The organism is Ramlibacter cellulosilyticus (assembly GCF_014297465.1).
GTDB lineage: Bacteria > Pseudomonadota > Gammaproteobacteria > Burkholderiales > Burkholderiaceae_C > Ramlibacter > Ramlibacter cellulosilyticus.
On record NZ_JACORT010000001.1, the window covers coordinates 442201 to 498139 of the forward strand.

At 69.3% G+C, this 55939-nt stretch carries 55 protein-coding genes and 1 pseudogene (2 of these 56 running past the window's edge); 33 read left to right on the top strand and 23 right to left on the bottom strand.

Annotated features, from left to right (window positions below):
* The 4 genes in view from H8N03_RS02130 to H8N03_RS02145 are tightly spaced (at most 33 nt apart) and all read right to left on the bottom strand, a layout consistent with a single transcriptional unit that may run on beyond the window.
* A protein-coding gene (locus tag H8N03_RS02130) for a valine--tRNA ligase (protein WP_187074470.1) crosses the window boundary here: on the bottom strand, positions 1-1022 show its 5' end (the start). The gene continues 1819 nt to the left of window position 1, outside the view; the window shows 1022 of its 2841 coding nt (coding positions 1-1022); its start codon is at positions 1020-1022; its stop codon lies off the left edge, out of view.
* Between the two features lie 21 nt (positions 1023-1043).
* Positions 1044-1232, bottom strand: a complete 189-nt coding sequence (locus H8N03_RS02135) for a DUF2783 domain-containing protein (RefSeq protein WP_187074471.1) — start codon at positions 1230-1232, stop codon at positions 1044-1046.
* The gene (locus H8N03_RS02140; RefSeq protein WP_187074472.1) at positions 1229-2950 is read right to left on the bottom strand and encodes an FAD-dependent oxidoreductase; all 1722 of its coding nucleotides are present in this window, start codon (positions 2948-2950) and stop codon (positions 1229-1231) included. The genes H8N03_RS02135 and H8N03_RS02140 overlap by 4 nt, the downstream gene beginning before the upstream one ends.
* A 33-nt stretch (positions 2951-2983) precedes the next feature.
* Positions 2984-3601: a VOC family protein gene (locus tag H8N03_RS02145; RefSeq protein ID WP_187074473.1), complete on the bottom strand. Its 618-nt coding sequence runs from the start codon at positions 3599-3601 to the stop codon at positions 2984-2986.
* 243 nt (positions 3602-3844) lie between these two features.
* Between H8N03_RS02145 and H8N03_RS02150 the strand changes: the two genes are divergently transcribed.
* The 3 genes from H8N03_RS02150 (at position 3845) to H8N03_RS02160 (ending at position 6354) form a co-directional block, all read left to right on the top strand.
* Positions 3845-4267, top strand: a complete 423-nt coding sequence (locus H8N03_RS02150) for a rubrerythrin family protein (protein WP_187074474.1) — start codon at positions 3845-3847, stop codon at positions 4265-4267.
* Between the two features lie 101 nt (positions 4268-4368).
* Positions 4369-5721 carry a heterodisulfide reductase-related iron-sulfur binding cluster gene (locus H8N03_RS02155; protein WP_187074475.1) on the top strand — a complete coding sequence of 451 codons (1353 nt, stop codon included), beginning with the start codon at positions 4369-4371 and terminating at the stop codon, positions 5719-5721.
* Between the two features lie 42 nt (positions 5722-5763).
* Entirely contained in the window at positions 5764-6354 is a 591-nt protein-coding gene (locus H8N03_RS02160) for a DUF3501 family protein (protein WP_187074476.1), read from the top strand.
* A 12-nt stretch (positions 6355-6366) separates the two neighbouring features.
* Here the strand turns inward: H8N03_RS02160 and H8N03_RS02165 are convergent, their stop codons facing one another.
* The 6 genes from H8N03_RS02165 to ugpB form a co-directional block, all read right to left on the bottom strand.
* Positions 6367-7926 (bottom strand): ArnT family glycosyltransferase, encoded by a 1560-nt coding sequence (locus H8N03_RS02165; protein ID WP_187074477.1) that lies wholly within the window; start codon positions 7924-7926, stop codon positions 6367-6369.
* On the bottom strand, positions 7923-8660 hold the full coding sequence (gene ugpQ, locus H8N03_RS02170; RefSeq protein ID WP_187075187.1) for a glycerophosphodiester phosphodiesterase: 738 nt from the start codon (positions 8658-8660) through the stop codon (positions 7923-7925). The genes H8N03_RS02165 and ugpQ overlap by 4 nt, the downstream gene beginning before the upstream one ends.
* Before the next feature lie 2 nt (positions 8661-8662).
* Positions 8663-9673, bottom strand: a complete 1011-nt coding sequence (locus tag H8N03_RS02175) for a sn-glycerol-3-phosphate import ATP-binding protein UgpC (RefSeq protein ID WP_187074478.1) — start codon at positions 9671-9673, stop codon at positions 8663-8665.
* Between the two features lie 113 nt (positions 9674-9786).
* Complete coding sequence (gene ugpE / locus H8N03_RS02180; RefSeq protein ID WP_187074479.1) at positions 9787-10641, bottom strand: sn-glycerol-3-phosphate ABC transporter permease UgpE; 855 nt, start codon at positions 10639-10641, stop codon at positions 9787-9789.
* Position 10642: 1 nt separating this feature from the next.
* Positions 10643-11524, bottom strand: a complete 882-nt coding sequence (ugpA, locus tag H8N03_RS02185) for a sn-glycerol-3-phosphate ABC transporter permease UgpA (protein WP_187074480.1) — start codon at positions 11522-11524, stop codon at positions 10643-10645.
* 78 nt (positions 11525-11602) lie between these two features.
* Positions 11603-12913 (bottom strand): sn-glycerol-3-phosphate ABC transporter substrate-binding protein UgpB, encoded by a 1311-nt coding sequence (gene ugpB / locus H8N03_RS02190; protein ID WP_187074481.1) that lies wholly within the window; start codon positions 12911-12913, stop codon positions 11603-11605.
* A gap of 185 nt (positions 12914-13098) precedes the next feature.
* On the opposite strand from ugpB, the gene H8N03_RS02195 reads away from it, so the two are divergent.
* From H8N03_RS02195 to H8N03_RS02320, 26 genes are all read left to right on the top strand, one after another.
* Positions 13099-16995: a DUF3683 domain-containing protein gene (locus tag H8N03_RS02195; RefSeq protein ID WP_187074482.1), complete on the top strand. Its 3897-nt coding sequence runs from the start codon at positions 13099-13101 to the stop codon at positions 16993-16995.
* Positions 16992-17429, top strand: a complete 438-nt coding sequence (locus tag H8N03_RS02200; protein WP_187074483.1) for an HIT family protein — start codon at positions 16992-16994, stop codon at positions 17427-17429. The genes H8N03_RS02195 and H8N03_RS02200 overlap by 4 nt, the downstream gene beginning before the upstream one ends.
* Before the next feature lie 139 nt (positions 17430-17568).
* Complete coding sequence (locus tag H8N03_RS02205; RefSeq protein ID WP_187074484.1) at positions 17569-18948, top strand: FecR family protein; 1380 nt, start codon at positions 17569-17571, stop codon at positions 18946-18948.
* Positions 18949-19027: 79 nt separating this feature from the next.
* Complete coding sequence (locus tag H8N03_RS02210) at positions 19028-20656, top strand: ShlB/FhaC/HecB family hemolysin secretion/activation protein (RefSeq protein ID WP_187074485.1); 1629 nt, start codon at positions 19028-19030, stop codon at positions 20654-20656.
* Positions 20657-20681: 25 nt separating this feature from the next.
* Positions 20682-21092, top strand: coding sequence for a gamma-butyrobetaine hydroxylase family protein (locus tag H8N03_RS02215; protein ID WP_187074486.1), 411 nt, complete (start codon positions 20682-20684; stop codon positions 21090-21092).
* A 10-nt stretch (positions 21093-21102) separates the two neighbouring features.
* Entirely contained in the window at positions 21103-21834 is a 732-nt protein-coding gene (gene ubiE / locus H8N03_RS02220; protein WP_187074487.1) for a bifunctional demethylmenaquinone methyltransferase/2-methoxy-6-polyprenyl-1,4-benzoquinol methylase UbiE, read from the top strand.
* Between the two features lie 31 nt (positions 21835-21865).
* Positions 21866-22882, top strand: a complete 1017-nt coding sequence (locus H8N03_RS02225) for a Tim44 domain-containing protein (protein WP_187074488.1) — start codon at positions 21866-21868, stop codon at positions 22880-22882.
* 46 nt (positions 22883-22928) lie between these two features.
* Positions 22929-23513 (top strand): hypothetical protein, encoded by a 585-nt coding sequence (locus H8N03_RS02230; protein WP_187074489.1) that lies wholly within the window; start codon positions 22929-22931, stop codon positions 23511-23513.
* Positions 23510-25075: a ubiquinone biosynthesis regulatory protein kinase UbiB gene (gene ubiB, locus H8N03_RS02235; protein WP_187074490.1), complete on the top strand. Its 1566-nt coding sequence runs from the start codon at positions 23510-23512 to the stop codon at positions 25073-25075. Before H8N03_RS02230 ends, ubiB begins: the two co-directional genes overlap by 4 nt.
* Before the next feature lie 60 nt (positions 25076-25135).
* Positions 25136-26608 (top strand): high affinity choline transporter 1, encoded by a 1473-nt coding sequence (locus tag H8N03_RS02240; protein WP_187074491.1) that lies wholly within the window; start codon positions 25136-25138, stop codon positions 26606-26608.
* A gap of 88 nt (positions 26609-26696) precedes the next feature.
* Positions 26697-27029, top strand: coding sequence for an FmdB family zinc ribbon protein (locus tag H8N03_RS02245; protein WP_187074492.1), 333 nt, complete (start codon positions 26697-26699; stop codon positions 27027-27029).
* Between the two features lie 6 nt (positions 27030-27035).
* The gene (locus H8N03_RS02250; RefSeq protein WP_187074493.1) at positions 27036-27653 is read left to right on the top strand and encodes a DUF502 domain-containing protein; all 618 of its coding nucleotides are present in this window, start codon (positions 27036-27038) and stop codon (positions 27651-27653) included.
* A 46-nt stretch (positions 27654-27699) separates the two neighbouring features.
* Positions 27700-29499 carry an aspartate--tRNA ligase gene (aspS, locus tag H8N03_RS02255; protein ID WP_187074494.1) on the top strand — a complete coding sequence of 600 codons (1800 nt, stop codon included), beginning with the start codon at positions 27700-27702 and terminating at the stop codon, positions 29497-29499.
* Positions 29500-29658: 159 nt separating this feature from the next.
* Complete coding sequence (nudB, locus tag H8N03_RS02260; protein ID WP_187074495.1) at positions 29659-30114, top strand: dihydroneopterin triphosphate diphosphatase; 456 nt, start codon at positions 29659-29661, stop codon at positions 30112-30114.
* Positions 30111-30839 carry an endonuclease/exonuclease/phosphatase family protein gene (locus tag H8N03_RS02265; RefSeq protein ID WP_187074496.1) on the top strand — a complete coding sequence of 243 codons (729 nt, stop codon included), beginning with the start codon at positions 30111-30113 and terminating at the stop codon, positions 30837-30839. The genes nudB and H8N03_RS02265 overlap by 4 nt, the downstream gene beginning before the upstream one ends.
* An 8-nt stretch (positions 30840-30847) precedes the next feature.
* Entirely contained in the window at positions 30848-32062 is a 1215-nt protein-coding gene (gene clsB / locus H8N03_RS02270) for a cardiolipin synthase ClsB (protein ID WP_187074497.1), read from the top strand.
* On the top strand, positions 32059-33084 hold the full coding sequence (locus tag H8N03_RS02275; RefSeq protein ID WP_187074498.1) for a ligase-associated DNA damage response exonuclease: 1026 nt from the start codon (positions 32059-32061) through the stop codon (positions 33082-33084). Before clsB ends, H8N03_RS02275 begins: the two co-directional genes overlap by 4 nt.
* Entirely contained in the window at positions 33081-33560 is a 480-nt protein-coding gene (locus H8N03_RS02280; protein WP_187074499.1) for a DUF2269 family protein, read from the top strand. Before H8N03_RS02275 ends, H8N03_RS02280 begins: the two co-directional genes overlap by 4 nt.
* Position 33561: 1 nt before the next feature.
* The gene (locus H8N03_RS02285; protein WP_187074500.1) at positions 33562-35286 is read left to right on the top strand and encodes an ATP-dependent DNA ligase; all 1725 of its coding nucleotides are present in this window, start codon (positions 33562-33564) and stop codon (positions 35284-35286) included.
* Positions 35276-36067, top strand: a complete 792-nt coding sequence (locus H8N03_RS02290; protein ID WP_187074501.1) for a DUF4124 domain-containing protein — start codon at positions 35276-35278, stop codon at positions 36065-36067. Before H8N03_RS02285 ends, H8N03_RS02290 begins: the two co-directional genes overlap by 11 nt.
* Before the next feature lie 31 nt (positions 36068-36098).
* Entirely contained in the window at positions 36099-36833 is a 735-nt protein-coding gene (gene folE, locus H8N03_RS02295; protein ID WP_435531646.1) for a GTP cyclohydrolase I, read from the top strand.
* Positions 36834-36838: 5 nt separating this feature from the next.
* Entirely contained in the window at positions 36839-37261 is a 423-nt protein-coding gene (locus H8N03_RS02300; protein ID WP_187074502.1) for a BLUF domain-containing protein, read from the top strand.
* A 19-nt stretch (positions 37262-37280) separates the two neighbouring features.
* Positions 37281-38096 carry a DUF429 domain-containing protein gene (locus tag H8N03_RS02305; RefSeq protein WP_187074503.1) on the top strand — a complete coding sequence of 272 codons (816 nt, stop codon included), beginning with the start codon at positions 37281-37283 and terminating at the stop codon, positions 38094-38096.
* Positions 38093-38458: a DUF2784 domain-containing protein gene (locus tag H8N03_RS02310; RefSeq protein WP_187074504.1), complete on the top strand. Its 366-nt coding sequence runs from the start codon at positions 38093-38095 to the stop codon at positions 38456-38458. The genes H8N03_RS02305 and H8N03_RS02310 overlap by 4 nt, the downstream gene beginning before the upstream one ends.
* Before the next feature lie 82 nt (positions 38459-38540).
* Positions 38541-38933, top strand: a complete 393-nt coding sequence (locus tag H8N03_RS02315; RefSeq protein WP_187074505.1) for a DUF6841 family protein — start codon at positions 38541-38543, stop codon at positions 38931-38933.
* Positions 38930-40003, top strand: a complete 1074-nt coding sequence (locus H8N03_RS02320) for a flavodoxin family protein (RefSeq protein WP_187074506.1) — start codon at positions 38930-38932, stop codon at positions 40001-40003. Before H8N03_RS02315 ends, H8N03_RS02320 begins: the two co-directional genes overlap by 4 nt.
* Here the strand turns inward: H8N03_RS02320 and H8N03_RS02325 are convergent.
* Together H8N03_RS02325 and H8N03_RS02330 are read right to left on the bottom strand one after the other, a co-directional pair.
* Positions 40004-40800: pseudogene (locus tag H8N03_RS02325) on the bottom strand (3-hydroxybutyrate dehydrogenase).
* Between the two features lie 8 nt (positions 40801-40808).
* A complete protein-coding gene (locus tag H8N03_RS02330) occupies positions 40809-42320 on the bottom strand; it encodes a class I adenylate-forming enzyme family protein (protein ID WP_187074507.1) in 1512 nt (503 codons plus the stop codon).
* Positions 42321-42486: 166 nt separating this feature from the next.
* Here H8N03_RS02330 and H8N03_RS02335 point away from each other — a divergent pair, with 166 nt between their 5' ends.
* On the top strand, positions 42487-43620 hold the full coding sequence (locus H8N03_RS02335) for an ABC transporter substrate-binding protein (RefSeq protein ID WP_187074508.1): 1134 nt from the start codon (positions 42487-42489) through the stop codon (positions 43618-43620).
* Between the two features lie 6 nt (positions 43621-43626).
* On the opposite strand, the gene H8N03_RS02340 is transcribed toward H8N03_RS02335, so the two are convergent.
* The 5 genes from H8N03_RS02340 to H8N03_RS02360 all read right to left on the bottom strand — a co-directional run bounded on the left by H8N03_RS02340 (position 43627) and on the right by H8N03_RS02360 (position 49350).
* A complete protein-coding gene (locus tag H8N03_RS02340; RefSeq protein ID WP_187074509.1) occupies positions 43627-44193 on the bottom strand; it encodes a LuxR C-terminal-related transcriptional regulator in 567 nt (188 codons plus the stop codon).
* Positions 44194-44195: 2 nt separating this feature from the next.
* Positions 44196-45848 carry a SulP family inorganic anion transporter gene (locus H8N03_RS02345; RefSeq protein ID WP_187074510.1) on the bottom strand — a complete coding sequence of 551 codons (1653 nt, stop codon included), beginning with the start codon at positions 45846-45848 and terminating at the stop codon, positions 44196-44198.
* A 228-nt stretch (positions 45849-46076) separates the two neighbouring features.
* Positions 46077-47408 (bottom strand): sulfatase family protein, encoded by a 1332-nt coding sequence (locus H8N03_RS02350; RefSeq protein ID WP_187074511.1) that lies wholly within the window; start codon positions 47406-47408, stop codon positions 46077-46079.
* Positions 47409-47410: 2 nt separating this feature from the next.
* Entirely contained in the window at positions 47411-48391 is a 981-nt protein-coding gene (locus H8N03_RS02355; protein ID WP_187074512.1) for a Bug family tripartite tricarboxylate transporter substrate binding protein, read from the bottom strand.
* Between the two features lie 2 nt (positions 48392-48393).
* Positions 48394-49350 (bottom strand): tripartite tricarboxylate transporter substrate-binding protein, encoded by a 957-nt coding sequence (locus tag H8N03_RS02360; RefSeq protein ID WP_187074513.1) that lies wholly within the window; start codon positions 49348-49350, stop codon positions 48394-48396.
* A 91-nt stretch (positions 49351-49441) separates the two neighbouring features.
* On the opposite strand from H8N03_RS02360, the gene H8N03_RS02365 reads away from it, so the two are divergent.
* The 3 genes from H8N03_RS02365 (at position 49442) to H8N03_RS02375 (ending at position 52945) form a co-directional block, all read left to right on the top strand.
* Positions 49442-49957: a MarR family winged helix-turn-helix transcriptional regulator gene (locus H8N03_RS02365; RefSeq protein ID WP_187074514.1), complete on the top strand. Its 516-nt coding sequence runs from the start codon at positions 49442-49444 to the stop codon at positions 49955-49957.
* Between the two features lie 3 nt (positions 49958-49960).
* The gene (locus tag H8N03_RS02370; RefSeq protein WP_187074515.1) at positions 49961-52429 is read left to right on the top strand and encodes a ligase-associated DNA damage response DEXH box helicase; all 2469 of its coding nucleotides are present in this window, start codon (positions 49961-49963) and stop codon (positions 52427-52429) included.
* 69 nt (positions 52430-52498) lie between these two features.
* Entirely contained in the window at positions 52499-52945 is a 447-nt protein-coding gene (locus H8N03_RS02375) for a BON domain-containing protein (protein ID WP_187074516.1), read from the top strand.
* 67 nt (positions 52946-53012) lie between these two features.
* Here the strand turns inward: H8N03_RS02375 and H8N03_RS02380 are convergent, their stop codons facing one another.
* The 6 genes from H8N03_RS02380 to H8N03_RS02405 all read right to left on the bottom strand — a co-directional run.
* A complete protein-coding gene (locus H8N03_RS02380) occupies positions 53013-54185 on the bottom strand; it encodes a zinc-binding metallopeptidase family protein (protein ID WP_187074517.1) in 1173 nt (390 codons plus the stop codon).
* Between the two features lie 94 nt (positions 54186-54279).
* On the bottom strand, positions 54280-54594 hold the full coding sequence (locus H8N03_RS02385) for a BON domain-containing protein (RefSeq protein ID WP_187074518.1): 315 nt from the start codon (positions 54592-54594) through the stop codon (positions 54280-54282).
* 91 nt (positions 54595-54685) lie between these two features.
* Entirely contained in the window at positions 54686-55150 is a 465-nt protein-coding gene (locus H8N03_RS02390; protein ID WP_187074519.1) for a hypothetical protein, read from the bottom strand.
* Positions 55147-55521: a phage holin family protein gene (locus H8N03_RS02395; protein WP_187074520.1), complete on the bottom strand. Its 375-nt coding sequence runs from the start codon at positions 55519-55521 to the stop codon at positions 55147-55149. Before H8N03_RS02395 ends, H8N03_RS02390 begins: the two co-directional genes overlap by 4 nt.
* A gap of 13 nt (positions 55522-55534) precedes the next feature.
* A complete protein-coding gene (locus H8N03_RS02400) occupies positions 55535-55804 on the bottom strand; it encodes a DUF883 family protein (RefSeq protein ID WP_187074521.1) in 270 nt (89 codons plus the stop codon).
* Between the two features lie 37 nt (positions 55805-55841).
* On the bottom strand, positions 55842-55939 hold the 3' portion of the coding sequence (locus tag H8N03_RS02405; protein ID WP_187074522.1) for a DUF1328 domain-containing protein. The gene runs 67 nt beyond the window's last position; the window shows 98 of its 165 coding nt (coding positions 68-165); its start codon lies beyond the right edge, outside the window — the gene reads right to left on this strand; its stop codon occupies positions 55842-55844.

Here is a 55939-nt window from a genome sequence, read left to right on the forward strand (position 1 = left end):
TCCAGGTCGGCGACGACCTTCCTGCGCGCCTCGAAGCGGTCCAGCCCGCGGTAGGCGGACGGCGCGTTGTCGTTGATCTTCGCGTCCAGCGTCAGGACGCCGATGATCGGCAGCTGGTGCCGCTGGCCGACCAGGTAGTCGTTGGGGTCGTGCGCCGGCGTCACCTTCACCACGCCCGTGCCGAACGCCTTGTCGACGTACGCGTCGGCGATGACCGGGATCTCGCGATTGCACAGCGGCAGGCGCACGGTCTTGCCCACGAGGTGGCGGTAACGCTCGTCCTCGGGGTGCACCATCACGGCGACGTCGCCCAGCATGGTCTCGGGACGCGTCGTGGCCACGGTGAGGTGGCCGGAGCCGTCGGAAAGCTCGTAGCGGATGTGCCAGAGGAAGCCGTCCTCCTCCTCGCTCTCCACCTCCAGGTCGGACACGGCGGTCTTGAGCTCCGGGTCCCAGTTCACCAGGCGCTTGCCGCGGTAGATGAGGCCCTGCCTGTACAGCTGCACGAAGGTCTCGGTCACGATCTTCGAGAGCTTCTCGTCCATCGTGAAGTACTCGTGCGACCAGTCCACGCTGTCGCCCATGCGGCGCATCTGCGTGGTGATGGTGTTGCCGGACTTCTCCTTCCACTCCCAGACCTTCTTCACGAAGTCGGGGCGGCCCAGGTCGTGGCGGCTCGTGCCCTGCTCCTGCAGCTGGCGCTCCACCACGATCTGGGTGGCGATGCCGGCATGGTCCGTGCCGGGGACCCACAGCGTGTTGAAGCCGCGCATCCGGTGGTAGCGCGTCAGGCTGTCCATGATGGTCTGGTTGAACGCGTGCCCCATGTGCAGGGTGCCGGTCACGTTCGGCGGCGGCAGCTGGATGGCGAAGGAAGATTCGTCCGCCTTCGCCTTGCCGGTTCCGCGGTAGCCCGCGCGCGCGTAGCCGCGCTGTTCCCACAGCGGCCCCCACTTCGCCTCGATGGCGGCGGGTTCGAAGGACTTGGAGAGGCTGTTCAGCCCGGGTTGTTCGTTGCTCACCCGGGGATTTTATCGGTCGGGCTATTCCGGGATGGCGCGCGCGGCCTCCACGCACTCCTTCAGGACCCGGGCGTCGCCGACCTGGTTGGCCAGCAGCAGGATGAGGCGGGCGTTGAGCAGGGCCGACTGCTGCTCGGACAGCCCCTGGTGGGCGTCCAGCAACTGCTCGTAGAAGCCGTCGGCGTCCTGCAGGTTCAGTTGGGTCTTCATGCGGCTTCCTCTTCCAGCGTGGCGCCCAGGGCCTGGCCCACGGCGTGCACCAGCGTGGCGTCGACGGTCTCGCCGGTGGCGGCGACGTAGCTGTCCGGCCGCACCAGGGCCCAGGCGTGGCCGAACACGTGGCAGGCCCCTTGCAGGTGGCCCTTCGGGTCGCGCACGTGCTCCAGCGCGCCGGCCGGGTCTTCCGGGCCGAGCACCTGCACGCAGCGCACCGGCGCCGTTTCGCACAGGCCACGCAAGCGTGCCAGGGAAGCGGCTCCGACCGATCCGAACACCAGCACGAGCAGGCAGCCGTCGGCCCAGCGCAGGAGGTCGTTCACGCGGCCGGGCGTGCCGTCGGGCCATTCGAACGACACGTTCTGCACCGACTGGCCGCCGGTGCGGTCGCAGGCACTCGACCGCGTGTACGGGTTGGCGATGGCCATGCGCCCCGTATTCACGAACTGCCGCGCGAACGCGTGCTGCTTGGCCAGGCCGAGCGAGGCGTCGCGGAACAGCCTCTCCACCGGCGTGGCGGGCCGCAGGAAGCGGGCCGTGCGGTTGGTGACCATCACGTTCTGCTTCGCTGCCTCGTGCCGCTCCTCGTGGTAGCTGTCCAGGAGCGCCGGCGCGGCCCGGCCGCGGATCACCGCCGCCAGCTTCCACGCCAGGTTGTCGGCGTCGGCGATGCCGGTGTTGCCGCCGCGCGCGCCGAAGGGGCTCACGACCTTCGCCGAGTCGCCCATGAAGAACACGCGGCCGTGCCGCATCTCGTCCACGCACTCGCTGCGGTAGGCGTAGGGTCCCACCCAGACGATCTCGATGCCGGCGTCCGGCCCGAACTGCCGGGCGAGCCGCTCGCGCACGACGTCTTCGCGGCTCACCTCCGAGGGATCGGCGTCGGGCGCCATCTGGTAGTCGATGCGCCAGACGTTGTCGCCCATCAGGTGCTGCCAGACGGCGCGGTTCTCGTTGAAAGGCGCCTCGATCCAGGTGTGGCGCTCCACCGGCGGATGGTTGCGGAAGCGCACGTCGGCGATGCACCAGCGGTCGTCGCCCTTCTTCGCGGTGACGGACGCGCCCACCCACTTGCGGAACGGGCTGTGCGAGCCGGTCGCATCGATGACGTAGTCCGCGCGCATCTCGTAGTCGCCGGCCGGCGTGGTGATCGACAGCGTGGCGCACTCGCCGTCCTGGCGGAACGCCGTCACGCGGTTCTGCCAGCGCAGGTCCACGTTGCCGAGCTCCTGGATGCGGTCGACCAGGAAAGCCTCGATGTAGAACTGCTGGATGTTGATGAAGGGCGGCTGCGTCGAGAGATTGAAGGCGCTCTGCTGCCGCAGGTCGAAGGAATAGACCTCGTCCTGGCCGGCGAAGGTGCGCCCCACGCTCCACTGGATGCCCTTGGCCGCGATGCGCTCGTAGACGCCCAGGCGCTCGAAGATCTCCAGCGACTTCTGCGTGTAGCAGATGCCCCGGGAGGAGGCGCCCTTGACGCCCACCGTGTTGTCCTCGTCCAGCAGCACTGCCTCGATCCCGTACTGCGCGAGCGCGCAGGCCGCGGTGAGCCCCGTGATGCCGCCGCCCACGATGACGATCGGGTGGTGGCTGGGCTGGCCGGAGGCGATCTCCGGCGGCTCCCGGAACGCGTATTCGGGCAGCTCGTAGCCGCTGCCCTGCGCGAATTCGTAGCCGTTGGTCAGGGCCGTGCCGGCGTAGCTTTCCGCCATGGCTGTCTCCTCTTGGCGCGCTCGGGCGCTCTCTTACTTCTTGACGAACTCGGGGCGGTCGTTCTGCTGCGGCTTCAGCGGCGCGGTGGCCTTGCCGGCGGCGCGGTCGGCGCGCCACTGCTGCTTGCGCGCGGTCCACTCGTCCAGGCGCGCATGCGCCGTCTTGCTCTCCTGCAGCATCTGGAACTCGTCGGCGAGCTGCGCGGTGAGCTCCAGGCGGATGCCGTTCGGGTCGAAGAAGTAGATGCTGTGGAAGATGTGGTGGTCCGTGATGCCCAGCACCTCGATGCCGCTGGCCTCCAGCCGCGCCTTCATCGCCTTCAGCGCATCGATGGAATCGACGCGGAAGGAGATGTGCTGCACCCACTTCGGCGTGTTCGGCGAAGGGTCGCTCGCCGTGTCGTCGCCCAGGTCGAAGAAGGCGATGAACGAGCCGTCCTGCAGCCGGAAGAAGAAGTGCGTGTACGGGCAGTACTCGCCCGTGCTCGGGACGACGTCGCTCTGGATGATGTGGTACAGCGGCAGCCCGAGGATGTCCTCGTAGAAGCGGCGGGTCTCCTCCGCGTCCTTCGCGCGATACGCGACGTGGTGCAGCTGGTGGATGGGCGCAGGGGCGGGCAGGGCGCCCGCGTCCTTCAGGACGGCGGCCATGGGGGCTCCTCGGATTTACCTATGCGTAATGCGTTTACTATACCGTAACGCTCGGGCGCCCTCCAGCACAGCCGGCGTTCAGTTGAGAACCTTTATCAACTGGACCAAATGAATAGCTTTGCTGCATGAGGTGCATTGAGCCTGGCTATTAGACGGCTTCCGGCCGCCTCACTACGCTTGCAGCGTCTTCGGCCCGGCCGAAGCGCGATGCTTTCCTCTTCATCCACCCAGAAGGAGATCTCCATGGCAGCACTCAAAGGCTCCAAGACGGAAGAGAACCTGAAGGCCGCCTTCGCGGGCGAGTCCCAGGCCAACCGCCGCTACCTGTACTTCGCGAACAAGGCCGACGTCGAAGGCCAGAACGACGTGGCAGCGCTGTTCCGTTCCACGGCGGAAGGCGAGACCGGCCACGCCCACGGCCACCTCGAGTGGCTGGAGCAGGTCGGCGACCCCGCCACCGGCCTGCCGATCGGCAGCACGCGCGACAACCTGAAAGCCGCCGTCGCTGGCGAGACCCACGAGTACACCGACATGTACCCGGGCATGGCCAGGACGGCCCGCGAGGAAGGCTTCGACGAGATCGCCGACTGGTTCGAGACCCTGGCCAAGGCGGAGCGCTCGCACGCGAACCGCTACACCAAGGCCCTGAACGAGCTCGCCGACTGACGTTTTCCCCCTCCCCCCTGGGGGGAGGGTTGGGGAGGGGGCACGCACGGCGCGTCCCGTCCCCAGCCCTTCACCAGAACTCAAAGCTGCACGGAGACACCATGGCCATCCGCGAAGGCAGTCTCGAGGCGCCCACGCGCCACCCCATTGCCTGGAAATCGCCCGAGTACTACGACGAGGCCGCGACCTTCAAGGAGCTGGAGCGCATCTTCGACATCTGCCATGGCTGCCGCCGCTGCGTGAGCCTGTGCGGGGCCTTCCCCACCTTGTTCGACCTCGTCGACGAGGGCAAGACCGGCGAGGTCGACGGGGTCGAGAAGAAGGACTACTGGAAGGTCGTCGACCAGTGCTACCTCTGCGACCTGTGCTACATGACCAAGTGTCCCTACGTGCCCCCGCACGAGTGGAACCTGGACTTCCCGCACACGATGCTGCGGGCCAAGGCGATCAAGTTCAAGCAGGGGGGCGTGGACTTCGGCTCGAAGTTCCTCTCCTCCACCGACGTGCACGGCAAGTTCGCGGGCATCCCCATCGTCGTGCAGGTCGCGAACGCCGTGAACCAGACGAAGCCGATGCGCGCCGCGATGGAGAAGACGCTGCACGTGGATCGCAACGCGTGGCTGCCCGCGCTGGCGACGCGCAAGTTCCGCAGCGCGGCGCCCAGGTCGGCGGACCTGCCGGTGAAGGACGGCGAACGCACGCCGGGCAAGGTCGCGATCTTCGCCACCTGCTACGTCAACTACAACGAGCCGGGCATCGGGATGGACCTGCTGAAGGTCCTCGCGCACAACGACATCCCTTACGTCCTCGTGAACAAGGAGCAGTGCTGCGGCATGCCGAAGCTGGAGCTCGGCGACCTGGAGTCCGTGGACGCGAGCAGGCGCGCGAACATCCCCGTGCTGCACAAGTACGCGCAGGAAGGCTACGCGATCCTCTCGGCGGTGCCGAGCTGCACGCTGATGTTCAAGCAGGAAATCCCGCTCATGTACCCCGACGACGCCGACGTGCAGGCGGTCAAGGAGGCGATGTGGGATCCCTTCGAGTACCTCGCCGCGCGGCGCCGCGACGGGCTGCTGAAGACCGAGTTCCCGCAGCCGCTCGGCAAGGTGAGCTACCAGGTGCCCTGCCACAGCCGCGTGCAGAACATCGGCAGGAAGACCGAGGAGCTGCTGAAGCTGGTGCCCGGCACCTCGGTGCACACCAACGAACGCTGCTCCGGACACGCCGGCACCTTCGGCGTGAAGAAGCCGTACCACGAGGTCGCGATGAAGATCGGCAAGCCGCTCTTCAGGAAGATGGCGGACCATCCGCAGGGCGGCGCGCCGGACTACATCAGCTCGGACTGCCCGCTGGGCGGCCACCACATCGACCAGGGGTTCGACCGCAACAGCCTCGGTGCGCCGCGGCTGGAACATCCCATTTCGCTGCTGCGGATGGCGTACGGATTGAAGTAGATTCATGGGAACAGACCTTCAGCTCCGTCCCCTCTGACCAACATGCAGACAACCGGCAAGATCACGGCCGACAGCCTGATGACGCTCGAGGCGTATTCCAGGTGGCGCAAGCTGCACAAGGGCGAGGTCATCGCCCACCGCAAGCTGCGCAGCGTGCAGCTCGGCGAGCACATCACCGTGCAGTTCGAGAGCGAGCTGACCATGCGCTACCAGATCCAGGAGATGCTGCGCATCGAGAAGATCTTCGAGGAAGAAGGCATCCAGCAGGAGATCGACGCCTATGCGCCGCTGGTGCCGGACGGCACGAACTGGAAGGCGACGATGCTCATCGAGTACCCCGACGTGAACGAGCGCAAGCGCGAGCTGGCACGCCTCATCGGGGTCGAGGACCGCATGTTCGTCGAGGTCGAGGGCCATGCCCGCGTCTACGCCCTCGCGGACGAAGACCTGGACCGCGAGAACGACGAGAAGACCTCCGCGGTGCACTTCCTGCGGTTCGAACTCACCGCGGCCATGCGGGCGGCCGTGAAGGCAGGCGCCTCGGTCAAGCTGGGTTGCGACCACACGAACTACCCGGCGCACGTCGCGATGGCACCGGAAACGCTCGCGTCGCTGGCGAGCGACCTGCACTGAACCAGGCGTGCTTCAGCCGCCCCGCGCGGCTTGCCGGGGCGCCGCGGCGGCCCGTTGCAGCACATACACGTCGCAGTCCGCCACCCGCACGGGCTTCGCTCCCGTCTCCTGCTCGATCAGCTTGGGGTAGTTGCGGGCCCACGAGCGGCGCGTGAGGCAGCTCACCACCGCCGAAGGTGCCGTCGACAGGTAGCGGCGGCCGTGCAGCATGTCGGCCTCCAGGTCGTACCACTTGGGCACGGTGAGCGACCGCCGCCGGGAGTAGAACGCGTACTCGCTGCTCCAGTCGTCCCCGATCCACACCACGGGCAGCTCCGGCGGCGTCTCGCGCCGCACGAATTCCGCCAGCTGCAGCGTGCGATGTTCGTCGCCGATGCGCCTGAACTTGTAGATGTCGTACTGCTCGTTGAACCCGTCCACGTTCGCGAGGAGCAGGGCGCCGGCCAGCAGCGGCCGCCAGGGGTAGCGCACCGGCCGCGCCCTTTCCATCACCGCCGCGACCGAGAGGCCCACGAGCACCGACCAGAACACCGCGTTGGCGCTCTGGTAGTAGTCGTGGACGAAGTGGACGTTGGCGAACACCAGCAGCGGGAGCAGGAAGAGCGCGAGCAGCGCCAGGTGCAGGCGCAGCAGCCGGCGGTCCGCGCGGAACCAGGCGATCCCCACGGCGACGAACGCCAGCAGCATGGCCAGCGACGGCCACAGCATGCGCTTGCCCAGGGTCTGCCAGAAGTGGCCGGACCAGCGCTGGTGGAGCGGGCCGTAGTTCCAGTCGGCCAGCGCCTGCGAGGTGAGCGTCACCGCCAGCGGGTGCTTCGCCTTGATCGCGTCGGTCCACGCGATCCAGCCCCAGCCGATCGCGAGCGGCACCGCCACCGAGGCGATCGCGGCCGCCCAGAATGCGGGCGACCGGCCCGCACGCCAGTTGCGCGCGAGCACCAGCACGCCCGCGACCGCCAGCATCGGCAGCACGGTCGTCACCTTCTGCAGCAGCGCCAGCGCCAGGAACACGGCGCACCCGGCGAAGTCGCGCCAGGCCGGGCTGCCCTCCGAGATGCGCACGGCGAAGTAGAGGAAGCACAGCGCGAAGAACAGCGCCGTGCTCTCGATCATGAAGGTCCCCGCCCAGAACAGGTACACCGGAGACGTGAGGAACATCGCCAGCGCGAGGTACTTCGCGTGGCGCGGGACTCCCAGGCGGCGCAGCGTGGCGTGGATCGGCAGGCAGCAGGCGAGGGTGAAGGCGAGCGACACCAGGCGCCCGACCACCGTGATACTTGCCCCCGTGACGTACGTGACCAGCGCGACGAGGGCCTGGTACAGCGGGAACTCGAGCGGCATGCTCCAGGGCTCGCCCAGCACCGGCGTCTCGTAGGAGAGCCGGAACCCGTGCTCCAGGAACATCTGCGCCGTGAGGGCCGTCTGCGTCTGGCGGAACGCATGGCGCTCCAGGATCGGATTGCCGACGTTGATGCAGTTGACGAAGACGATGACGGCAACCGCGACCAGGAACAGGAAGCGCGCGTGGTCGCCCAGGCGCTCGACCGACTTGTCCTGTGGCGGCGCCGTCATGCAGGCGCGAAGAGGTCCACCCGGTCGGTGATGATCCCGTCGGTGCCCAGGTCGACCAGCCGCTGCGCAGCCCATTCGTCGTTGACGGTGTAGCTCAGGCAGCGCATCCCCGCGCCTTGCACCTTCTTCACCGTCGCCGCATCCCACAGCGCGTGGTTGCAGACGATCGCCACGCACTGCAGCCGCTGCGCGATGTCCCACCAGCCGTCCCACAGCGTGTCCAGCAGCAGCCCGCGGGGCAGTTGCGGCTGTGCCTGCATGGCGGCCTGCAGCGATTCGGGCCGGAAGGACGTGAGCAGCGGCGGCACCGCCTGGCCGCGCCAGAGGCGCTCCGCGTGGTTCGCCACCACTTCGCCGGTCTTCGCTTCCTGGCCCGGCGTCGGCTTGATCTCGATGTTCAGGAGGTGGTTGTTCGCGAGGCAGAAGCGCGCGATGTTCTCGAAGGTGGGCAGGGGCTCGCCGGCGTACCGCCGCGAATGCCAGCTGCCCGCGTCGAGGCGCGCGAGCTGGTCCCAGGGCTGGTCACCGCCGGTGCCGACGCCGTTCGTGGTGCGCTCCAGCGTCGCGTCGTGCATCAGGAAAGGCACGCCGTCCGCGGAGAGCTTCACGTCGCATTCGAACATGCGGTAGCCGTGCTCGGCACCGAACCGGAACGCGGCGAGCGTGTTCTCGGGCGCCAGCTTGCCGGCCCCGCGATGCGCGATCCAGCGCGGGTACGGCCAGGCCTTCATCATCGTCACGCCGCGATCCGCTTGCCCGTGCCCGCGTCGAACCAGTGCAGGCGGTCCTCGCGGGGCTTCACCTTGATGACCTGGTCCGTGCGCGGCGCGGGCTGGTGTTCCTCCATGCGCACGATCACCTGTTCGCCGTTCAGCCGGCCGTAGACCAGGCGTTCCGCGCCGAGCAGTTCCACGCTTTCCGTGCGCACTTCCCAGCCGGTGTCGGCCACGTCCAGGTGCTCCGGGCGGATGCCCGTGATGGCGCCGTTGCGGCCGCCCTGCACGTCCTTCAGCAGGTTCATGGGCGGGGAGCCGATGAAGCTCGCGACGAAGGTCGAGGCGGGCCGGTGGTACACCTCCTCGGGCGTGCCGAACTGCTCCATGCGGCCGGCGTTCATGACGATCATGCGCTGCGCCAGCGTCATGGCCTCCACCTGGTCGTGCGTGACGAACAGGGAGGTGATGCCCAGCTCGCGGTGCAGCTTCTGGATCTCCAGGCGGGTCTGCGCGCGCAGCTTCGCGTCCAGGTTGGACAGGGGCTCGTCGAACAGGAAGACCTGCGGCTGCCGCACGATGGCGCGCCCCATGGCCACCCGCTGGCGCTGGCCGCCGGAGAGCTGGCGCGGCTTGCGATCGAGCAGGTGCGCGAGTTCCAGGATGCCCGCGGCCTTGTCGACGCGCGCCTTGATCTCGGCTTCCGGCAGCTTGCGGATCTTCAGGCCGTAGGCCATGTTCTCGAACACGCTCATGTGCGGGTAGAGCGCGTAGTTCTGGAAGACCATCGCGATGTCGCGCTCCGCCGGCTCCAGCTGGTTCACCACGCGGCCGCCGATGGCGATCTCGCCGCCGCTGATCTCCTCCAGCCCCGCGACCATGCGCAGCAGCGTGGACTTGCCGCAGCCCGACGGCCCGACGATGACGATGAACTCGCGATCAGCGATCTCGACGTCGATGCCGTGGATCACCTGCAGTTCCTGCTTGCCCTTGCCGTACTTCTTGACGACGTTGCGAAGAGAGATGGCTGCCATGGTTTTCTGGGAGGAGTTCCGGTGTTAATCGCGTGCCACCGCGGAACCGGCTTTGCCGGGCCGCTGGTGGCGCCCCCTTGAGGGGGAGGCGCCGAAGGCGCTTCGGGGGTGGGTCATTTCTCCGTGTCCACGAGGCCCTTGACGAACCACTTCTGCATCAGGATCACCACCAGCGCCGGCGGCAGCATCGCGAGGATCGAGGTGGCCATCACCACGTTCCACTCCACGTACACCTCGCCGAAGATCGCGCGCTTGATGCCCAGCACCACCGGGTACATGTCCTCGCTGGTGGTCACCAGCAGCGGCCAGAGGTACTGGTTCCAGCCGTAGATGAACTGGATGACGAACAGCGCCGCGATGGACGTGCGCGACAGGGGCAGCAGCACGTCGAAGAAGAAGCGCATCGGGCCGGCGCCGTCCATGCGCGCGGCCTCCACCAGTTCGTCCGGCACGGTCAGGAAGAACTGCCGGAACAGGAAGGTGGCCGTGGCCGAAGCGATCAGGGGGACCGTGAGGCCCGCGTACGTGTTCAGCATCCCCAGGTCCGAGACGACCTGGTAGGTCGGCCCGATGCGCACCTCCACCGGCAGCATCAGGGTGACGAAGATCATCCAGAACACGAGGTTGCGGGCCGGGAAGCGGAAGTAGACGATCGCGAACGCCGACAGCAGCGAGATCGCGATCTTGCCGATCGTGATCACCAGCGCCACGACCAGGCTCACCCACAGCATCGGCAGGGCAGGGGCGATCGTCGAGCCGGAGGCCGTCTTGCCGCCCAGGAGCGCCAGCTTGTACGTGTTGAAGAGGTTGTTGCCCGGCACCAGCGACAGCGGGTGGCTGGACGTGATCTGTTCCGCGGTCTGCGTGGAGCCGATCAGGGCCACGACCACCGGGAACATGACGATCACCGCGCCGATGACCAGGATCAGGTGCGAGAAGAAGGTGAGGACCGGACGCCGTTCGACCATTTCAGTACTGCACCTTTTTTTCCACGAAACGGAACTGGATCACGGTCAGGGCGATGACGATGCCCATGAGCACCACGGACTGGGCGGCGGATCCGTTGATGTCCAGCGCCTTGAAGCCGTCGTAGTAGACCTTGTAGACCAGGATCGCGGTCTCCTTGCCCGGTCCGCCGTGCGTGGCCGCGTCGACGATCGCGAAGGTGTCGAAGAAGGCGTAGATCACGTTGATCACCAGCAGGAAGAACGTGGTCGGGGAGAGCAGCGGGAACACGATGGTCCAGAAGCGCCTCCAGGGGGACGCGCCATCGATGGTGGCCGCCTCGATCAGCGAGTGCGGGATGGACTGCAGGCCGGCCAGGAAGAACAGGAAGTTGTAGGAGATCTGCTTCCACACGGCCGCCATCACGATCAGCGCCATGGCGTGGTTCGCGTTGAGCAGGTGGTCCCAGGGGATGCCGAGCGACTGCAGGAAGTACGAGATCACGCCGTAGGGCGAGGCGAACATCATCAGCCACAGCACGCCCGCGACCACCGGAGCCACCGCGTACGGCCAGACCAGGAGCGTCTTGTAGATCCCCGCGCCGCGGATCACGCGGTTGGCCATCACGGCCAGCAGCAGCGCGATGGCCAGCCCGGAGAAGGCGACCAGCGCCGAGAACAGGGCCGTCGTCTTGAAGGAGTCGAGGTAGCTCGGATCCTTGAACAGGTTGTCGAAGTTCTCCCAGCCCACGTAGACGCTGCTGCCGCCGAAGGCGTCCTGCTGCATCACGCTCTGGTACAGCGCCTGCGCCGCCGGCCAGAAGAAGAACACGAGCACGACGGCCATCTGCGGGGCGACGAGCACCCACGGCAGCCAGGATGATTTGAACCGGACCCTCTTCTCCATGGCGGCGTATTGTCTATGAATTGATAGGTTCAACGAAAAGGGGGCCGCAGCCCCCTTCGTCATGCATGCAACGGTCGCTCAGCCCTTGTTGGCCTTCTGGAACCGCTCCAGCTGCTCGTTGCCACGCCTCACGGCCTCGTCCAGCGCTTCCTTCGGCGTCTTCGCGCCGCGCCACACGCCTTCCATTTCCTCGTCCACGATGGTGCGGATCTGCAGGAAGTTGCCCAGGCGCACGCCGCGCGACTTGTCGGTCGTCTTGCGGACCATCTGGTTCACCGACACGTCGAAGCCGGGGTTCTGCTTGTAGAAGCCGGACTTCTCGGTGATCTCGAAGGAGGCCTTGGTCACCGGCAGGTAGCCGGTGCGCTGGTGGCTCTTCGCCGCGACTTCCGGCTGCGACAGGTAGTTCAGGAAGTGCGCGACGCCCTTGTACTCGTCGGGCTTCTTGCCGGCCATCACCCAGAGGCTCGCGCCGCCGATGACGGTGTTCTGGGGCGCGCCGGGGACGTCAGGGTAGTAGGGCAGGGTGCCGATGCCGTACCCGAACTTGCCGTTGCGCTTGACGTTGCCGGACAGGCCCGACGATCCCGTGATCATGGCGCACTCGCCGGAGACGAAGGTCGCGTCGGCGGCGTTGTCGCGGCCCTTGTAGACGAACAGGCCGCTCTTGGCCATGTTGGCGAGGTTCTCGATGTGGCGCACGTGCAGCGGGCTGTTGAAGGCCAGGCGCGTGTCGAGGCCGCCGAAACCGTTGTTCTTGGTCGCGTACAGCACGTTGTGCCAGGCCGAGAAGCTCTCCAGCTGCGTCCAGCTGATCCAGCTGGTGGTGAACGGGCACTTGTGGCCCGAAGCCTTCAGCTTGGCCGCGGCGAGCGCCACCTCGGGCCAGGTCTTGGGCGGGGCGTCCGGGTCCAGGCCGGCCGCCTTGAAGGCGTCCTTGTTGTAGTGGAAGACGGGCGTCGAGCTGTTGAACGGGTAGCTGAGCATCTGCCCGTTCGGGGCCGTGTAATAGCCGGCGACGGCAGGGATGTAGACGCCCGGATCGAACTTCAGGCCGGCGTCGGTCATCACCTTGGCCACGGGGACGATCGCGCCCTTGGCGTTCATCATCGTGGCGGTGCCCACCTCGAAGATCTGGATGATGTGCGGCGCATTGCCCGCGCGGTAGGCGGCGATGCCGGCCGTCATGGACTCGGGGTAGCTGCCCTTGAACGTGGGCACGATCTTGTAATCCTTCTGGCTGGCATTGAACTCCTTGGCCAGGTCGTTGACCCATTCGCCCAGGGCGCCTCCCATGGAATGCCACCACTGGATCTCGGTCTGCGCGTGCGCGGGCGCCGCGGCGAAGAAGGCCGCGGCCAGCGCCAGGGCAGAGAGCTTCGATTTCATGCGTTCAACTCCTATCGGATGCCGGAAAGGCCGTAACTCTACGGCGTTCGTGTGACGCGGATTAGACAAACGTGCAGTCCCAGCAGCAAGCGGGTTTCCCATGACCGGTGCCGGCCGTGCTTGCTGCACTGCGGTAACATCCCCATTCAGCCGCTCCTCGCGTTGGCTGACATCCCCCTGACACGATGAACGCGCCAACGACACTCCAACAACTGATGGCCGCCGTCGACGACGACGCGCCGCGCCTGCGCGAGATCCCCTACAACTACACCTCGTTCTCCGACCGCGAGATCGTGATCCGCGTGCTCGGCTCCCGTGCGTGGGAGGTCCTGAACCGGCTTCGCGAGGAGCGCCGCACCGGCCGCTCCGCGCGCATGCTGTACGAGGTGCTCGGGGACATCTGGGTCGTCCAGCGCAATCCCTACCTGCAGGACGACCTCCTCGACAACCCCAAGCGCCGCCGCATGCTGGTGGAGGCGCTGCACCACCGGCTCTCCGAGATCGAGAAGCGCCGCGATGCGCAGGGCGACCCGCAGCGCGACGCGCTCGTGGGCGAGCTGCTCGCGGCCGCCGGCACCGCCGTGCGCAACTTCGACGCGGCGTTCGCCCAGACCGCCGACCTGCGCACGCGCACGCAGCGCCTGCTGCGAAAGTACACACGCAAGGACAACATCAAGTTCGACGGCATGTCGCGCGTGTCCCACGTGACCGACGCCACCGACTGGCGGGTGGAGTACCCCTTCGTGGTGCTCACGCCGGACACGGAGGCCGAGATCGCCGGGCTCGTGAAGGGCTGCATCGAGCTGGGCCTGACGATCATCCCGCGCGGCGGCGGCACCGGCTACACCGGCGGCGCGATCCCGCTCACGTGGAAGAGCGCGGTGATCAACACCGAGAAGCTCGAGGCGATGACCGAGGTCGAGCACGTCGCGATCCCCGGCCATGCCGAACCGGTCGCGACCATCTGGACCGAGGCGGGCGTGGTCACGCAGCGCGTGTCCGATGCGGCCGAGCGCGGCGGCTTCGTGTTCGCGGTGGACCCGACGTCGGCCGAGGCGTCGTGCATCGGCGGCAACGTCGCCATGAACGCCGGCGGCAAGAAGGCCGTGCTCTGGGGCACCGCGCTCGACAACCTGGTGTCCTGGCGCATGGTGACGCCGGACGCGGAGTGGCTGGAAGTCGTCCGCATGGACCACAACCTGTCCAAGATCCACGACGCGCCCGTCGCCACCTTCGAGCTGCGCTACTTCGGCGCGTCGAGCAGGATCGACTGGAACAGGCCGCAGCGCGTGGAGCGCCTGGAGATCCCGGGCGCGCGCTTCCGCAAGGAAGGCCTGGGCAAGGACGTCACCGACAAGTTCCTGTCGGGCCTGCCCGGCATCCAGAAGGAAGGCTGCGACGGCCTGATCACCAGCGCGCGCTGGGTCGTGCACCGCATGCCGCAGCACACCCGCACGGTGTGCCTGGAGTTCTTCGGCAACGCCCGCGACGCGGTGCCGAGCATCGTCGAGATCAAGGACTTCATGTTCGCCGAGCAGGGCCGCAGCGGCACCGTGCTGGCGGGCCTGGAGCACCTGGACGACCGCTACCTGCGCGCCGTCGGCTACGCGACCAAGTCCAAGCGCGCCGTGCTGCCGAAGATGGTGCTGATCGGCGACATCGCCGGCGACGACCCGGACGCGGTCGCCCGCGCCACGTCGGAAGTGGTGCGCATGGCCAACTCGCGCAGCGGCGAAGGCTTCGTCGCCATCAGCCCGGAGGCACGCAAGCGCTTCTGGCTGGACCGCAAGCGCACCGCCGCGATCAGCAAGCACACCAACGCCTTCAAGATCAACGAGGACGTGGTGATCCCGCTGCCGCGCATGGCGGAGTACACCGACGGCATCGAGCGCATCAACATCGAGCTGTCCCTGCGCAACAAGATCCAGCTCGCGAACGAGCTGGAGCTGTTCTTCGCGCGCGGCAACCTGCCGCTGGGCCGCCAGGACGACGCGGGCGAGATCCCGTCGGCGGAGCTGCTGGAAGACCGCGTGGGCCAGGCCGTGGACCTCGTGCGCAGCGTGCGCGCGCAGTGGCAGGACTGGCTGGACCACGCCGACGAGCTGTTCCCGCAGCTGCAGGACCACACCCTGCGCGCGAGCTGGAAGACCCAGATCCGCGCGCCGCTGCAGGCCGTTTTCTCGGGCAACGCGTTCGCGCCCATCCTGGCGGAGCTCAACGCGATCCACCAGCGCGTGCTCAAGGGCCGCGTCTGGGTGGCCCTGCACATGCACGCGGGCGACGGCAACGTGCACACGAACATCCCCGTCAACAGCGACGACTACCAGATGCTGCAGACGGCCCACGAAGCGGTCAAGCGCATCATGGTGCTCGCGCGCTCGCTCGACGGCGTGATCTCCGGCGAGCACGGCATCGGCATCACGAAGCTGGAGTTCCTGACCGACGAGGAGATCGCGCCCTTCGCCGACTACAAGCAGCGCGTCGACCCGGAAGGCCGCTTCAACAAGGGCAAGCTGCTGCGCCCGTCCGCGGCCGGCATGGTGGATGCGGACACCTCGGTGTACGCGGACCTGACCAACGCCTACACGCCGTCGTTCGGCCTGATGGGGCACGAGTCCATCATCATGCAGCAGTCGGACATCGGCGCCATCGCCGATTCCATCAAGGACTGCCTGCGCTGCGGCAAGTGCAAGCCGGTTTGCGCCACCCACGTGCCGCGGGCCAACCTTCTGTACAGCCCGCGCAACAAGATCCTGGCCACTTCGCTGCTCGTCGAGGCCTTCCTGTACGAGGAGCAGACGCGCCGCGGCGTGTCGATCAAGCACTGGGAGGAGTTCGAGGACGTCTCCGAGCACTGCACGGTCTGCCACAAGTGCGTGAACCCGTGCCCGGTGAACATCGACTTCGGCGACGTGTCGATGAACATGCGCAACCTGCTGCGCAAGATGGGGCAGAAGAGCTTCCGCCCGGGCAACGCCGCGGCCATGCTGATGCTCAATGCCACCAACCCGGAAAGCATCAAGGCCATCCGGGCGGCGGTGGTGGGCGTCGGCTACAAGGCGCAGCGGCTGGGCAACACGGTGCTGCGCGGCTTCGCGCACCTGCAGGTGAACAACCCGCCGGAGACGCACTTCCCCGCTCCCATCAAGGAGCAGGTGATCCACTTCGTGAACAAGAAGCTGCCCGCGGGGCTGCCCACGAAGACCGCGCGCGCGCTGCTGGACATCGAGGACAAGGACTACGTCCCGATCATCCGCGACCCGAAGGCGACGACTTCCGAGTCGGAGGCGGTGTTCTACTTCCCGGGCTGCGGTTCCGAGCGCCTGTTCTCGCAGGTGGGACTGGCGACGCAGGCGATGCTGTGGCACGCCGGCGTGCAGACCGTGCTGCCTCCGGGCTACCTGTGCTGCGGCTACCCGCAGCGGGGCTCCGGCCAGTTCGACAAGGCCGAGAAGATGATCACCGACAACCGGGTGCTGTTCCACCGCGTGGCCAACACGCTGAACTACCTGGACATCAAGACGGTGGTGGTCTCCTGCGGCACCTGCTACGACCAGCTGCAAGGCTACGAGTTCGACAAGATCTTCCCGGGCTGCCGGATCATCGACATCCACGAGTACCTGCTGGAGAAGGGCATCAAGCTGGAGGGCGCGGGCGGCTACCTGTACCACGACCCCTGCCACACGCCCATGAAGCTGCAGGACCCGATGAAGACGGTGAAGGCCCTGGTGGGCGAGAACGTGCGCAAGTCGGAGCGCTGCTGCGGGGAGTCCGGCACGCTGGCGGTCACGCGGCCCGACATCTCCACGCAGGTGCGCTTCCGCAAGGAGGAGGAGCTGCGCAAGGACGAGGCCGCGCTGCGCGCCACCGGCGCCGTGCCGGAGAAGGGCAACATCAAGATCCTCACCAGCTGCCCCAGCTGCCTGCAGGGCATGCACCGCTACAGCCACGACCTGCAGAACGGCCTGCTGGAGGCCGACTACATCGTGATCGAGATGGCGCGCAAGATCCTGGGCGAGGACTGGATGAAGCAGTACGTGGCCGCGGCGAACAACGGCGGCATCGAGCGGGTGCTGGTGTGACGAAGGTCGCGGGCTGCCCCCTCTGCGACGCGGCCGGCGGCCGCGTCGTGGTGCAGGCGCCGAAATGGCGCCTGGTCCACGCGGAGGAGGCGGGCTTTCCCGCCTTCTATCGCGTGGTCTGGCAGGAGCACGTGCGCGAGTTCTCGCAGCTGTCGGCGGCCGACCGCAGCGACTGCATGGACGTGGTCGTTGCGGTCGAGCAGGCGCTGATCGCGCAGCTGCAGCCCGCGAAGGTGAACGTCGCATCGCTCGGCAATGCGGTGCCGCACCTGCACTGGCACGTGGTCGCGCGCTTTGCGTGGGACAGCCACTTCCCGGGCGCGGTGTGGGCCCCCGCGCAGCGGGACGCCGACCCCGCGCGGCTCGCCGAGGTCGTCGCGCAGCTGCCCACGCTCGAGGACAGGCTGCGCCGCGGGCTGACGCGCACGCCCTGAAAATCGGTCGCCCTCGTGAAATCCCGCACGGGGCCAACCGCGGCCTCTCCCGTGCGGCGGGCTCTGTCTCTGCGGCAAGCGTGTATAACCTCCACCGTCGAGGATTCCGGTTGCAACACCGGTTACCGGAGGTTCGTCCATGTCTGCCGCCCCCCGCCGATTCCAGTGGTTCGTGCCGCTGGCCGCCGCCAGCCTGCTGCTGGCGCTGGCGCCCGCGTGGGCGCAGACCGCCGGTGAAGTGGAGTTCTCGCGTGGCGTCGGCTTCGCGCAGACCCCGGGCGAGGGGCCCCGCACGCTGGGCCGCGGCCTGCCGCTGCGCGAAGGCGACCGGCTGACCACCTCCGAAGGCGCGTCCGCGATCATCAAGCTGCAGGACGGCACGCGCATGACGGTCCGCCCGAACTCCGAGCTCGTGCTGCAGCAGTACCAGTTCCGCGAGAACGCCCCCGACAACAGCATGCTGATGCAGCTGGTGCGCGGCGGCTTCCGCGCGGTCACGGGCCTGATCTCCAAGGGCTCGCCGAACGCGGCGCGCATCCAGACCAGCACCGCGACCATCGGCATCCGCGGCACCGACTTCGACGCCCGCCTGTGCACCACGCGCGAGTGCGCGCAGGAAGCCAGCCAGATCCAGGAAACCCGCCGGCCCAACGCCGTGCAGGCCAGCGCCAAGCTCACGGGCGTGCAGGGCGAGATCTTCGCCACCGACGGCGCCGGCGCGCGCCGCCGGCTGGTCAACGGCGGCAGCGTGTACCCGGGCGACGTGGTGGAGACCGCCCGCGGCGCGCAGGGCGTGCTGGTGTTCCGCGACGAGTCGCGCCTGACCCTCGGGTCGCAGACGCGCTTCCGCCTCGACAACTTCGTGTACGACGAACAGAACGCGGGCGAGGGCCGCTTCCTCGCGTCCGTCCTGCGCGGCTCCGTGCGCGCGCTCACCGGCCTGATCGCGCGCGCGAACAACCGCAACGTCGGCTTCAGCACCAGCACGGCCACCATCGGCATCCGGGGCACCGGCTTCGACCTCACCTGCACCGGCGCCTGCGCCGGCGAGGCGGGCGAGCCGAACACCGGCCTGACGCTGTGGACCTGGCTGGGTTCGATCGAGGTGGGGCAGACCGGCCAGACCGCGCTGCAGGTCCTGCAGGCCGGCCAGGGCCTGTTCATCCCCGCCAGCGGGCCCTTCATCCCGATCATGACGGACCCGTCCAACCTGCTGCCGCGCCCGGACCAGGTGAACGTGCCGCCCAAGCTGTTCGCCGAAAGCGACGTGTCGGAAGAAGCGCAGGGCCTGTTCGTGTTCGTGCGCGAAGGCCACATCGAGATCGATACGCTCAACGAGCAGCTGCACCTCGGGCGCGGCGAGTCCGGCTTCGCCGGCATGACGGGCGAGTTGCTGCGGCCGACGTCCCACCCCGGCTTCATGGACTTCGACCGCATCCCGCTGCCCACCTCGCGCAACCCGATGCTCACGAGCGTGCTCAACGAGTCCGGCGTGCGCAGCAGCCAGGTGTGCAGGTAGATGTTTGCGCGGGTGACAATTTGTTCACTCGCGCCCAGAATGGCCGGACTCCCCAACAAGAACGAAGCGGCATAGAAACATGAACGGCACCGTCCCGCCGCGCGCGCCGCGGCACGCCCTGCTTGCACTCGTCGCCCTGGCGGCGGGCAGCGCCTCCGCGCAGGCGCCCGCTCCCGCCACGCCGCGGCCGACGCCTCCGATGGCCGCGCCGGCCGCGCCGGTGGTGTTCGCCATCCCCGGCTTCCGCATCGAAGGCGAGAACCCGATCGGCGAAGCCGAAGCGCAGCGCGTGCTCGCGCCCTACGTGCGCCCGGACGCCACCATGGAGACGCTGCAGCAAGCCACGAAGGCGCTGGAGACGGAGCTGAGTGCCCGCGGCTACGGCCTGCACCGCGTCGCGCTGCCGCCGCAGGAAGTCGGCGCGACGGTGCGGCTCGACATCGTGAAGTTCGTGATCGGCAAGGTCGCCATCGAAGGCGCCAGGATCTACGACGAAGGCAACATCCGCCGCACGCTGCCGGAGCTGCGCGAAGGCGAGAGCCCGAACTTCCGCAAGCTGGCGATCCAGACGGCGATCGCCAACGAGAACCCGAACAAGCAGGTGCAGGTGGGGCTGCGCGAGTCCGAGGAGCCGGACCGCATCGACGCCACCATCACGGTCAAGGAAGAGCGGCCGTGGACGGCCGGCGTGGCCGTGTCCAACACCGGCCCCGAATCCACCGGCCGCGACCGCCTGATCCTCACCGCCGGCCACACGAACCTGTGGAACCTGGACCACCAGTTCGTGGCCGCCTACACGACCTCCGTCGAGCGCACCGAGGACGTCAAGCAGTTCGGCCTGACCTACAAGATCCCGATGTACGCGTGGGGCGGCGTCATCGGCGCCACGTACACGCGCTCCGACGTCGTCGGCGACTTCGGCGGCTTCCGCAGCACCGGCGCCGGCCACACGACCTCGGTCGCCTACACGCAGTACCTGCCGCCCAAGGGCGGCCGGCGCAGCTACGTGTCGATCGGCCTCGACGACAAGCTGTTCGAGAAGGCCCTCATCGACGGCATCCCCATCCAGGAAGACCGCCGCAGCCGGCCGGTGGTCTTCGGCTACACCGCTCGCACCGAGACCGACACCGAGATCTGGGGCTACAGCGTCGAGTTCGCCGCGAACACGGTCACCGGCAGCCACAACAACCTGTCGTCGTACCGCACGGAGGATCCGCGGATCGACACGGCCGCCTGGAACGCCTTCCGCGCGGTGGGCAGCGCCACGACCGGCATCTTCACCGACTGGCTGCTGAACACGCGCGCGGCCTTCCAGTACAGCCCCGACGTGCTGATCGCCGGCGAGCAGTTCGGCATCGGCGGCCTGGGTTCCGTGCGCGGCACCGATGCCGACCGTCCGGTGACGGGCGATTCGGGCTTCTCCACCAGCGTGGAGCTGATGACGCCCGAGCCCACGCCGGGCCTGCGCTTCCTCGTCTTCGCCGACGCCGGCTACGTGCGCAACAACAAGCCCGACGACGTGCAGAACCCGGCCTGGGACCGCCTCGCGAGCTGGGGCCTGGGGCTGCGCTTCGTCCGCGGCAAGCTGGTGGCCACCGCCGACTACGGCAAGCTGTTTCGCGGCAGCCGCGTGCCGCTCGCGCTGAACTCCGGGTCGCCGCAGAAGGGCGACGACCGCCTGTACGTCACGCTCGGTATCCGCTTCTAGCGAACGCTCCGCGTAAACTGCGCCCATGGCCGGTTTACGCAGCGAGACTCCTTCCCCCACAGCCCTGACCCTGCACGGCGCCTCGCGCGTGCTGGAGATCGGCTTTTCCGACGGTTCCACCTACCGCATCCCCTTCGAGCTGATGCGCGTGTGCTCGCCCTCCGCGGAGGTGCAGGGGCACGGCCCCGGGCAGGAGGTGCTGCAGACCGGCAAGCGCGACGTGGACGTCGTGTCGCTCGAGCCCGTGGGCAACTACGGCGTGAAGCCCACCTTCTCCGACGGCCACGACAGCGGCATCTTCTCGTGGGACTACCTGCATTTCCTGGGCACGCAGCAGGCGCAGCTGTGGGACGACTACGAGCGCCGCCTGCGCGAAGCCGGCGTCGACCGCGACGCCCCCATGGCGGCCAAGGCCGGCCACGCCTGCGGGCACTGAGGAGGCCGCCATGAGCCAGACCCACTTCGGTTTCCAGTCCGTCGAGGAGCGCGACAAGGCCCGGCGCGTCCGCGGCGTGTTCGACTCCGTGGCGCCGCGCTACGACATGATGAACGACCTCATGTCGATGGGGCTGCATCGCGCCTGGAAGGCCTACACGGTGCTGGTCGCGGACGTCCGGCCCGGCCAGCACGTGCTGGACATCGCGGGCGGCACCGGCGACCTGGCCCAGGCGTTCGCGCGCAAGGTGGGCAGCGAGGGCCTGGTGGTGCACACCGACATCAACGCTTCCATGCTGCGCGTCGGACGCGACCGGCTGCTCGATGCCGGCGTCGTCCTGCCGACCGTGGTGTGCGACGCGGAGAAACTGCCTTTCGCGCCGGAGAGCTTCGACCGGGTCAGCGTCGGCTTCGGCCTGCGGAACATGACGCACAAGGAGTCCGCGCTCGCGGAAATGCACCGGGTGTTGCGTCCGGGCGGCAAGCTGCTCGTGCTGGAGTTTTCCAAGGTGGCGAAGCCGCTGGAAAAGGCGTATGACTGGTATTCGTTCAACATCCTGCCGCGGCTCGGGCGGCTGGTGGCCCGCGACGAGGCGAGCTACCGCTACCTCGCGGAATCCATCCGCATGCACCCGGGGCAGGAGGAGCTGAAGGCGATGATGAAGCGCAGCGGCTTCGGGCACGTGGACTACCACAACCTCACGGCCGGCGTCGCGGCGCTGCATGTTGCAATCAAGTGCTGAGGCCGCATCTGGGCAGGCAAAGGAGAAAGGCATGAAACTCTGGACCGTTCTGCTCGCAGGCGTGCTCGCCTTCGGTGCCCTCGACGCCGACGCGGCACGCCGCCTCGGTGGCGGCGGCTCGATCGGGCGGCAGTCGGGCAACGTGACGCAGCGGCAGGCCACGCCGGCGCCGACCACGCCCACCGCGCCCACCAACGCGCAACGCAGCACCACGCCCGACACGCCGGCGGCCGCCACCGCGGCGCAGCCGCAGCGCAGCCGCTGGGGCGGCATGCTGGGCGGCCTTGCCGCGGGCCTCGGCCTCGCCGCGCTCGCGCATGCGCTGGGCTTCGGCGCGGGCTTCGCCAACTTCATGCTCCTGCTGCTGGTCGGCCTGCTGGTGCTGATGGCCATCGGCATGATGCGCCGCCGCTCCGCGCAGCCGGTTCCCGCCGGCATGCCGCGCGGCAGCTACCAGAACAGCGGCCTGAGCGCCGACCAGCCGCTGTCGCCGCGCCAGTACAACCCGCAGAAGGTGGGCAACGACGCGTCCGCGCGCCCCTGGGAGAGCGGCTACGACGCCCAGCATGCGCAGGACGCGGCACGAGGCGGCATCCGCATCGGCTCCGCGCTCGGCGCGCAAGGGCAGCCGGACGTGCTGCAGGGCAAGCAGACCTGGGGCATCCCGGCGGGCTTCGACACGGAGGGCTTCCTGCAGTCCGCCAAGCGCAATTTCACGACGCTGCAGGACGCCTGGGACCGCGGCGACGTGGGCACGCTGCGCGGCATGATGACCGACGAGATGCTGAGCGAGATCCGCAGCCAGCTTGCCGAGCGCGACCGCGCCCCGATGGCGTCCGTGCAGAAGACCGAGGTGGCGATGCTGGAGGCGCAGCTGCTCGGCATCGAGGAGCTCGCCACCGAGTACATGGCCAGCGTGGAGTTCTCGGGGATGATCCGCGAGGAGCCTTCGGCGGGCCCGGCCCCGTTCCGCGAGGTGTGGAACATGGTCAAGCCCAAGGACGGCTCCGCGGGCTGGCTCGTCGCCGGCGTGCAGGCGCTCCAATAAGCGGCACGGGGCGCAACGCCCCACGCCGAACGCCCATAATCGGGGGATGGCCAGCCCATCCCCCGTTTCCTTTTTCGACCAGCTGTTCGACCGCGTCGGCCGCGCGCTGCAGCCCCCGCCGTGGATGGTCCACGAGATGCAGCACCGGCTGGTGTTGCTGCTCAATCACGTGCTGCAGCAGGAACCGGAAGCGCAGGCGCGGCTCAAGCGCCAGGCCGGGCGGCTGGTGGAAGCGCACTGGCGCCACTTCAACGTGCGGCTGCTCGCCACGCCGGCGGGCCTGCTGGACCTGGGCCCCACCGCGCAGGCCCCCGACCTCACCCTGACCCTCACGGAAGAATCGCCCTGGGCGCTGGCGCAGTCGGCGCTGCGGGGCGAGAAGCCGGCGGTGCGCATCGCGGGCGACGTGCAGCTCGCCGCCGAGGTGCAATGGCTGGTCGACCACGTGCGCTGGGACCTCGAGGAAGACCTCGCCCGCGTCTTCGGTGATGCGCCGGCGCATGCCATGGGCGGCGCGATGCGGCGCATGGCCGAGGCGATCCGCCAGTTCGTGGCGCGCGGCCCCGCCGCGGCGCCCGCCGGCACGGCGGCTCCCACTCCTCCCTCCACACCGGGGCAGGCAGGCGGATGACGCGCTACGTGCGCGCCATCGTCATCCTCTGGGTCATCCTCCGCTACGGGCTGGACGAGCTGGCGCTCTCCGGCTTCCGTCTGCGCGGGCTGGCCCGGATCGTCACGTTCGGCCGTCGCCGCCACATCGACGCGCCGCGGGGGCAGCGGCTGCGCATGGCGCTGGAGGCGCTGGGCCCCATCTTCGTGAAGTTCGGGCAGGTGCTGTCCACGCGGCGCGACCTGCTGCCGCCCGACATCGCCGACGAACTCGCGCTGCTGCAGGACCGGGTACCGCCGTTCCCGTCCGAGGTGGCGGTGGCGAGCATCGAGCGCGCCTTCCGCCGGCCGCTGAACGCGATCTTCGAAACCTTCGACCACCAGCCGGTCGCCAGCGCGTCGATCGCGCAGGTGCACTTCGCGACGCTGCGCATGCGCACCGGCGAGGTGCGCGAAGTCGCGGTCAAGGTGCTGCGCCCCGGCATGAAAGCCGTCATCGAGAAGGACCTCGACCTGATGCGCATGATGGCCGGCTGGGTCGAGAAGGCTTCGCACGACGCGCGCCGGCTGAAGCCGCGCGAGGTGGTCGCCGAGTTCGACAAGTACCTGCACGACGAGCTGGACCTCGTGCGCGAGGCGGCCAACGCGGCGCAGCTGCGCCGGAACATGGCCAGCCTGCACCTGGTGCTGATCCCGGAGATGTACTGGGATTTCGTGCACCCGGAAGTGATGGTGATGGAGCGCATGTCCGGCATCCCCATCAGCCAGACCGAGCGGCTGCGCGAGCACGGCGTCAACCTGCCGCAGCTGGCGCGCGACGGCGTGACCATCTTCTTCACCCAGGTGTTCCGCGACGGCTTCTTCCACGCCGACATGCACCCGGGGAACATCCAGGTGAGCGTGGAGCCGGGCACCTTCGGCCGCTACATCTCGCTGGACTTCGGCATCATCGGCACGCTGACGGAGTTCGACAAGGACTACCTGGCCCAGAACTTCACGGCCTTCTTCCGGCGCGACTACAAGCGCGTCGCGGAGCTGCACATCGAGTCCGGCTGGGTGCCGCCCGGCACGCGCGTCGACGAACTCGAGGCGGCCGTGCGCACCGTGTGCGAGCCTTACTTCGACCGGCCGCTGCGCGAGATCTCGCTGGGCATGGTGCTGATGCGCCTGTTCCAGACCTCGCGGCGCTTCAACGTGGAGATCCAGCCGCAGCTGGTGCTGCTGCAGAAGACGCTGCTGAACATCGAGGGCCTGGGCCGCCAGCTCGACCCCGACCTGGACCTGTGGAGCACGGCCAAGCCCTTCCTGGAGCGGTGGATGATGGACCAGATCGGTCCGCAGAAGCTCTGGCAGGAACTGCGCGACCAGGCGCCCCGCTACGCCAAGATCCTCCCGGAGCTGCCGCACCTGCTGCACAAGCGCCTGCGCGAGGACAGGGGCTTGCTCCGCCACGAGGCGGACGCGCTGACGGAGGAGCTGCGCAAGACCAACCGCCTGCTCCAGACCCTGATCCTGGCAGGGATCGGGTTTGCGCTGGGCATGGCCGGCGCGCTCATCATGCTGGTGCGCATGCGCATCTTCTAGCAGCCGCCCCCCTTCGGCATAATGCCGCGCAGCCCGACAGGGCGAGGAGAGGTTGGGACCATGAATTACACGCTCGTCACCTTTGTCGTCCTGTACCTGCTGGGGACCCTGGCCATCGGGGTCTGGGCCGGGACGCGCATCCACAACACCACCGATTTCGCGATCGCGGGCCGCCGCCTGCCGCTGATCATGGTGGTCACGACCACGTTCGCCACCTGGTTCGGCGCGGAGACGGTCATGGGCATCCCGGCGCGCTTCGTGCAGGGCGGCCTGAACGCCATCGTCGAAGACCCGTTCGGCGCCGGCACCTGCCTGATCATCGTGGGCCTGTTCTTCGCGGCGAAGCTGTACAAGCAGAACCTGCTGACCATCGGCGACTTCTACCGCCAGCGCTACGGGCGCGGCATCGAGGTGTTCTGCTCGGTGGCGATCATCATGAGCTACCTCGGCTGGGTGGCGGCGCAGATCACCGCGCTGGGGCTGGTGTTCTCGGTGCTCACCGACGGCGCCATGTCCGAGACCACCGGCATGATCGTGGGCACCCTCGCGGTGCTGGTCTACGTGGTGATCGGCGGCTTCCTGGCGGTGGCGTGGACCGACTTCATCCAGATGATCGTGCTGGTGGTGGGCCTGGCGATCATCGCGGTGTTCTCCGCCGACCTGGCCGGCGGCAGCGACAAGGTGCTGGCCATGGCTTCCTCCAAGGAGCTCTGGAAGTTCCTGCCCGAGCCGACGCTCACCGACATGGCCTTCTTCGTCGCCGCCGGCCTGACCATGATGCTGGGGAGCATCCCGCAGCAGGACGTGTTCCAGCGCGTGATGTCGGCCAAGGACGCGGACACCGCCCGCAAGGGCGCCGTGATCGGCGGGGCCTCGTACATCCTGTTCGCCTTCGTGCCCATGTTCATCGTGGCGAGCGCGGTCGTCGTGATGGGCGACAGCGCGCTGGAACTGGCCAAGAACGACTACCAGCGCGTGCTGCCCACCTTCGTGCTGACGAAGATGCCGCTGATCATGCAGATCCTGTTCTTCGGCGCGCTGCTGTCCGCGATCAAGAGCACGTCGTCGGCCACGCTGCTGGCGCCGTCGACCAGCTTCGTGGAGAACATCCTCAAGAACCTGCGCCCGCGCATGAGCGACAAGGAGCAGCTGTTCGCCATGCGCGTGACCATCGTCACCTTCACCGCCCTGGTGCTGGCCTACGCGATCGCCATGAAGGGCACGTCGATCTACGAGCTGGTGTCCGCGGCCTACCAGGTGACGCTGGTCGGCGCGTTCGTGCCGCTGGTGATGGGCCTGTACTGGAAGCGGGCCACCACCCAGGGGGCGATCTTCTCGGTGGCTGCCGGCGTGGCGGTGTGGGTGCTGTTCTTCCCGCAGGTCGGCGGCGAGGAGCTGAGCAAGGCCTTCCCTGGGCAGCTCGCGGGCCTGCTGGCGGCCTTCGTGGGCATGATCGCGGGCTCGCTGGCGCCGCAGGTCCTGCGCAACCGGCACGAGGGCGTCCACCACGTGGCAGGCATGCCGGCGAGGTGAGCGCCCGCCCCGGCAGCCCCTGGCCGGGGTCGAGATCCGGCCGGTCAACTATAATTTCGGGCTTTGCATCCCACGACCTGACACAGCCATGCCCATCTACGCCTACAAGTGCGGCTCCTGTGGCCATGCCAAGGATGTCCTGCAGAAGGTCTCCGACGCCCCGTTGACCACCTGCCCGGCCTGCGGCGCCGGGCAGTTCTCCAAGCAGATCACCGCCGCCGGCTTCCAGCTCAAGGGCTCCGGCTGGTACGTGACGGATTTCCGCGGCGGCAGCAACGCCGCGTCCTCTCCCGCCGCGCCCGCTTCCGGCGAAAGCAAACCCGCCGAGCCGGCCAAGACCGAGAGCGCCGCCACGCCGCCCAAGTCGGACGGCCCGAGCGCGTCCGCCGGCGGCTGCGGCGCCTCCTGCGCCTGCCACTGACGCCCGATGCACGCCCTGCGCAAATGGCTGCTGGCGGGGCTGCTCGTCATCGTTCCGGTCGCCATCACGGCGGCCGTGCTGCGCTGGATCATCGAGACCCTCGACCAGACGCTGCTGATCCTGCCCGAGGCCTGGCAGCCTGACCGGCTGATCGGCGTCCACATTCCCGGCTTCGGGATCCTGCTGACCCTGGCCATCCTGCTGGTCGTCGGCGCCATCACCAGCAACTTCGTCGGCAAGAAGCTGGTGAACCTGGGCAACCGCGTGGTCGCCCGCATCCCGGTGGTGCGCGGCATCTATTCCAGCGTCAAGCAGGTCTCCGACACGCTGTTCTCCGAGAGCGGCAACGCCTTCCGCACCGCGGTGCTGGTGCAGTGGCCGCGGCCGGACGTGTGGACCATCGGCTTCGTCACGGGCGCTCCGGGCGGCGACGTGACCACCTACCTGCGCGGCGACGAGTACGTCAGCGTCTACGTGCCCACCACGCCCAACCCCACGGGCGGCTATTTCGTGATGCTGCGCAAGAGCGACTGCATCGAACTGAAGATGAGCGTCGACGAGGCGCTGAAGTACGTGGTGTCCATGGGCGTCGTCGTCCCGGCCGCCGCCCTCCCGAACCGCTGAACCCGGCCCCTTCCGGCCGGCTGCCTTTCCCCTGAGAGCCTTTCCCATGTCCCAATCGATGCGTACCACCTACTGCGGCCTGGTGACCGAAGCCCTGATGGGCCAGACCGTGACCCTGTGCGGCTGGGTGAACCGCCGCCGCGACCACGGCGGGGTGATCTTCGTGGACCTGCGGGACCGCGAAGGCTACGTGCAGGTCGTCTGCGACCCGGACCGCCCCGAGATGTTCAAGGCCGCCGAAGGCCTGCGCAACGAGTTCTGCATCCAGGTGAAGGGCGTGGTGCGCGCCCGCCCGGCCGGCACGACCAACGACAACCTGAAGAGCGGCAAGATCGAAGTCCTGTGCCACGAGCTCGTGGTGCTGAATCCTTCCGTCACGCCCCCGTTCCAGCTCGACGACGAGAACCTGTCCGAGACCACGCGCCTGATGCACCGCGTGCTGGACCTGCGCCGCCCGTACATGCAGAAGAACCTGATGCTGCGGTACAAGGTGACGATGGAAGTCCGCAAGTTCATGGACGCCAACGGCTTCATCGACATCGAGACGCCGATGCTGACGAAGTCGACGCCGGAAGGCGCTCGCGACTACCTGGTGCCTTCGCGCGTGCACGACGGCATGTTCTTCGCGCTGCCGCAGTCGCCCCAGCTGTTCAAGCAGCTGCTGATGGTGTCCGGCTTCGACCGCTACTACCAGATCACCAAGTGCTTCCGCGACGAGGACCTGCGCGCGGACCGCCAGCCCGAGTTCACGCAGATCGACGTGGAGACCTCCTTCATGAAGGAGGAGGAGATCCGCACGATGTTCGAGGGCATGATCCGCAGCACCTTCCAGAACGTGCTGGGCATCGACATCGGCGCCTTCCCGGTCATGCAGCACGCCGACGCCATGCGCCTGTACGGCTCCGACAAGCCGGACCTGCGCGTGAAGCTCGAATTCACCGAGCTCACCGACGTGATGAAGGACGTGGACTTCAAGGTCTTCTCCGGCCCGGCGAACGCCGAGGACGGTCGCGTCGTGGGCCTGCGCGTGCCCTCCGGCGGCGAGATGAGCCGCGGCGAGATCGACGGCTACACCGAGTTCGTCAAGATCTACGGCGCCAAGGGCCTGGCCTGGATCAAGGTCAACGAGGTGGCGAAGGGCCGCGAGGGCCTGCAGTCGCCGATCGTGAAGAACCTGCACGACCGCGCGATCGCCGAGATCCTCAAGCGCACCGGCGCGCAGGACGGCGACCTCGTGTTCTTCGGCGCCGACAAGGCGAAGGTGGTCAACGACGCCATCGGCGCGCTGCGCGTGAAGGTCGGCCACAGCGAGTTCGGCAAGTCCAAGGGCCTCATCGAAGGCCAGTGGAAGCCGCTGTGGGTGGTGGACTTCCCGATGTTCGAGTTCGACGAGGATGCGCAGCGCTGGAACGCGGTGCACCACCCGTTCACCTCGCCCAAGGACGGCCACGAGGACTGGCTGGAAACCGACCCGGGCCGCTGCCTGGCCAAGGCCTACGACGCCGTCCTCAACGGCATCGAGCTCGGTGGCGGCTCCGTCCGTATCCACCGCGAGGACGTCCAGAGCAAGGTGTTCCGCGCCCTGAAGATCGGCCCGGAAGAAGCGCAGGCGAAGTTCGGCTTCCTGCTCGACGCCCTGCAGTACGGCGCCCCGCCGCACGGCGGCATCGCCATCGGCCTCGACCGCTTCGTCATGCTGATGACCGGGGCCGAGTCCCTGCGCGACGTGATCGCCTTCCCGAAGACCCAGCGCGCCCAGGACCTGCTGACCCAGGCCCCCGGCCCGGTCGACGAGAAGCAGCTGCGCGAGCTGCACATCCGGCTGCGGAACCCGCAGGGGGCGTGATCGGAAAGGCGGCGCGTTGCGCCGCTTTTTCACTTTCGGGGGCATGCTGGGGTGCGCTTCGCGCAACCCAGCCTACGATCGCGGCGGGTTCGTAGGCTGGGTTGCGCGAAGCGCACCCCAGCATCCCGCCCGCCCGCGAAATGGCGCTATCCTGCGGCCGTGACGTCCCCGCGGCCGTTCAAGATCCCCCTCTCCGTCCTGGTCGTGATCCACACGCCCGCCCTGGACGTGCTCCTGATCAACCGGGCCGACACCCCAGGCACCTGGCAATCCGTGACCGGTTCGAAGGACAGCGAGGACGAGTCTTTCGAGGAGACCGCCATCCGCGAGGTGCGCGAGGAGACCGGCATCGACGCGACCATCGGCACGCTCACCGACTGGAACCTCGAGAACGTCTACGCCATCTATCCGCACTACCTGCACCGGTACGCGCCCGGGGTGTGGCGCAACCGCGAGCATGTGTTCGGCCTCTGCGTTCCGCCCGGCACGCCGGTGGCGCTCAACCCGCGCGAACACACCGCTTACCAGTGGTTGCCGTACCGGCAGGCGGCGGACACCTGCTTCTCCGCCTCCAACGCCGAAGCGATCCTGATGCTGCCAGAATTCATCGCATGACGGTGCTGCGGATCGCGACCTACAACATCCACAAGGGCGTGCAGGGGCTCGGGCCGGTGCGCCGGCTGGAGATCCACAACCTCGGCCACGCCGTGGAGCAGCTCGATGCGGACATCGTCTGCCTGCAGGAAGTGCGCAAGCTGCACCGGCGCGAGGAGCTGTACTTCAAGCGCTGGCCGGAACTGCCGCAGGCGGAGTTCCTCTGCCCGGAGGGCTACTACGCCGTCTACCAGACGAACGCGAAGACCAAGCATGGCGAGCACGGCAACGCGCTGCTTTCGCGCTGGCCGGTGGTGTCGCAAGGCCACGAGGACATGTCCGACCACCGCTGGGAGCAGCGCGGGCTGCTGCACGTGCAGGTCGAGGTGGGCCGGCGCCAGGTCCACGTCATCGTGCTGCACCTCGGGCTCATCGCCTCCAGCCGCTTGCGGCAGGTCGAGCAGCTGGGGCGCTACATCGAACGCGAGATCCCGCGCAAGGCGCCGCTCGTGGTCGCGGGCGACCTGAACGACTGGGGCGGGAAGCTGCGGCCGCTGATGAACAAGCTCGGCATGCAGGACTTCATCGGCGAGCGCGTGATGACCTATCCGTCGCGCCTGCCGCTCGCGCAGCTGGATTTCGTCTACGCGCGCGGCATGAAGCCGAGCGGCCTCGAGATCCCGCGCGGCCGCATCTGGTGGCGCATGTCGGACCACCTGCCGCTGATCGCGGAGTTCAAACTCTAGGCGCGCCCATGGCCCACGCGGTCCCCCCCTTGCGCGCCGGCCACCACCTGCAGCTGCTGGAGGGAAGCCGGGCCTTCTTCCCCGCGCTGGTCGCCGCCATCGACGGCGCCGCGCGCGAGGTGCTGCTGGAGACCTACATCTTCGACGCCACCGGCAGCGGCGCGGAGATCGCGTACGCGCTGGAGCGCGCGGGCCGGCGCGGCGTGACGGTGCGGCTCGTGATGGACGGCTTCGGCACGCCGGAGGTGCCGCCGTTCTGGCAGATGCGCTTCGATGCGGCGCGCGTGCAGTGGGCGCTGTACCAGCGCACCGGCGCCTTCGGTCTCCTGTGGCCCGGGCAATGGCGGCGCCTGCACCGCAAGCTGTGCGTGGTCGACGGCACCGTGGGCTTCTGCGGCGGCATCAACGTGCTCGACGACTTCCACGATCCCAACCACGGCCCGCTCACCTCTCCCCGCTTCGACTTCTCGCTGCGCGTCGAAGGGCCGCTCGTGCAGCAGATGCTCGACACCATGCAGCGGCAGTGGGCGCGCATCGAGGCGATGGGCCAGCTGAAGCGCGCACAGCTGACGGGCGCGCTGGGGCTCTGGCGCGCCGGCTACCACGCGCCCGCCCGGCCGGCGCCCGCGCGCCAGGACGCGCGCAACGCGCGCGCGGCGCTATTGCTGCGCGACAACCTGCGCAACCGCGCGGCGATCGAGCGCGCGTACCTGCGCGCCATCGGCCGCGCGCGCAGCGAGATCATCATCGCCAACGCCTACTTCGTGCCGGGTGGCCGCATGCGGCGCGCGCTGGTGAGCGCGGCGCGGCGCGGCGTGCACGTCAGCCTGCTGCTGCAGGGGCGCTACGAGTACTTCATGCAGTACTACGCGGCACGGCCCGTGTTCGGCGCCTTGCTGCGCGCCGGCATCCACATCCACGAGTACGCGCCCAGCTTCCTGCATGCCAAGGTGGCGGTGATCGACGGACGCTGGGCCACCGTCGGTTCGTCGAACCTGGACCCGCTCAGCCTGCTGCTCGCGCGGGAAGCGAACGTGGTGGTGGAGGACGAAGGCTTCGCGCGGCGCCTGCGCGACCGCCTGGTGCACGCGATGGTCCACGAAGGCCACCGCATGGACCCGGGCGTGTACGAGCAGCGTTCCGTGGGGCAGCGCGTGAAGGAGCGGCTCGCGCTCGTGGTGATGCGCGTGCTGCTCATGATCCAGGGAAAGAAGTACCTGTGAGCGACCTGGTGGTGCAACGTCCCGAGGGTCTCTACTGCCCGCCCGGCGACTTCTACATCGATCCGTGGCGCCCGGTGCCGCGCGCGGTGATCACGCACGCGCACTCGGACCACGCGCGCTACGGCAACGGCCACTACCTGGCCGCCGCGCCGGCCGAGGGCGTGCTGCGCGCGCGCCTCGGCGAGATCGCGCTGCAGACGCTGCCCTACGGCGAGCGCATCGCGCACCACGGCGTCACGGTGTCGCTGCATCCGGCGGGCCACGTGCTCGGTTCCGCCCAGGTGCGGCTGGAGCACGGCGGCCGGGTGTGGGTGGCGAGCGGCGACTACAAGGTCGCGCCCGATCCCACCTGCACGCCCTTCGAGGCGGTGCGCTGCGACGTGTTCATCACCGAATCCACCTTCGGCCTGCCGATCTACCGCTGGTGCCCGGACGACGAAGTCTTCGCGGAGGTCAATGCATGGTGGGCGCGCAATGCCGCACACGCGCGGGCGAGCGTCCTTTGCTGCTACAGCTTCGGCAAGGCGCAGCGCGTGCTGGCGGGAGTCGATCCTTCGATCGGCCCCATCATCGTCCACGGGGCAGTGCGTCCCTTGAACGAGGCTTACCGGGCGGAAGGCGTGCCGCTGCCCGACACGCGCATGGTGACGGAGGTGACGGACAAGGCGGACCTGCGCCGCTGCCTGGTGGTCTGCCCGCCCGGCGCCGCGGCCAGCCCCTGGCTGCGGCGCTTCGGCGACGCGCAGACCGCCTTCGCCAGCGGCTGGATGCAGGTGCGCGGCAATCGCCGGCGCGGCGGCTACGACCGCGGCTTCGTGCTCTCCGACCACGCGGACTGGCCCGGGCTGCTGCAGGCCATCGATGCGACGGGCGCGGAGCGCATCATCGTCACGCACGGCAGTTCCGGCGCCATGGTGCGCTACCTCGGCGAGCGCGGCCTGCGCGCCGAGTCGTTCCAGACCGAGTACGGCGACGACGTCGTCGAGGCCGACCTGCAGCCCGCGTCGGAGGCCGGCGCATGACCTATCTCTGGATCAAGTGGCTGCACGTCCTGGGTTCGGCCATCCTGTTCGGCACCGGCCTGGGCATCGCCTTCTTCGCCTGGTTCGGCTACCGCCGCGGCATGCAGGAGGGCGACATCGGCCTGATCCGCGGCGTGCTGCGCCTGACGGTCACCGCCGACACCTTGTTCACGGCGACGGCGGCGGTGCTGCAACCGGTCACGGGCTGGTTCCTGTGGCGCATGACGGGCGGTCAGTGGCCGGACCCCTGGCTGGCCTGGGTCCTGGGCCTGTACGTTTTCGTCGGCGCGTGCTGGCTCCCCGTCGTGTGGCTGCAGGTCCGCCTGCGCGATGCCGCGGTGCAGGCCGAAACCGTCGGCCGGCTCGACGCGCGCTTCCACCGCACCTTCCAGCTCTGGTTCGTCCTCGGCTGGCCCGCCTTCCTCGGGGTGATGGGCCTGTTCGGGCTCATGCTCACCCGCGGCTACTTCCGCTGACATGCGACGCTTCGCCAGGCTGTTCAGCGAACTCGATGCCACGACGTCCACCAACGAGAAGGTGGAGGCGCTCACGCGCTATTTCGACGAGGCGCCCGCCCGGGATGCCGCCTGGGCCGTGTACTTCCTCGCGGGCGGCAAGCCACGGCAGGTGGTGAAGACCGGCTCGCTCGTGGGCCTCGCGTGCCACATGGCGGGCATCGCGTACTGGCTGTTCGACGAGTGCTACCAGTCCGTCGGCGACCTCGCGGAGACGATCTCGCTGGTGCTGCCGCGCGGCGACGAACCGTCGGACGTGGGGCTCGCCGAGTGGGTGGAGGACCGCCTGCTGCCCTTGCGCGGCATGCCGGACGAGGAGGTCGCGACGCGCGTCGCGGGCTACCTGCAGGAGCTGGATGCGCTCGGTCGCTTCCTGCTCGTGAAGCTCGTGGGCGGCGGCTTTCGCGTGGGCGTGAGCAAGCTGCTGGTGCAGCGCGCGCTCGCCACGCATGCGGGCATCGACGCGAAGCGTGTCGCCCAGCGCATGATGGGCTACACCGACGGCAAGGTCCTGCCTTCGCCGGAGCGCTACGAGCAGCTGGTCGCCAAGGCGGAGGAGGGCGTGCCGGAACAGCCGGACGCGGGGCAGCCTTACCCCTTCTTCCTCGCCCACCAGCTGGACCTGCCGCCCGAACTCTTCGCCGCGCGCCTCGGGTCGGTGGACGAGTGGATGGTGGAGTGGAAGTACGACGGCATCCGCGGCCAGGTGGTCAAGCGCGGTGGACGCGTGTGGATCTGGTCGCGCGGCGAGGAGCTCGTGACGGAGCGCTTTCCCGAGATCGAAGCGCTGGCGCAAGCATTGCCGGACGGCACGGTCGTCGACGGCGAGATCCTCGTGTGGAAGGAAGGCGCCGACCCGGAGACGGGGGAGATCGTCGACCGCCCCGCGCCCTTCGCGCTGCTGCAGCAACGCATAGGCCGCAAGAACCTCACGAAGAAGATCCTCGCCGACGCGCCCGTGAGCTTCATGGCGTACGACCTGCTGGAGCAGGACGGTGCCGACGTGCGCGGGCTCACGCAGAAGGAAAGGCGGGCACGGCTCGAAGCCTTGCTCGCCGGCACCCGCTTCAGGCTCTCGCCCGTGGAGGACGCCGCCTCGTGGCTGGAGTACGCACGCCGCCGCGAACGCTCGCGGGAGCTGGGAGTCGAGGGCTTCATGCTCAAGCGCCTCGACGCCGCCTACGGCACCGGCCGCACCAAGGCCGAGGGCCTGTGGTGGAAGTGGAAGATCGAACCCATGACGATCGACTGCGTGCTCGTGTACGCGCAGCCGGGGCATGGCCGCCGGTCCTCGGTCTACACCGACTACACCTTCGCGGTGTGGAACCGGGCGCCCGCGAGCAAGGAGGAAGCGGATGCGGTCGTCGACGCGATCGCCCGCAAGGAGCCGGCGCAGCCCGACGCGCTGCAGCTCGTGCCCTTCGCGAAGGCCTATTCCGGCCTCACCGACGAGGAGTTCCGCATGGTGGATGCGGTCATTCGCCGCAACACGGTGGAGAAGTTCGGGCCGGTGCGCAGCGTGAAGCCGAGCCTCGTGTTCGAACTGGGCTTCGAGGGCATCAACCGTTCCGGCCGTCACCGCAGCGGCATCGCCGTGCGTTTTCCACGCATGCTTCGCATCCGCTCCGACAAGCCGCTGCACGAGGCCAATACACTGCAGGACCTGGAGGCGCTCCTTGGTCCCTGACGCGTTGCGCATCGCGCTGCTGCTCCTGGTCGCCATGCCGGCCGCGGCGCAAGGCGTGTTCCGGTGCCAGGACGCTGCCGGCAAGGTGGCGTACCAGAGCCAGCCCTGTGCCGTGGGCAGCCGGGAATCGCAGCTGCGCCTGCGCAATGACGCACCCGAGGCTCCAACGCAGCCGCGCGTGAGCCAGTGGAAGGGCTTCACGCCGCCCAGGGTCGCGGCCATCACCTTCTACTACGACCCGGCGGAGGAGCCGGTCGGCTTCTCCAGCGAGCGCATGGAAGCCGACATCCGCGCGGCGATGGCCGCGTGGTCCGCGGGATGCGACGTGCGCCTCGCCTATGGCGGCCGCAGGCCGGCACGCCTGCCGGCGACGCCGGACCACGTGCCGATCCGCTGGGCGCCGGAATACATGCAGCTCGCGCACCCCGCCGACGGCCGCAGCGGCATCGCGGGCACGGGCAGCCTCACTTCCGGCATCGCGCTGAAGCCGCGCTTCCACGAGTCGAACATGCTCTCGGTCCTGGTCCACGAGATGGGCCACGTGCTCGGCCTGCCGCACAACCACGACGACCGCCAGTCGGTCATGAGCTACCTGCGCGACGACGCCCTGCGGCGCAACCCGCAGCCCTCGGCGGGCGACCTGCGGGACTGCAACGAGTCCATGAAGACCCTGTTCGGCATCGAGTACCGCGCGCCGGTCGACGCGCCGCCGCCGCGCGTCGGGCCGCGGATGACGGACGGGGAGGCCCTGGAACGGCTGAGGGGTTCGCGGCGTCCATGATGGCGTCTCCACCCCGGTGTTACAGTTGCCCATGCTGATGAAAGCCGATCCGTCCAGCCAGCTGACCCCGGCCACCCCCGAAGACGAGGGCGTCCCGGTGTCCGTCAAGATCCGAGAGCGCGTGCTCGCGGCGCGCAAGCGTTTCCACTCCAACGACAACATCGCCGAGTTCATCGAGCCCGGCGAGCTGGAGAAGCTGCTCGACGAGGTCGAGGAGAAGATGCAGGCGGTGCTGGACAGCATGGTCATCGACACGACCAACGACCACAACACCGCCGACACGGCGCGCCGCGTCGCCAAGATGTACCTGAACGAGGTCTTCCGCGGCCGCTACGTCAAGGCGCCGCCGATCACCGAGTTCCCGAACGCGGAGCACCTGAACGAGCTGATGATCGTCGGCCCGATCACCGTGCGCTCCGCGTGCAGCCACCACCTGTGCCCCGTGATCGGCAAGCTCTGGATCGGCGTGATGCCGAACGAGCACACCAACGTGATCGGCCTGTCGAAGTACGCGCGCCTGGCGGAATGGATCATGGGCCGCCCGCAGATCCAGGAAGAGGCGGTGGTGCAGCTCGCCGACCTGATCATGGAACGCACCCAGCCCGACGGCCTCGCCCTCGTGATGGAGGCGCGCCACTACTGCATGGCCTGGCGCGGCGTGAAGGACCTGGACAGCAAGATGATCAACTCGGTCATGCGCGGCGCGTTCCTGAAGGACGCCGCGCTGCGCCGCGAATTCCTCGCGCTGATCCCGCAGAAGGGATAAGGCACATGCTCGTCCGCCTCCTGTACTGCAGCCGTGCCGTGGACACCAGCCCGGAGGCGATCGAGTCCATCCTGACGACGTCCCGCCAGCACAATGCGCTGACGGGCATCACCGGCATCCTGTGCTACGGCGACGGCATCTTCCTGCAGTGCATCGAGGGCGGCCGCATGCAGGTGAGCGAGCTGTACGGCACGATCCAGGAGGACGCCCGCCACAAGGACGTCGCGCTGCTGCATTACGAAGAAATTTCCGAGCGGCGCTTCAGCGGCTGGAGCATGGGCCAGGTCAACGTGTCCAAGCTGAACCAGTCCATCCTCCTGAAGTACTCCGAGAAGCCGGAACTGGACCCGTACGCGGTCTCCGGCAAGGTCTCGCTGTCGCTGCTGGAAGACCTCGCGGCCACCGCCGCCATCTGCGGCCGCAGCTGACGTCTTCCCCTCCCGCGGCATGACGCTCCTGGTCGGCTGCGATTTCTCCAGCACGCCCACGCGGCGCAAGCCGATCGTGCTGGCGCTCGGCCAGGCCGCTGCGGGGCGCGTGCAGCTGCTGCGCCTGGAGAAGCTCCCCACCCTCGAGGCCTTCGGCGCCTGGCTGCGCGAGCCGCAGCCCTGGATCGGCGGCTTCGACGTGCCGTTCGGACTGCCGCGCGAACTGGTCGAGCACCTCGGCTGGCCCACCGAATGGCGCGAATGCATGCGGCACTACGCCAGCCTCACGCGGCCGCAGATCCGTGAGACTTTCGCGGCGTACACCGCTGCCCGCCCCGCCGGCTCAAAGTTCGCGCACCGCCGCTTCGACAAGCTGGCCGGCTCCAGCCCGTCGATGAAGTGGGTGAACCCGCCCGTCGCGTACATGCTGCACGCCGCCGTCCCCTTGCTGCTGGAAGCCGGCGTGCACCTGCCGGGTCTGCACGAAGGCGACCCGCGGCGGGTCGCGCTGGAGGCCTACCCGGGGCTGCTCGCGCGCGAACTGGTCGGCCGCCGCAGCTACAAGAGCGACGAGAAGGCGAAGCAGACCGCCGACCGCCTCATCGCGCGCAAGGACCTGATCACGGCGCTGGAGCAGGGCCGCACGCGGCTCGGGCTGCGCGTGAAGCTCACGCACGCGCAACGCGATGCGCTCGTGGAGGACGCCAGCGGCGACAGCCTCGACGCGGTGCTGTGCATGGTGCAGGCGGCGTGGGCCGCGCAGCACGGCGCGCCGCGCTACGGGCTGCCCGACGACCTCGATCCGCTGGAAGGCTGGATCGTCAGCGCGGAATGACCTGGCGCCTGCTCGCCGACGCGGTGCTCGTCCTGCACCTGCTCTTCGTGGCGTTCGCGATGCTCGGCGGGTTGCTCGCCTTGCACTGGCGCTGGATGCCTTGGCTGCACCTTCCGGCGCTGGCGTGGGGCGTGACGGTCGAATGGACCGGCGGGATCTGTCCGCTGACGCCGCTGGAAAACGCCTTGCGCATGGCCGGCGGGGCGGCGGGCTACCAGGGCGGGTTCGTCGAACACTACCTGCTGCCGCTGCTGTACCCGACGGGACTGACGCGTGGCGTGCAGTGGCTGCTCGGGGGCGGCTTGCTGCTCTTCAACGCGGTCGCCTACCTGCTCGTCTGGCGGCACATGCGCCGCCGCTGAGCTGCGTCGCGGCCGTTACGGCGGCCCCCGCCGCTGCCGCGTTTCGCTTAGCCTTGGCGTGCTCATCCCACGGAGACAAGCCATGGCCGGGAACGAAGACGCCATCCGCGACATGCTGCAGCGTTTCGCGCATGCGTTCACCACGGGCGACGGCGCGGGTGCCGCCGCTTGCTGGCAGGTGCCCGCGCTCGTCGTGAGCGCCGAAGGCAACCGCGCCGTCGCGTCGCTGGAGGAAGTGGGCGCGTTCTTCGGCGGCGCGCGCGCCCAGTACAACGCGCAAGGTGTCACCGGCACTCGCGTCGACGTGCAGCGGATCGCCTGGCACACGCCGGCGCTCGCGTCGGTCACGGTGCGCTGGCCCTACCTCGACGGCGAAGGGCGCGAGGTCGGCCGCTCGGAAGCCAGCTGCTACGTGGTGCACGTGGCAGGTGACGACGCGAAGATCAGCGTGGCCATCCTGCTGGGGGAAGCATGAAACCCGAAGTGCGCAAGGGACAGTGGGGCGGCCTGCACACGCGCGAGGAATTCCGCGCGCGCTTCCGGGCCCGCTTCTTCGATCCGGCCTTCCGTGCGGAGGACGAGGCGATCGCGCGGCTGGAGCAGATCGCGTGGGAGGGCTACACCCAGGGACGCAAGGCGCCGGTGACGCGCAAGGCCGGTGCCGAGTTCGCCGACCCCGGCTACGACCTGTCGATCGAATGGTACGAGGCGCGCAACCGCCTGCTGGCCGCGCAGCAGCGCTGGGAGGACCCCGCCACGCGCTCGCGCGTGCTGGTCATCTGCGCCTCCCCGCGCAACGACGGCACCTGTCCCGGCGAGATGTCGAAGACCTTCCGCCTGTCGCGCATCGCGGAGGAGACGCTGCGTGCGGCCGGCATGGAGGTGGACCTCCTCGACCTGAGCCAGCTCACCTCCGACTTCGACCGCCACATCCACCCGTGCAAGGCCTGCGTGTCGACGGCCATGCCGCTGTGCCACTGGCCGTGCAGCTGCTATCCCAACCACGCGACGAACCAGGTGAACGACTGGATGAACGAGATCTACGAACGCTGGGTCTCCGCGCACGGCGTGCTGCTCGTCACGCCCACGCACTGGTACTCCATGGCGAGCCCGCTCAAGCTGATGATGGACCGCATGGTGTGCGCCGACGGCGGCAACCCCGACCCGACCCGCACCGGCGGCAAGGATCCGGAGAAGGCCAAGGCGGTGGAGCTCGCGGGCTGGGACTATCCGCAGCACCTGGCCGGCCGCGCCTACGGCGTGATCGTGCACGGCGACGTGGCGGGCATCGAAGGCTCGCGCCGCAGCCTGTGCGACTGGCTCGACTGGATGGGGCTCATCGACGCGGGGCCCACCAGCCGCCTCGACCGCTTCATCGGCTACTACGAGCCTTATGCCACCAGCCACCAGGCGCTGGACCGCGACGAGGCCGTGCAGGACGAGGTGCGCAACGCGGCGCGCGCGCTGACGCAGGCCGTGGGCGAACTGCGCGAAGGGCGCCTCAGCGCGCCCGGCAAGGGCCTGCCGCGCCCGCGGGCGAAATAGCTACTGCGCCGTCCAGCCTCCGTCCACCGGAATGGCGGTGCCGGTCAGGTTGTGCGCCGCCGGCTCGCAGAGCCACACCACGACGCGCGCGATCTCCCGCGGCGCGAGGTGCGCAGGCTGGGCTGCTTTTCCCGCAGCAGGTCGCGCACCGCATCCTCGCGCGGCACCTGCAGCGCCTGCGCGCGCGCGTCGATCTGCGGCTGGATGATGGCCGTTTCCGTCCACCCCGGGCAGACGCAGTTGACGGTCACGCCGCCGCCCGCCCGCGAGCCGGCGCTCGCGTACTCCAGCGCGGCCACGCGGCTCATGCCGACCAGCCCGAACTTGGCCGCGACGTAGGGCGCCTTCTGCACGGAGGCCACGAGGCCGTGCGCGGAGGCGATGTTCACGACGCGGCCGAACCCGCGCTCGGCCATCCGGGGCAGCGCGAGCCGCATCGTGTCGAAGGCGGCGGAGAGGTTCACGGCGAGGATGGCGTCCCACTTCGCGCGCGGCATGCTGGCGAGCGGCGCCGTGTGCTGGATGCCCGCGTTGTTCACGAGGATGTCGACCGGGCCGTCCTGCAGCACGGACTGCATGAGCCTTTCCACCTCCGCGGCGTCGGCAAGGTCGTGCCCGAAGAACTGCACGTCCGGCGCCCCCGCTGCCCGCACCGCCGCCTGCGCCGCCTCGGCCTCCCCCGGGCGGGCCAGCCCGTGCAGCACGAGCGAGCAGCCCTGCGCCGCGAGCGCCTCCGCCACCGCCAGGCCGATGCCCTGCGTGGACCCGGTCACCAGGGCCCGGCGGCCCTCCAGCATCTTCCCGTTCATCGCGCTTGCTCCTTCAGCCGCTGCCGCAGCTCCGTCTTCAGCACCTTGCCGTAGTTGTTCTTCGGCAGGGATTCCACGAACTCGTAGCGCTTGGGCCGCTTGAAGCGCGCGATGTGCTGCAGGCACACGGCGTCCAGGTCGGCCGCCGTGACGTTGCGCCCCGGCTCGGCGACCACGAAGGCGACGATCACCTCGCCCCACTCGGGATCGGGCGCGCCGACCACCGAGACCTCCGCGACGCCGGGCGCGAGCAGGAGGGCCTCCTCGACCTCGCGCGGATAGATGTTCGAGCCGCCGCTGATCACGAGGTCCTTGCTGCGGTCCTTCAGCGTGAGGAAGCCGTCCGCATCCAGGCTGCCCATGTCGCCGGTGAAGAGCCAGCCGTCGCGGACGGCCGCCGCGGTCGCCGCCTCGTCGCGCCAGTAGCCTGCCATCACGGTGTCGCCGCGCACCAGCACCTCGCCCACTTCGCCGGCAGGCAGGTCGCGGCCCTCGGCGTCCGCAACGCGCACCTCCACCGGCGTCTGCGCCACGCCCACGGACGCGAGCCGCTGCGCATGCCGCGGATGCGACGTGTCCGCCAGGTGCGCGCGGGAGAGGGCCGTGGCCACCATCGGCGTCTCCCCCTGGCCGTAGATCTGCACGAAGCGCGGGCCCAGCACGCGCAGCGCGCGCCGGATGTCCTCCGCGTACATGGGCGCGCCGCCGTACACGATCGTCTTGAAGCCCTCGCCGTCCAGGCCGTGCGCCTGCGCGTGGTCGACCAGGCGCTTCACGATGGTCGGCGCGGCGAACATGCTCACGCGCCCGAGCGAGCGGGCCAGCGCGAAGATCTCCGCCGGGTCGAAGCCGCCCGACGCGGGCACGACGTGGCGCGCGCCCGCGATCACGTGGGGGATGGCGTACAGGCCCGCCCCGTGCGACATCGGCGGGCCGTAGACGATCGCGTCGCGCGCATCGACCGGGTCCACGTCGGCGAAGTAGGTGAGGCCCATGGTGAGCAGGTTGCGGTGCGTGAGCATCACCCCCTTGGGCTTGCCCGTCGTGCCGCTCGTGTAGAACAGCCAGGCCAGGTCCGCGGGAGCGCGATGCTGCAGGGGGAGCGCCTCGCCGCCGAAGAGCGCTTCGCACGCGGGCGTGTCCACGTCGATGCACCGTCCGGGCACCTGCAGGCCCGTGCCGATGTCGCCGGTGACGAAGGCCCAGCGGGCCTGGGCGTGGTCCGCGATCCATTGCGCCTCGCGCAGGTGCAGCTTGGCGTTCACCGGCACGACCGCGAGGCCCGCCCACCAGCAGCCGTAGATCGCTTCCAGGTACGCGGGATGGTTGCGCATGAACAGCAGCACGCGGTCGCCCGGGGCGAGGCCCTGCGCACGCAGCGTGGCGGCCAGGCGCGCCGCGCGTTGCGCAAGTTCGCCGTAGGTACGGCACAGGCGCGTGCCTTCGTAGAGCGCCGGGCGCTGCGGGTCGCACAGCGCGATGCGGCGCAGCGTGTTCGCCAGGTTCATCCTCGTCTCCGGAAAGGCGCCACGATAGCGAGGGCGGCCGGGCCCTCCAAGAGCGTAGAAACACGCGGGCCGGGCCAGCCCGCACGTAACTCTACGTAATGGCTTCTCCGCGGTGCCGCCCTAGGGTCTTCGCCTTAACCTGCCGCCCCATCGTTGGAGGGAACCCATGAGGAGACGTGAATTCGCCCTGGCCGCGGGCGCGATGGTGGCGCTGCCGTCCGTGCGCGCCGCCGCGCCGGCGGAACTGGTGGTCGGCCAGGTGGCGCCGCTGTCCGGCGTGCTGGCGAGCACGGGGGCGCAGATGGTGCTCGGGGGCCGCATCTGGTTCGACCACGTCAACGCCGCCGGCGGCGTCCACGGCCGCCCCATCCGCCTGCTGGTGAAGGACGACGGGTACCGGGTCGACGACACCGTGCGCCTCACGCGCGAACTGCTCGCGCAGCCCGAGGTGCTCGCGCTGTACGGTTTCGCGGGTACCGCCAACATCGGCAAGCTGCTGTCCGACGGCGTGCTGGAGCAGGGCGGGGCGGCGCTCGTGGCGCCCTACACGGGCGGCGAAAGCCTGCGCACGCCCTTCAATCCGTGGATCTTCCACCTGCGCGCCGGCTATGCCGACGAGGCGGAACACATGGTGCAGCAGGCGACGACGCTGGGGCTGAAGCGCATCGCCGTGATGTACCAGGACGACGGCTTCGGCCAGGCGGGACTCGAAGGCGTGCGGCAGGCGCTCGCCCGGCGCAGCCTGCCGCTGTCCGTCGCCGCCGGCTACGAGCGCAACACCGACAAGGTCGAGGACGCGGCGCGGCGCATCAAGGACTCGGACGCGCAGGCCGTCATCATGATCTCGGTGAACAGGCCGACGGCCGCCTTCGTGAAGCGCTACCGGGAGCTCGGGGGCGGCGCGCAGCTGTACAACATCTCCGTCGTGGATCCCGCGGAGATCGTGAAGCTCGCGGGCCTGCGCAACGCGCACGGGCTGGGCATCTGCCAGGTCGTGCCGTACCCCTATACGCCGACGCTGCCCGTGGTCCGCGAGTACCACGAGCTGTTGAAGCGCCATGCGCCCGGCGAGGCGCCGAACTACACCTCCTTCGAGGAGTTCCTCGGGGCCAAGGTGCTGGTGGAGGGCCTGCGCCGCGCGGGACCCAACCCGACGCGCGGCCGCATCGTCGGCGCGCTGGAATCCCTGGCCAGGCTGGATCTCGGCGGCATCACGGTGGGCTATTCGCCGGGCAACCGCGTCGCCTCCCGCTTCGTCGAGGTCACGGTGATCGGCAGCACGGGCAAGCTGCTCAAGTAGCGCGGTTCAGCCGCCGCCCACCAGCCGCGCGACGAGCTCGCCGTGGTTGGCCGCGCCGAGCTTCTTCATGATGCGCGCGCGGTGCGCCTCCACCGTGCGCGGGCTCAGCCCGAGGAGGCGCGCGATCTGCTTGCTGGTGCAGCCGGTGACCAGGTGCTGTGCCACCGCGCGTTCGCGGCTCGTGAGGTTGCCCGCCACGCGGCGGCGTGGCGAGATGTCCTCGAACATCCACACGGCGCGCGCGAAGGGCCGCGTGCGGTCCAGCGCGCGGCCCACCACGTGGCACCAGAAGAGCGTGCCGTCGCGCCGCTTCATGATGCGCTCGTCGCCGTAGGTGCCCTGCTCGCGCATGACCGGCAGGCCGACCTGCCCGATCTGTTCGTATTCGACCTTCGAGGGGTAGAGCGGCGCCAGGGGCTGGCCGGCCAGTTCCCCCGGCGCAAACCCGAACATCTGCGCGAAGGCCGGGTTGCACAGCAGGATGCGGCGTTCCTCCGTCACGCACATGCCCACCGGCGCCAGCTCGAAGGCGACGCGCAAGGCCTGCAGGTCGTCGGCGAGGGGCGCGTCCATGGTCACGGGCTGAGCCGCCCGAACGCGAGCAGCGCCTCGGTATCGGTGCGGTACATCTTGAGCAGCGGGCTTTCCTGGAGCGCGCCGGCCTTTTCGAGCACGCGTTCCACCGGCAGCTTGATGCCGCTGATGTGGAGCGTGACGCCGCGCTCGGCCAGGAGCTTGCGCAGCTGCACGAACATCTCCACGCCGGTCGCGTCGATGCGGTTGATCGGCTGCGCGAACAGGCAGACGTGACGCACCTCGGGATGCGCGGCCAGGTGCTCCACGATCTCGTGCTCGATGGCGGTGGCCGAGGCGAAGTCCAGCTCCGCGTCCATGCGCAGCGCGAAGAGCTGCGACGCCAGCGGCGGCAGCTTCCACAGGTGGCGGTCGCGCAGGCTGCCGTCCGGGTGCAGGCCCACTTCGATGATGCGGGGGTGCAGCCGCAGGTAGAGGAAGTGCGCGAGGCCGAGCAGCACGCCCGTGAGCACGCCCCAGTAGATGCGCGGCGCGGAGAGGATGGTGACCGCGAAGGTCACGGCTGCCGTCACCGCTTCGACCCGGTCGATGCGCCACAGGTCCACGAAGGTGCGCGGCTTGAACAGGCTGGACACCGCGGCCACCACCACGGCGGCCAGCACCGCGGTGGGCACGTGCGAGAGCGCGGGCGTGAGGAACAGGAGGACCAGCAGCACGAAGCCGGTGGCGATCACGGTCGCCCACCCCGTCTTCGCTCCCGCGTACAGCGTGAGGGCCGAACGCGAGAACGAGGTGCTGGTGGCGAAGGCGCCCGAGAACGCGGAAGCGAGCTTGCCCATGCCCTGGCCCACGAGGTCCTGGCTCGCGTCCCAGCGCTTGCCGTCCCGCTGGCTCTCGATCTTGGCGCTGGCAGCCATCTCCAGCGAGCTCACGAGCGCGAGCACCAGGGCGGGCGGGATGAGGCTGGAGAACTGGTCCCAGCCCGGCCAGCCGGGCCAGTAGGGCGCGGGCAGGCCTTGCGGCAGCGGGCCCACCACGGCGCCGCCTTGCGAATAGCCGGTGAAGTACGCGATGGCGCCCGCCGCCGCGAGCACGATCAGCATGATCGGCAGGCGCGGCGCGACGCGCTTCGCGATGATGAAGAGGGCGAGGCTCACCACGCCGTACGCGAGCGCCTGCAGGTCCAGGTCGGGTGCATGCAGCAGCTGTGCGAGCGAACCCTTCAGGCCGATCAGCGCCGGCAGCTGCGCGGCGATGATCAGCAGCGCCGCCGCCTGGCTGAAGCCGGCCAGCACGGGCGAGCTCACGAGGTTCAGCACCCACGCCGAACGCGTCATGCCCACCACCAGCTGCAGCCCGCCCGCGAGCAGCGCGAGCCACACGGCCAGCGCCACCCAGCTGGCGCTCGCGGGTTGCGCCATGCCGACGAGGGACGCGCCCACGAGCACGCTGCTCAGGGCGGACGGTCCCACCGAGAGCCGCGTGGATGCGCTGAAGAGGACGGCCAGCAGCGCCGGCAGGAAGGTGGCGTACAGGCCGGTCACCAGCGGCATGCCCGCGAGGCCGGCATACGCGACCGATTGCGGGATCATGACCACCGCCACCGTCAGGGCAGCGACGGCCTCGCCGTGCAGAAGCTGCCCGGTGGGACGCGGCCAGTTCAGGAAGGGGAACCAGCGGGAAAGACGGGACATTGGCTCAAGTATGCCCTGAGCGACACGCGCTTCGCCCTTGCATGATCCCTCTGGATCCCCGCCTTCGCGGGGATGACGACAGGTGGTTTCCTCCTCCGCGCAGCGGCACGTGGACCGCTCGGAATAACATGCAGAGCGGTCCCACTTGCGGAGAGGATCCGGCTTTGCCGGTCCTCGCCGCACTGATCAGGCCACTCGAAAAAGTCGCTTGCGACTTTTTCGAGTGAATCAGCGCTGCGGCATGTCCTTCACGGAGTAGCCGAGGCTCACCGTCGCATCTTCGGGGATGGGCGGCATGGTGTTGTTCCAGGCTTCCCACGCGTCGCGCATGTCGGCCAGGCGGGCCGGATCGCGGCCCCCGAGGTTCGCCCGCTCGCGTTCGTCCGCGGGAATGTTGAACAGGTAGTCGTGGCCGTCGACGCGCAGGTACTTCCAGTCGCCGTCGCGCAGCGCGCGCTGGCCGCGGTGGTTCATGCGCCAGTGCAGCGGGCGCGCGAAGGCGTGCGCGGGATCGCGCAGCACGGGCAGCAGCGAAACGCCATCGAGCGGATACGCCGCATCCTGCTGCGCGCCACCGGCAGCGACCACCGTCGTCGTCCAGTCCATCGTCATGCACGGCTGCGCGCTGGTGCTGCCGGCGGGGATGAACGCCGGCCAGTGCGCGATCCACGGCACGCGGATGCCGCCTTCGGTGAGGTCCATCTTGCCGCCCACGAGCGGCCAATTGTCCGAGAAGCGCTCGCCGCCGTTGTCGCTGGTGAAGATCACCAGCGTGTCGCGCTCCAGGCCGTGCCTGCGCAGCGCCTGCATCACCCAGCCGATGCCTTCGTCCATGTGGTGGATCATGCGGCGGTAGGTGTGGATGTTGCCGCCATGCAGGTGGAAGAGGTTGCCCTTCACCTCCTGCGCGAGGGCCTCGTCGTCCCGCGTCTCCCACGGCCAGTGCGGCGCCGTGTAGTGCAGGCTGAGGAGGAAGGGCGCCTCGCCTTCCTCGCGGTTGCGCGCGGCCATGCGCTCGATGTAGTCGACGGCGCGGTGCGACAGCAGGTCCGTGAGGTAGCCTTCCTCCGCGCGTTCCTCCTCGCCGAACCACAGGTCGTGCTGGCCGTTGGAACTGCAGTGGGTGAAGTAGTCGACGCCGCCGGACATCGGGCCGAAGAATTCGTCGTAGCCCGAACGCAGCGGGCCGAAGTAAGGCGGGTAGCCCAGGTGCCACTTGCCGATCAGCGCCGTGCGGTAGCCCGCCTGCTTCAGCAGCGAGGGCATCGTGGGGTGCTCCGTCGGCAGGCCCAGCGTGCTGCTGCCGCGGCTGCGCGAGTTGATCGGCTCCTCCGCGGCGCCGCGCAACCGGTACTGGTAGCGGCCCGTCATCAGCGCGAAGCGGGTCGGCGAACAGACCGGCGAGTTGGAATAGCCTTGCGTGAAGCGGATGCCGCTGGCGGCGAGCGCATCGAGCTGCGGCGAAACGCCGCCGAAGGCCGCGTCCCGGCCGCCGTAGCAGCCGAGGTCCGCGAAGCCGAGGTCGTCGGCGACGATGAAGATGACGTTGGGGCGCTTCATGCTCACTCCACTTTCATGCCGGTCGCGCGGATCACCTTGCCGTAGCGCTCGGAGAGTTCGCCCAGGCGCTTGCCCGCCGCCGCGCCGGTGAGGCCTTCGTAGTGCAGGTCCAGGTTCTCCAGCCGCGTGCGCACGTCCGCGCGCGCCAGCGCATCGATCATGCCTTTCTGCAGCGCCTGCACGACGGGTTCGGGCGTCGCCGCCGGCACCATCGCCAGGTACAGCACTTCCTGTTCGAGCTGCGGCAGGCCGGCCTCGGCCACCGTGGGGATCTCCGGCGCGAGCGAGGACCGCTTGCGGCTGGTCACGGCCAGCGGCGTGATCTTGCCGGCCTTCACGTGCGGCAGCATGCCCGGCGTGGCGAGCGCGCCGCCGTTCACTTCACCCGAGAGGATGGCGGTGACCGCCGGCGTGTTGCCCTTGTAGGGCACGTGCGTGATCTTCGCGCCGGTGGCTTCGGTCATCACTTCGGCCGCGAGGTGGCCGGGGCTGCCGCTGCCGGCGGAGCTGAAGGTCACGGGCCTGGCCTTCGCCGCGTTCACGAGGTCCGCCAGCGACTTGAAGCCGGTGGAAGGATGCACGCCCACCAGCAGGCCGGAAGACGCCATGATGACCACCGGCCGCAGGTCCGCCGGCTTGAAAGGCATGCCCTTGTAGATGTGCGGATTGACGGTGAAGGTGCTGTCGATGCCGAAAAGCACCGTGTAGCCGTCGGGTGCCGCCTTCGCCACCGCGTCGGCGCCGATGTTGCCGCTGGCGCCGGCCTTGTTCTCCACGACGAAAGGCTGCTTGAACTGGTTCTGCAGCACGTCCGCGACGGAGCGCGCCATGAGGTCGGACGGGCCGCCGGCGGGGAAGTTGTTGACGAACTTCACGGCGCGCGTGGGCCATGCGGGCGCCTGCGCGGCGACGGGCAGGGCGGCGAGGGCGAGCAGGGCGGCGATGCAGCCGCGACGGGAGGAGGAAGAAAGCGGAGGGCGCATGGTCAGTCCAGGGTGATGCCGGTGGCCTTGATCGGCTTCTCCCAGCGGGCGAGGTCCGCCTTTTGGGCGGCGGCGAGTTCGCCCGAGGTCGAGCCCACCGGTTCGTAGCCCAGTTTCACCAGGCGGTCCTGCAGGGCGGGCTTGTGCACGGCGGCGGCCACGGCTTTTTCCAGCCGCACGAGCGTCGCCGGCGGCAGACCCGCCGGCGCGTACATCGCGAAGAACGCAGTCGCCTCCATCGCGATGCCCTGTTCCTTCAGCGTGGGCACCTCGGGCACCTGCGGGTCGCGCCGGGTGCCGGTCACGCCGATGATGCGCACCTTGCCGGCATGGTGCAGTTCGGCCGTCTCGGAGACGACGTCGAACTTGTAGCCCACGTGCCCGCCGAGCAGCGCGGTGTTCGCCGGCGAACTCCCCTGGAACGGCACGTGCGTGAGCGGCACGCCCGTGGCCTGCTCCATCATCACGCCCATGAAGTGCGGCAGCGTGCCGCTGCCCGCGGAGCCGTAGGTGGCGGCCTTCGGATCGGCCTTGGCTTTCGCCAGCATCTCGGCGACGCTCTTCACGTTGCTGGCCGGGCCCGACACCACGCCGAACTGGAAGCGCGCGAGCAGCGACACGGGGGTGAAGTCCCGGACGGCGTCGTACTCCAGCTTCTTGTACACGTGGGGGAACAGCACCATCGGCCCGCTGGGCAGGATGATCACGGTCTGCCCGTCCGGCTTCGCGTTCTTCACGGCGGCCAGCGCGATGCGACCGCCGGCGCCGGGCCGGTTCTCCACGATCACGGGCGAGAAGTCGTCGCGCAGCGCGTCGCCCACGAGGCGCGCGATCACGTCCGCGGAGCCGCCGGGCGGGAAGCCGACGAGGATCCTGAGCGGGGGCTTGTCCTGCGCGTGGACGCCGCCGGAAAGAAGCGCCGCGGCGAGGGCGCCGAGGGCGAGGGTTCTACGGTGCAAGGCTGTCTCCTGCGGGCCGCGGCCCGCCTGCGCGCATTCTGGTTGCCGCACAATCGATTGTTCAAATCAATCATCTTCCTCGCAAACCCGCATGCCCGCACCGCGCGTCCCCGCCGGCCTCGACGACCTGCTGCTCTACAAGCTCAGCCGCCTGCTCGCCGTGGGCGGCAGCATGGTCATCCGCCTGTGCGAGGGGCGCTTCGGCATCACGCGGCGCGAGTGGCGGGTGATCGCGCGGCTGGCGCAGGAGCAGGACATCCTGTCGTCCGAACTCGCGGACGCCATCCAGCTCGATCGCGCGCGCACCTCGCGCGCGGTGAGTTCGCTGGTGGCGAAGAAGCTGGTGCGGCGCCAGGCCGGCACGGCGGACCGGCGGCAGGCGAAGCTTGCGCTCACCGAGAAGGGCCGTTCGCTGCACGAGGCGCTGTTCCCGCTGGTGAGCGGCATCAACCGCGAGCTGCTGTCGGCCTTGTCGCCCGCCGAGGCGCGCCAGCTCGACACGATGCTGGTCCGCCTGCAGGCGCAGGCCGAAGGGATGGTCGAAGGCGCGGACCTGCCCAAGGCGGACCGCCGCCGCGGTGGCCGCGCCCGGCTGGCCATGGGCTGAACGATGGACGCAGCGCAGCCGCCCACCACGCCCGGGGAACAGGTGCTCGCCTGGATGCAGGGGCGAGGCTGGCAGCCCTTCGCCTTCCAGGAGGACGTGTGGCAGGCGGTCGCGGAAGGCCGCAGCGGCATGCTGCACGCGACCACCGGCTCGGGCAAGACCTACGCCGTGTGGCTGGGCATGCTGGACGCGCTGCTGCGCAGGCACCGCCACGGCCGGCAGGCGGAGCCGCTGCGCGTGGTCTGGCTCACGCCCATGCGCGCGCTCGCCTCGGACACGACGAAGGCGCTCACGGCGCCCTTGCGGGACCTCGCTCCGAACTGGACGATCGGCCTGCGCACGGGCGACACGGCCTCCGCCGAGCGCGCACGGCAGGACCGGCGCATGCCGACCGTCCTGGTCACGACGCCGGAATCGCTCACGCTCATGCTCACGCGCGAGAACGCGCGCGAGGAGCTCGCGAGCGTCGAGTACGTGGTGGTCGACGAGTGGCACGAGCTGATCGGGAGCAAGCGCGGCGTGCAGGCGCAGCTCGCGCTCGCCCGGTTGCGCGGCTTCCATCCGGGCCTCGTGGCCTGGGGGCTGAGCGCGACGCTCGGCAACCTCGAAGACGCCATGCACGTCCTGTGCGGGCCCGACCCCCAGCCGGGGCCGCGCCTCGTGCGCGGGCGCATCGACAAGACGCTGGTCATCGACACGCTGATCCCGCCCGATCCCGGCAAGTACTCGTGGGCCGGCCACCTCGGTGCGCGCATGCAGATGCCGGTGGTGGAGGAGATCGAGCGCTCCGGGACCACGCTGGTCTTCACCAACGTGCGTTCGCAGGCGGAGATCTGGTACCAGTTGCTGCTGGAGGCAAGGCCCGGCTGGGCCGGGCACATCGCCTTGCACCACGGCTCCCTCGACAAGGCCACGCGCGAGTGGGTCGAGCAGGGCTTGAAGGAAGGGACCTTGCGCGCCGTCGTCGCGACCTCCTCGCTGGACCTCGGCGTGGACTTCCTGCCGGTGGAGCGCGTGCTGCAGGTGGGATCGGCCAAGGGCGTCGCGCGCATGATGCAGCGCGCCGGCCGCAGCGGCCACGCGCCGGGGCGTCCCAGCCGCGTGACGCTGGTGCCGACCAACACGATGGAAATCGTCGAGGCGGCGGCGGCGCGCTGGGCGGCGCGCACGGGCCGGGTCGAGAAGCGCATCCCGCCGTCCAAGCCCTTCGACGTGCTGGTGCAGCACATGGTGACCGTGGCCCTGGGCGGCGGCTTCCGGGCCGACGATCTCTACGCGGAGGTGACCACGGCCTGGTCCTACCGCCACCTCACGCGCGCCGAGTTCGACTGGACGCTGGTCTTCTGCGAGCGCGGCGGCGAGAGCCTCGCGGCCTACCCCGAATACCACCGCATCGTGCGCGACGAGGACGGCGTCTACCGCGTGAAGGACAAGGGCGTCGCCAAGCGGCACCGCCTCGGCGTGGGCACCATCGTCAGCGACGCGGCGATCCAGGTGAAGTTCCTGACCGGCGCGAACATCGGCACCATGGAGGAGGGCTTCATCGCGCGCCTGAAGCCCGGCGACCACTTCTTCTTCGCGGGCCGCCTGCTGGAGTTCGTGCGTGTGCGAGACATGGCGGCGTACGTCCGCAAGGCGACGCGCAACAAGGGCACGGTGCCCACCTGGCAGGGCAGCAAGATGGCGCTGTCCACGGAGCTGTCGGACGCCGTGCTGGAGATGATGCAGAACGCGGCGCGCGGCGAGTTCACCGAGCCGGAGCTGGAGGCCGCGCGGCCCATGCTGCTCACGCAGCAGCGGCTGTCGGAGATCCCGACGCCGGGCACGCTGCTGGTGGAAGGCTACCGCTCGCGCGAAGGCGAGCACCTGTACATCTACCCCTTCGCCGGACGCAACGTGCACCTGGGGCTCGCGAGCCTGCTGGCGTGGCGCCTTGCGCGCGAGCGGCCCAACACCTTCAGCATCTCCATCAACGACTACGGCTTCGAGCTGGTGAGCGCCGAGCCGTTCGACGTGGAGCCCGTCACGAGCCAGCGCGTGTTCTCCGGCGACGACCTGCTGCACGACGTGCTCGCCTCGCTGAACTCCGGCGAGCTGGCGCAGCGCCGCTTTCGCGAGATCGCGCGCGTGGCCGGCCTCATCTCGCAAGGCTACCCGGGCCAGCCCAAGACCAACCGGCAGCTGCAGGCGTCGAGCGCGCTGTTCTACGAGGTGTTCCGCAAGTACGACGCGGCCAACCTGCTGCTCACGCAGGCGGAGAACGAAGTGCTGAGCCAGGAGCTGGAGCTCTCGCGGCTGGGCGAGACCTTGCGCCGCATGCGCGAGAAGCAACTCGTGTTCGTCCCGCTGAGGCACCCGAGCCCGATGAGCCTGCCCCTGATGGTGGAGCGGTTCCGGGAGAAGCTCTCGACCGAGACGCTCGCCGCGCGCCTCGAACGCATCCTGAAAGACGCGGAAGCGGACAACGCCTGAACGATTCCTACAGCGGCTTCCTCCGCGACCCGACGAGCCCGCCGCGAGGCGCTTCGTACAGTGGCCGCCATGAACCGCAGTACTTCCCTCCTTGCATCCGTGGCCCTGCTGGCCACTCTCGCGGCGTGCGGCGACCGCGTCGAGAACACCGAGATGCCGCAGCCCGCGCAGGCCAACGTGGAGATCAACCGCCAGGGCATGGAAGGCGCGAAGGACAGCGACACCGCCGTCGGCGTCGAGAACAAGGGCGACAAGGTCGGCTTCGTGAACAGCCTGGGCGCCAAGGGCGACACCAGCGTCATGGACCCCGACGTGCTGATCGCGGAGCAGGTGAAGGCGGCGCTCGCCTCCAACCCGGAGTTCGGCGCTTCCTCCAAGGTGGACGTGCACAGCGAGGACGGCGAGGTGACGCTGCGCGGCCGCGCGCCGGACCCGGCCGCGCGCGAGCGCGCGACGGAGATCGCCCGCACCATCCCGAACGTGCGCAACGTGGACAACCAGCTCACGCTCGGCTGACCGTCGCATCCCGGATGAAAAAAGGGCCGCATCTGCGGCCCTTCGTTCTTGCCCGCGGCAAGCGCGCTCAGGTCGCCGCGCTCGCGGTCGTCGCGGCTTCCGCCGCGCGGTCGCTCGCCGCCTTCGGAGAGCCCTTCGCATCGGGTCCCTTCTTCGCCGATTGCGAGCGCGTCTCGCAGATCACGTCGTGCACGTAGCGCAGCTTCTCGAGCGCCGCCTGCGACAGCGCGAAGGGATACGCATCCTCCTGCCCCAGGCTGCGGTTCAGGCTGTTCACGAGCAGCGTCACGGGCACCCACTGCTCCACCAGCGCGTCGAAATCGGGGCTCCCGGTCTCCAGCGGATTGACCACCTCCTCGATCTCGAGGTCCTCCTGGCCGGGGATGGTGATGCGCGTGTTGTACGAGGCCGCCGTCTCCAGCAGGTCCACCATGTGCAGGTAGTGCGCCCAGGTCTCGGCGAAGTCCTCCCAGGGGTGCGAGCTGGCGTACTCGCTCACGAAGCTGTCCTGCCAGTCCGGCAGCGTGCCGCCGCGCGCGTAGTGCGCCTGCAGGGCCTCCTGGTAGTTCTGTCGTTCGTCGCCGAACACCTTGCGGAAGCTCTCCGTGCGGCCGCCTTCGTCGATCAGGCGGTCCCAGTAGTAGTGGCCGGACTCGTGGCGGAAGTGCCCGAGCAGCGTGCGGTAGGGCTCGTGCATCTCCACGCGCCGGCGCACCCGCTCGGCGTCGTCCGCTTCGGCGACGTTGATCGTGATCACGCCCTGGGCGTGGCCCGTCATCACCGGCTGGCCCGGGACGTCGGCGAGGAATTCGAAGATGGGGCCGTCGGCGCCGCCGCCCTGCGGCGCGGTGGCGAGCAGGCCGAGCTTGCCGAGCGTGTAGAACAGCCGCCGCTTCGCCGCCTCGAGGCGGTACCAGCGCGCGGGGTTTCCGGGCACCGAGAGGTCGGGCAGCATGCGCGTGAGCCGGCAGGCGGCGCACAGCGGATTGGGATCGTCGGCCGGGACCGCGAAGTTGCACGCGTTCTGCGTGGTGTGGTTGTGGCACAGGCGATAGCGCCCGGTGGAGGGCTTCCTGCCTCGCGCGCGGGGGCGCCACAAACCCTCCTCCCCATCGACCTGTTCGATGGCGGCCACGTTCAGCCGGTCCGGCAGGAAGGCCACGTCGCTCTCGCACTGCAGGCACTGCACGTTCTCGAAGAACAGCGGGTGCCCGCAGTACTGGCAATGGAAGGTTTTCATCGGGATCCCCTCTCAAGAAACGAAACGGGCAGGCGCAGCGCGAGGCGGCCTGCCCGACCGGGCGGCGTTTCGCCGCCCGCAACCGGCGTGCTGCTTACGGACGCACGACCAGGTTGTTGCGCACTTCGCGGACACCCTTGGTGTTCGCGGCGATGCGGCCAGCCATGTCCTTCTCGGCCTGCGACTTCGCGAAACCGGACAGGGCGACGGTGCCGTTCAGCGTGTCGACGTTGATCGACAGGCCGCCGGTAGTCTTGTCCTCGAGCAGCTTCGCCTTGACCGAGGTGCTGATCGCGCGGTCGTCGACGTAGGTGCCGACGTCCGTCTGGCCGCGCCAGACGGCGCAGCCGCTGGTGGCGAGGGTGATGCCGGTGAGGATCGCCAGGGCGATGGCGCGGTATTGCTTCATGTGAACTCCCTTCCTTTCAGGTTGCTTCTCCGATGGTGCGAACGAGCTTGAACACACCTGGGAGCGCATCATGGCGTCGCGGCAGAGGCACTCACTCCGGACGATTGTGATCTTTGCGGTAGTCCGCCGCTGACATCGCCGCCATGAACACCTGCGACAGCTGAGAGGACTTCAGCAGCGCGACGATGAGCGTGGTCAGCGAGATCAGCCGCCAGGGCCGGGCGAACGTCAGCGCCGCACCCGCCGCCAGCGAGATGCCGAGCAACTGCAGGGGCTTGCGCCGCGCATAGCTGCGCATCAGGGGCGACGCGAGTTCGACGGCCATGTGCGCCGGGTGGTAGCGCCACCAGGTGCGCACGCCGTGCATCACGTGCCCGAGCCAGCCGCCGCCGGCCGGCGGATCCGCCAGGTCCTCGAAATCGAAGTCGGGCGCGTACCCGGCCTCGTAGCCGCGCGGCGCGGCTTCCTCGCGCGGGTCGTGCTTGCGCTGGCGGCGCGCAATGTGTTCCAGGATCGCCTGCCGGCTGCGATCCAGCTTGTCGCTCGCGTCGCTCATGAACGTGCACCGATCGCGCGCAGCGCCTTTGCATCGGCATCGAGCTGCGCCTTCAGTTCGGTAAAGGCCTTTTCGGGGAGGGGCTTGCGCGCCACCGAGAAGCCGATGGCGGCGAGGGCCAGCGCGATCGCGGGAACGATCACGAAGGCCCAGTGGAACTGGTCCTGCACGGCGGCCATCATCACGGCCACGCCGGCGAGGATCAGGAACACGAGGAGCGCGAACAGCGTCACGCCCCAGGCGACCGCGCGCTTGGCGACCTCGCGGCCGACCGTGGAGGCTTCCTCGCGCATCAGCGAGGCGTAGCCCGCCACGTGTTCCATCACCAGTTCCGGCTTGGTGACCAGCACCGAGAAGATCGGATGCAGCATGGAGCGCCGCGCGTCAGAAGTAGCGGTCCTGCAGCTCGCGGCGGTGGCGCATGGCCAGGTAGAGGCCCGCGACGGCGGCGCCGACGGCCGCGGCGATCAGCGCGGACTTCATCGGGTGCTCCGAGACGTAGCGGGTGGAGGCGCTGGCGTACTCGCCCATGTAGCCGCGGGCGGCGCTGGCGCGGTCCGACATGCCGGCACGCAGGTCCTTCATGGTGCTGGAGGCGCGCTCCATCGCATCGGATGCCATGCGGCGGGTACTGTCGATCGTGTCGTTCATCATGTCGGGGTCCTCTCTTGTCGGGGTTTGTGCAGGCTGCCTAGGATCTGCGCACGAGGCCGAGGACGAAGGCCACGGCGGACAGGCTCGCGAAGACGTAGAACATCAGCTTCGCGAGGCCGGCGGCGTCCGCCGCGA

Bases quoted from the DNA above. Each gene is read 5' to 3' on its own strand.
- ugpE (WP_187074479.1), bottom strand. From the start codon at position 10,641: ATGGTCGAACGGCGTCCGGTCCTCACCTTCTTCTCGCACCTGATCCTG.
- H8N03_RS02195 (WP_187074482.1), top strand. From the start codon at position 13,099: ATGAACGCGCCAACGACACTCCAACAACTGATGGCCGCCGTCGACGAC.
- H8N03_RS02350 (WP_187074511.1), bottom strand. From the start codon at position 47,408: ATGAAGCGCCCCAACGTCATCTTCATCGTCGCCGACGACCTCGGCTTC.
- H8N03_RS02380 (WP_187074517.1), bottom strand. From the start codon at position 54,185: ATGAAAACCTTCCATTGCCAGTACTGCGGGCACCCGCTGTTCTTCGAG.
- H8N03_RS02310 (WP_187074504.1), top strand. From the start codon at position 38,093: ATGACCTGGCGCCTGCTCGCCGACGCGGTGCTCGTCCTGCACCTGCTC.
- H8N03_RS02370 (WP_187074515.1), top strand. From the start codon at position 49,961: ATGGACGCAGCGCAGCCGCCCACCACGCCCGGGGAACAGGTGCTCGCC.
- H8N03_RS02245 (WP_187074492.1), top strand. From the start codon at position 26,697: ATGCCCATCTACGCCTACAAGTGCGGCTCCTGTGGCCATGCCAAGGAT.
- H8N03_RS02250 (WP_187074493.1), top strand. From the start codon at position 27,036: ATGCACGCCCTGCGCAAATGGCTGCTGGCGGGGCTGCTCGTCATCGTT.
- ugpB (WP_187074481.1), bottom strand. From the start codon at position 12,913: ATGAAATCGAAGCTCTCTGCCCTGGCGCTGGCCGCGGCCTTCTTCGCC.
- ugpA (WP_187074480.1), bottom strand. From the start codon at position 11,524: ATGGAGAAGAGGGTCCGGTTCAAATCATCCTGGCTGCCGTGGGTGCTC.
- H8N03_RS02265 (WP_187074496.1), top strand. From the start codon at position 30,111: ATGACGGTGCTGCGGATCGCGACCTACAACATCCACAAGGGCGTGCAG.
- H8N03_RS02160 (WP_187074476.1), top strand. From the start codon at position 5,764: ATGCAGACAACCGGCAAGATCACGGCCGACAGCCTGATGACGCTCGAG.
- folE (WP_435531646.1), top strand. From the start codon at position 36,099: ATGCTGATGAAAGCCGATCCGTCCAGCCAGCTGACCCCGGCCACCCCC.
- H8N03_RS02335 (WP_187074508.1), top strand. From the start codon at position 42,487: ATGAGGAGACGTGAATTCGCCCTGGCCGCGGGCGCGATGGTGGCGCTG.
- H8N03_RS02390 (WP_187074519.1), bottom strand. From the start codon at position 55,150: ATGAGCGACGCGAGCGACAAGCTGGATCGCAGCCGGCAGGCGATCCTG.
- H8N03_RS02340 (WP_187074509.1), bottom strand. From the start codon at position 44,193: ATGGACGCGCCCCTCGCCGACGACCTGCAGGCCTTGCGCGTCGCCTTC.
- H8N03_RS02400 (WP_187074521.1), bottom strand. From the start codon at position 55,804: ATGATGAACGACACGATCGACAGTACCCGCCGCATGGCATCCGATGCG.
- H8N03_RS02155 (WP_187074475.1), top strand. From the start codon at position 4,369: ATGGCCATCCGCGAAGGCAGTCTCGAGGCGCCCACGCGCCACCCCATT.
- H8N03_RS02140 (WP_187074472.1), bottom strand. From the start codon at position 2,950: ATGGCGGAAAGCTACGCCGGCACGGCCCTGACCAACGGCTACGAATTC.
- H8N03_RS02375 (WP_187074516.1), top strand. From the start codon at position 52,499: ATGAACCGCAGTACTTCCCTCCTTGCATCCGTGGCCCTGCTGGCCACT.
- H8N03_RS02285 (WP_187074500.1), top strand. From the start codon at position 33,562: ATGCGACGCTTCGCCAGGCTGTTCAGCGAACTCGATGCCACGACGTCC.
- aspS (WP_187074494.1), top strand. From the start codon at position 27,700: ATGTCCCAATCGATGCGTACCACCTACTGCGGCCTGGTGACCGAAGCC.
- ugpQ (WP_187075187.1), bottom strand. From the start codon at position 8,660: ATGATGAAGGCCTGGCCGTACCCGCGCTGGATCGCGCATCGCGGGGCC.
- H8N03_RS02205 (WP_187074484.1), top strand. From the start codon at position 17,569: ATGTCTGCCGCCCCCCGCCGATTCCAGTGGTTCGTGCCGCTGGCCGCC.
- ubiE (WP_187074487.1), top strand. From the start codon at position 21,103: ATGAGCCAGACCCACTTCGGTTTCCAGTCCGTCGAGGAGCGCGACAAG.
- H8N03_RS02300 (WP_187074502.1), top strand. From the start codon at position 36,839: ATGCTCGTCCGCCTCCTGTACTGCAGCCGTGCCGTGGACACCAGCCCG.
- H8N03_RS02330 (WP_187074507.1), bottom strand. From the start codon at position 42,320: ATGAACCTGGCGAACACGCTGCGCCGCATCGCGCTGTGCGACCCGCAG.
- H8N03_RS02320 (WP_187074506.1), top strand. From the start codon at position 38,930: ATGAAACCCGAAGTGCGCAAGGGACAGTGGGGCGGCCTGCACACGCGC.
- H8N03_RS02240 (WP_187074491.1), top strand. From the start codon at position 25,136: ATGAATTACACGCTCGTCACCTTTGTCGTCCTGTACCTGCTGGGGACC.
- H8N03_RS02365 (WP_187074514.1), top strand. From the start codon at position 49,442: ATGCCCGCACCGCGCGTCCCCGCCGGCCTCGACGACCTGCTGCTCTAC.
- H8N03_RS02355 (WP_187074512.1), bottom strand. From the start codon at position 48,391: ATGCGCCCTCCGCTTTCTTCCTCCTCCCGTCGCGGCTGCATCGCCGCC.
- H8N03_RS02230 (WP_187074489.1), top strand. From the start codon at position 22,929: ATGGCCAGCCCATCCCCCGTTTCCTTTTTCGACCAGCTGTTCGACCGC.
- H8N03_RS02135 (WP_187074471.1), bottom strand. From the start codon at position 1,232: ATGAAGACCCAACTGAACCTGCAGGACGCCGACGGCTTCTACGAGCAG.
- H8N03_RS02175 (WP_187074478.1), bottom strand. From the start codon at position 9,673: ATGGCAGCCATCTCTCTTCGCAACGTCGTCAAGAAGTACGGCAAGGGC.
- H8N03_RS02280 (WP_187074499.1), top strand. From the start codon at position 33,081: ATGACCTATCTCTGGATCAAGTGGCTGCACGTCCTGGGTTCGGCCATC.
- H8N03_RS02150 (WP_187074474.1), top strand. From the start codon at position 3,845: ATGGCAGCACTCAAAGGCTCCAAGACGGAAGAGAACCTGAAGGCCGCC.
- H8N03_RS02315 (WP_187074505.1), top strand. From the start codon at position 38,541: ATGGCCGGGAACGAAGACGCCATCCGCGACATGCTGCAGCGTTTCGCG.
- H8N03_RS02385 (WP_187074518.1), bottom strand. From the start codon at position 54,594: ATGAAGCAATACCGCGCCATCGCCCTGGCGATCCTCACCGGCATCACC.
- H8N03_RS02165 (WP_187074477.1), bottom strand. From the start codon at position 7,926: ATGACGGCGCCGCCACAGGACAAGTCGGTCGAGCGCCTGGGCGACCAC.
- ubiB (WP_187074490.1), top strand. From the start codon at position 23,510: ATGACGCGCTACGTGCGCGCCATCGTCATCCTCTGGGTCATCCTCCGC.
- H8N03_RS02215 (WP_187074486.1), top strand. From the start codon at position 20,682: ATGGCCGGTTTACGCAGCGAGACTCCTTCCCCCACAGCCCTGACCCTG.
- H8N03_RS02210 (WP_187074485.1), top strand. From the start codon at position 19,028: ATGAACGGCACCGTCCCGCCGCGCGCGCCGCGGCACGCCCTGCTTGCA.
- H8N03_RS02305 (WP_187074503.1), top strand. From the start codon at position 37,281: ATGACGCTCCTGGTCGGCTGCGATTTCTCCAGCACGCCCACGCGGCGC.
- H8N03_RS02145 (WP_187074473.1), bottom strand. From the start codon at position 3,601: ATGGCCGCCGTCCTGAAGGACGCGGGCGCCCTGCCCGCCCCTGCGCCC.
- H8N03_RS02395 (WP_187074520.1), bottom strand. From the start codon at position 55,521: ATGCTGCATCCGATCTTCTCGGTGCTGGTCACCAAGCCGGAACTGGTG.
- clsB (WP_187074497.1), top strand. From the start codon at position 30,848: ATGGCCCACGCGGTCCCCCCCTTGCGCGCCGGCCACCACCTGCAGCTG.
- H8N03_RS02345 (WP_187074510.1), bottom strand. From the start codon at position 45,848: ATGTCCCGTCTTTCCCGCTGGTTCCCCTTCCTGAACTGGCCGCGTCCC.
- H8N03_RS02225 (WP_187074488.1), top strand. From the start codon at position 21,866: ATGAAACTCTGGACCGTTCTGCTCGCAGGCGTGCTCGCCTTCGGTGCC.